58 protein-coding genes and 1 pseudogene (1 of these 59 running past the window's edge) are annotated in these 57,671 nt (G+C 47.5%); 27 read left to right on the top strand and 32 right to left on the bottom strand.

Annotation, left to right across the window (positions count from 1 at the left end; translation table 11 throughout):
- Both ACTHTU_RS10525 and coaBC read left to right on the top strand, forming a co-directional pair.
- Positions 1–1,012, top strand: the 3' portion of a protein-coding gene (locus ACTHTU_RS10525) for a tetratricopeptide repeat protein (protein ID WP_440362508.1). 218 nt of this gene lie to the left of the window's left edge; only the last 1,012 of its 1,230 coding nucleotides appear in the window; its start codon lies off the left edge, out of view; its stop codon occupies positions 1,010–1,012.
- Positions 1,013–1,057: 45 nt separating this feature from the next.
- Positions 1,058–2,236: a bifunctional phosphopantothenoylcysteine decarboxylase/phosphopantothenate--cysteine ligase CoaBC gene (gene coaBC / locus ACTHTU_RS10520; RefSeq protein ID WP_440362507.1), complete on the top strand. Its 1,179-nt coding sequence runs from the start codon at positions 1,058–1,060 to the stop codon at positions 2,234–2,236.
- A 65-nt stretch (positions 2,237–2,301) separates the two neighbouring features.
- Here coaBC and era read toward each other — a convergent pair whose 3' ends face one another.
- Entirely contained in the window at positions 2,302–3,231 is a 930-nt protein-coding gene (gene era, locus ACTHTU_RS10515) for a GTPase Era (protein WP_003679342.1), read from the bottom strand.
- Between the two features lie 64 nt (positions 3,232–3,295).
- Positions 3,296–4,015 (bottom strand): ribonuclease III, encoded by a 720-nt coding sequence (gene rnc, locus ACTHTU_RS10510; RefSeq protein WP_003748556.1) that lies wholly within the window; start codon positions 4,013–4,015, stop codon positions 3,296–3,298.
- Between the two features lie 253 nt (positions 4,016–4,268).
- On the opposite strand from rnc, the gene ACTHTU_RS10505 reads away from it, so the two are divergent.
- From ACTHTU_RS10505 to nusB, 3 genes are all read left to right on the top strand, one after another.
- Positions 4,269–4,592: a DUF2185 domain-containing protein gene (locus ACTHTU_RS10505; RefSeq protein ID WP_371508234.1), complete on the top strand. Its 324-nt coding sequence runs from the start codon at positions 4,269–4,271 to the stop codon at positions 4,590–4,592.
- 93 nt (positions 4,593–4,685) lie between these two features.
- Positions 4,686–5,165 carry a 6,7-dimethyl-8-ribityllumazine synthase gene (gene ribH, locus ACTHTU_RS10500; protein ID WP_036493252.1) on the top strand — a complete coding sequence of 160 codons (480 nt, stop codon included), beginning with the start codon at positions 4,686–4,688 and terminating at the stop codon, positions 5,163–5,165.
- A 121-nt stretch (positions 5,166–5,286) separates the two neighbouring features.
- Complete coding sequence (gene nusB / locus ACTHTU_RS10495) at positions 5,287–5,715, top strand: transcription antitermination factor NusB (protein WP_049350952.1); 429 nt, start codon at positions 5,287–5,289, stop codon at positions 5,713–5,715.
- A gap of 109 nt (positions 5,716–5,824) precedes the next feature.
- Here the strand turns inward: nusB and ACTHTU_RS10490 are convergent, their stop codons facing one another.
- Positions 5,825–6,238, bottom strand: a complete 414-nt coding sequence (locus tag ACTHTU_RS10490; RefSeq protein WP_440362506.1) for a type IV pilin protein — start codon at positions 6,236–6,238, stop codon at positions 5,825–5,827.
- 289 nt (positions 6,239–6,527) lie between these two features.
- Between ACTHTU_RS10490 and ACTHTU_RS10485 the strand changes: the two genes are divergently transcribed.
- From ACTHTU_RS10485 to nagZ, 10 genes are all read left to right on the top strand, one after another.
- Positions 6,528–7,709: an efflux RND transporter periplasmic adaptor subunit gene (locus ACTHTU_RS10485; protein ID WP_440362505.1), complete on the top strand. Its 1,182-nt coding sequence runs from the start codon at positions 6,528–6,530 to the stop codon at positions 7,707–7,709.
- An 81-nt stretch (positions 7,710–7,790) separates the two neighbouring features.
- On the top strand, positions 7,791–9,728 hold the full coding sequence (locus ACTHTU_RS10480) for a MacB family efflux pump subunit (protein WP_440362504.1): 1,938 nt from the start codon (positions 7,791–7,793) through the stop codon (positions 9,726–9,728).
- Between the two features lie 63 nt (positions 9,729–9,791).
- Entirely contained in the window at positions 9,792–11,174 is a 1,383-nt protein-coding gene (locus ACTHTU_RS10475; protein ID WP_440362503.1) for an efflux transporter outer membrane subunit, read from the top strand.
- Positions 11,175–11,285: 111 nt separating this feature from the next.
- Positions 11,286–12,152 carry a DUF808 domain-containing protein gene (locus ACTHTU_RS10470; protein ID WP_440362502.1) on the top strand — a complete coding sequence of 289 codons (867 nt, stop codon included), beginning with the start codon at positions 11,286–11,288 and terminating at the stop codon, positions 12,150–12,152.
- 55 nt (positions 12,153–12,207) lie between these two features.
- A complete protein-coding gene (gene lnt / locus ACTHTU_RS10465; protein WP_440362501.1) occupies positions 12,208–13,755 on the top strand; it encodes an apolipoprotein N-acyltransferase in 1,548 nt (515 codons plus the stop codon).
- Between the two features lie 278 nt (positions 13,756–14,033).
- Entirely contained in the window at positions 14,034–14,897 is an 864-nt protein-coding gene (rpoH, locus tag ACTHTU_RS10460; RefSeq protein WP_004519690.1) for an RNA polymerase sigma factor RpoH, read from the top strand.
- 147 nt (positions 14,898–15,044) lie between these two features.
- Positions 15,045–16,298, top strand: coding sequence for a glutamyl-tRNA reductase (gene hemA, locus ACTHTU_RS10455; protein WP_003684306.1), 1,254 nt, complete (start codon positions 15,045–15,047; stop codon positions 16,296–16,298).
- Between the two features lie 245 nt (positions 16,299–16,543).
- Positions 16,544–18,043, top strand: a complete 1,500-nt coding sequence (locus tag ACTHTU_RS10450) for a DegQ family serine endoprotease (RefSeq protein WP_440362500.1) — start codon at positions 16,544–16,546, stop codon at positions 18,041–18,043.
- A 133-nt stretch (positions 18,044–18,176) separates the two neighbouring features.
- Positions 18,177–19,697 carry a Na+/H+ antiporter NhaC family protein gene (locus tag ACTHTU_RS10445; RefSeq protein WP_440362499.1) on the top strand — a complete coding sequence of 507 codons (1,521 nt, stop codon included), beginning with the start codon at positions 18,177–18,179 and terminating at the stop codon, positions 19,695–19,697.
- Positions 19,698–19,793: 96 nt separating this feature from the next.
- Complete coding sequence (gene nagZ, locus ACTHTU_RS10440) at positions 19,794–20,879, top strand: beta-N-acetylhexosaminidase (protein WP_440362498.1); 1,086 nt, start codon at positions 19,794–19,796, stop codon at positions 20,877–20,879.
- Between the two features lie 80 nt (positions 20,880–20,959).
- Here nagZ and ACTHTU_RS10435 read toward each other — a convergent pair whose 3' ends face one another.
- The 4 genes and pseudogenes from ACTHTU_RS10435 to ACTHTU_RS10420 form a co-directional block, all read right to left on the bottom strand.
- The gene (locus tag ACTHTU_RS10435) at positions 20,960–21,706 is read right to left on the bottom strand and encodes an amino acid ABC transporter permease (RefSeq protein WP_440362497.1); all 747 of its coding nucleotides are present in this window, start codon (positions 21,704–21,706) and stop codon (positions 20,960–20,962) included.
- Positions 21,707–22,019: 313 nt separating this feature from the next.
- The gene (locus tag ACTHTU_RS10430) at positions 22,020–22,550 is read right to left on the bottom strand and encodes an ankyrin repeat domain-containing protein (protein ID WP_296184646.1); all 531 of its coding nucleotides are present in this window, start codon (positions 22,548–22,550) and stop codon (positions 22,020–22,022) included.
- A 1-nt stretch (position 22,551) separates the two neighbouring features.
- Positions 22,552–23,142, bottom strand: coding sequence for a GH-E family nuclease (locus ACTHTU_RS10425; protein ID WP_440362510.1), 591 nt, complete (start codon positions 23,140–23,142; stop codon positions 22,552–22,554).
- Positions 23,143–23,247: pseudogene (locus ACTHTU_RS10420) on the bottom strand (polymorphic toxin-type HINT domain-containing protein); the annotation flags it as partial.
- 187 nt (positions 23,248–23,434) lie between these two features.
- Between ACTHTU_RS10420 and trhP the strand changes: the two are divergent.
- On the top strand, positions 23,435–24,790 hold the full coding sequence (trhP, locus tag ACTHTU_RS10415; RefSeq protein WP_070606783.1) for a prephenate-dependent tRNA uridine(34) hydroxylase TrhP: 1,356 nt from the start codon (positions 23,435–23,437) through the stop codon (positions 24,788–24,790).
- A gap of 61 nt (positions 24,791–24,851) precedes the next feature.
- On the opposite strand, the gene hemC is transcribed toward trhP, so the two are convergent.
- From hemC to ACTHTU_RS10400, 3 genes are all read right to left on the bottom strand, one after another.
- Positions 24,852–25,787 (bottom strand): hydroxymethylbilane synthase, encoded by a 936-nt coding sequence (hemC, locus tag ACTHTU_RS10410; RefSeq protein ID WP_107810756.1) that lies wholly within the window; start codon positions 25,785–25,787, stop codon positions 24,852–24,854.
- Between the two features lie 37 nt (positions 25,788–25,824).
- The gene (locus ACTHTU_RS10405; protein WP_440362496.1) at positions 25,825–26,154 is read right to left on the bottom strand and encodes a hypothetical protein; all 330 of its coding nucleotides are present in this window, start codon (positions 26,152–26,154) and stop codon (positions 25,825–25,827) included.
- A gap of 80 nt (positions 26,155–26,234) precedes the next feature.
- Entirely contained in the window at positions 26,235–26,420 is a 186-nt protein-coding gene (locus tag ACTHTU_RS10400) for a hypothetical protein (RefSeq protein ID WP_440362495.1), read from the bottom strand.
- 211 nt (positions 26,421–26,631) lie between these two features.
- Between ACTHTU_RS10400 and ybeY the strand changes: the two genes are divergently transcribed.
- The 5 genes from ybeY to ACTHTU_RS10375 all read left to right on the top strand — a co-directional run bounded on the left by ybeY (position 26,632) and on the right by ACTHTU_RS10375 (position 30,511).
- Positions 26,632–27,147: an rRNA maturation RNase YbeY gene (ybeY, locus tag ACTHTU_RS10395; RefSeq protein WP_440362494.1), complete on the top strand. Its 516-nt coding sequence runs from the start codon at positions 26,632–26,634 to the stop codon at positions 27,145–27,147.
- A gap of 1 nt (position 27,148) precedes the next feature.
- Positions 27,149–27,991, top strand: a complete 843-nt coding sequence (locus tag ACTHTU_RS10390) for an HlyC/CorC family transporter (RefSeq protein ID WP_070589562.1) — start codon at positions 27,149–27,151, stop codon at positions 27,989–27,991.
- On the top strand, positions 27,988–28,725 hold the full coding sequence (locus ACTHTU_RS10385) for a methionine ABC transporter ATP-binding protein (protein WP_004519679.1): 738 nt from the start codon (positions 27,988–27,990) through the stop codon (positions 28,723–28,725). The genes ACTHTU_RS10390 and ACTHTU_RS10385 overlap by 4 nt, the downstream gene beginning before the upstream one ends.
- Before the next feature lies 1 nt (position 28,726).
- Complete coding sequence (locus tag ACTHTU_RS10380) at positions 28,727–29,413, top strand: methionine ABC transporter permease (RefSeq protein WP_070587440.1); 687 nt, start codon at positions 28,727–28,729, stop codon at positions 29,411–29,413.
- Positions 29,414–29,599: 186 nt separating this feature from the next.
- The gene (locus tag ACTHTU_RS10375) at positions 29,600–30,511 is read left to right on the top strand and encodes a MetQ/NlpA family ABC transporter substrate-binding protein (RefSeq protein ID WP_070589559.1); all 912 of its coding nucleotides are present in this window, start codon (positions 29,600–29,602) and stop codon (positions 30,509–30,511) included.
- 596 nt (positions 30,512–31,107) lie between these two features.
- Here the strand turns inward: ACTHTU_RS10375 and ACTHTU_RS10370 are convergent.
- From ACTHTU_RS10370 to ACTHTU_RS10325, 10 genes are all read right to left on the bottom strand, one after another.
- Positions 31,108–32,133, bottom strand: coding sequence for an FAD:protein FMN transferase (locus ACTHTU_RS10370; RefSeq protein ID WP_440362493.1), 1,026 nt, complete (start codon positions 32,131–32,133; stop codon positions 31,108–31,110).
- Between the two features lie 117 nt (positions 32,134–32,250).
- Complete coding sequence (locus ACTHTU_RS10365; protein ID WP_070459272.1) at positions 32,251–32,745, bottom strand: nitrous oxide reductase accessory protein NosL; 495 nt, start codon at positions 32,743–32,745, stop codon at positions 32,251–32,253.
- Positions 32,742–33,572 carry an ABC transporter permease gene (locus ACTHTU_RS10360; protein ID WP_070459269.1) on the bottom strand — a complete coding sequence of 277 codons (831 nt, stop codon included), beginning with the start codon at positions 33,570–33,572 and terminating at the stop codon, positions 32,742–32,744. The genes ACTHTU_RS10365 and ACTHTU_RS10360 overlap by 4 nt, the downstream gene beginning before the upstream one ends.
- A complete protein-coding gene (locus ACTHTU_RS10355) occupies positions 33,569–34,462 on the bottom strand; it encodes an ABC transporter ATP-binding protein (protein ID WP_003684436.1) in 894 nt (297 codons plus the stop codon). The genes ACTHTU_RS10360 and ACTHTU_RS10355 overlap by 4 nt, the downstream gene beginning before the upstream one ends.
- Positions 34,463–34,521: 59 nt before the next feature.
- Complete coding sequence (locus ACTHTU_RS10350; protein WP_285071148.1) at positions 34,522–35,883, bottom strand: nitrous oxide reductase family maturation protein NosD; 1,362 nt, start codon at positions 35,881–35,883, stop codon at positions 34,522–34,524.
- A 198-nt stretch (positions 35,884–36,081) separates the two neighbouring features.
- Positions 36,082–38,049, bottom strand: coding sequence for a TAT-dependent nitrous-oxide reductase (gene nosZ / locus ACTHTU_RS10345; protein WP_070583437.1), 1,968 nt, complete (start codon positions 38,047–38,049; stop codon positions 36,082–36,084).
- A gap of 109 nt (positions 38,050–38,158) precedes the next feature.
- Positions 38,159–40,435: a 4Fe-4S binding protein gene (locus tag ACTHTU_RS10340; RefSeq protein ID WP_440362492.1), complete on the bottom strand. Its 2,277-nt coding sequence runs from the start codon at positions 40,433–40,435 to the stop codon at positions 38,159–38,161.
- 482 nt (positions 40,436–40,917) lie between these two features.
- Entirely contained in the window at positions 40,918–41,979 is a 1,062-nt protein-coding gene (porB, locus tag ACTHTU_RS10335) for a trimeric porin PorB (RefSeq protein ID WP_440362491.1), read from the bottom strand.
- Between the two features lie 313 nt (positions 41,980–42,292).
- Positions 42,293–43,138, bottom strand: a complete 846-nt coding sequence (truA, locus tag ACTHTU_RS10330; protein ID WP_440362490.1) for a tRNA pseudouridine(38-40) synthase TruA — start codon at positions 43,136–43,138, stop codon at positions 42,293–42,295.
- A 231-nt stretch (positions 43,139–43,369) separates the two neighbouring features.
- On the bottom strand, positions 43,370–45,355 hold the full coding sequence (locus ACTHTU_RS10325) for a FimV/HubP family polar landmark protein (RefSeq protein ID WP_440362509.1): 1,986 nt from the start codon (positions 45,353–45,355) through the stop codon (positions 43,370–43,372).
- A gap of 353 nt (positions 45,356–45,708) precedes the next feature.
- On the opposite strand from ACTHTU_RS10325, the gene ACTHTU_RS10320 reads away from it, so the two are divergent.
- The 6 genes from ACTHTU_RS10320 (at position 45,709) to dtd (ending at position 49,110) form a co-directional block, all read left to right on the top strand.
- Positions 45,709–46,242, top strand: a complete 534-nt coding sequence (locus tag ACTHTU_RS10320) for a septation protein A (RefSeq protein ID WP_070460216.1) — start codon at positions 45,709–45,711, stop codon at positions 46,240–46,242.
- Positions 46,242–46,532, top strand: coding sequence for a YciI family protein (locus ACTHTU_RS10315; RefSeq protein WP_440362489.1), 291 nt, complete (start codon positions 46,242–46,244; stop codon positions 46,530–46,532). Before ACTHTU_RS10320 ends, ACTHTU_RS10315 begins: the two co-directional genes overlap by 1 nt.
- Positions 46,529–46,801 (top strand): BolA family protein, encoded by a 273-nt coding sequence (locus tag ACTHTU_RS10310; protein WP_285071143.1) that lies wholly within the window; start codon positions 46,529–46,531, stop codon positions 46,799–46,801. Before ACTHTU_RS10315 ends, ACTHTU_RS10310 begins: the two co-directional genes overlap by 4 nt.
- A 69-nt stretch (positions 46,802–46,870) precedes the next feature.
- Entirely contained in the window at positions 46,871–47,743 is an 873-nt protein-coding gene (locus ACTHTU_RS10305; RefSeq protein WP_285071142.1) for a peptidylprolyl isomerase, read from the top strand.
- 44 nt (positions 47,744–47,787) lie between these two features.
- Positions 47,788–48,552, top strand: a complete 765-nt coding sequence (locus ACTHTU_RS10300) for a peptidyl-prolyl cis-trans isomerase (RefSeq protein WP_107868323.1) — start codon at positions 47,788–47,790, stop codon at positions 48,550–48,552.
- Positions 48,553–48,648: 96 nt separating this feature from the next.
- Positions 48,649–49,110 carry a D-aminoacyl-tRNA deacylase gene (gene dtd / locus ACTHTU_RS10295; RefSeq protein WP_440362488.1) on the top strand — a complete coding sequence of 154 codons (462 nt, stop codon included), beginning with the start codon at positions 48,649–48,651 and terminating at the stop codon, positions 49,108–49,110.
- Between the two features lie 59 nt (positions 49,111–49,169).
- Here the strand turns inward: dtd and ACTHTU_RS10290 are convergent, their stop codons facing one another.
- The 12 genes from ACTHTU_RS10290 to hisH form a co-directional block, all read right to left on the bottom strand.
- Positions 49,170–49,688, bottom strand: coding sequence for a gluconokinase, GntK/IdnK-type (locus ACTHTU_RS10290; RefSeq protein ID WP_440362487.1), 519 nt, complete (start codon positions 49,686–49,688; stop codon positions 49,170–49,172).
- A 90-nt stretch (positions 49,689–49,778) separates the two neighbouring features.
- Positions 49,779–51,164, bottom strand: a complete 1,386-nt coding sequence (locus ACTHTU_RS10285; protein WP_440362486.1) for a GntP family permease — start codon at positions 51,162–51,164, stop codon at positions 49,779–49,781.
- Positions 51,165–51,737: 573 nt separating this feature from the next.
- Positions 51,738–52,514 carry a twin-arginine translocase subunit TatC gene (tatC, locus tag ACTHTU_RS10280; RefSeq protein WP_440362485.1) on the bottom strand — a complete coding sequence of 259 codons (777 nt, stop codon included), beginning with the start codon at positions 52,512–52,514 and terminating at the stop codon, positions 51,738–51,740.
- A gap of 15 nt (positions 52,515–52,529) precedes the next feature.
- Positions 52,530–53,192, bottom strand: coding sequence for a Sec-independent protein translocase protein TatB (tatB, locus tag ACTHTU_RS10275; protein ID WP_440362484.1), 663 nt, complete (start codon positions 53,190–53,192; stop codon positions 52,530–52,532).
- A 3-nt stretch (positions 53,193–53,195) separates the two neighbouring features.
- On the bottom strand, positions 53,196–53,399 hold the full coding sequence (tatA, locus tag ACTHTU_RS10270; protein WP_003679438.1) for a Sec-independent protein translocase subunit TatA: 204 nt from the start codon (positions 53,397–53,399) through the stop codon (positions 53,196–53,198).
- Between the two features lie 41 nt (positions 53,400–53,440).
- On the bottom strand, positions 53,441–53,764 hold the full coding sequence (locus tag ACTHTU_RS10265; protein WP_315037839.1) for a histidine triad nucleotide-binding protein: 324 nt from the start codon (positions 53,762–53,764) through the stop codon (positions 53,441–53,443).
- A 117-nt stretch (positions 53,765–53,881) separates the two neighbouring features.
- Positions 53,882–54,205, bottom strand: a complete 324-nt coding sequence (locus tag ACTHTU_RS10260) for a phosphoribosyl-ATP diphosphatase (RefSeq protein ID WP_440362483.1) — start codon at positions 54,203–54,205, stop codon at positions 53,882–53,884.
- Between the two features lie 32 nt (positions 54,206–54,237).
- Positions 54,238–54,645 (bottom strand): phosphoribosyl-AMP cyclohydrolase, encoded by a 408-nt coding sequence (gene hisI / locus ACTHTU_RS10255; protein WP_440362482.1) that lies wholly within the window; start codon positions 54,643–54,645, stop codon positions 54,238–54,240.
- A 43-nt stretch (positions 54,646–54,688) separates the two neighbouring features.
- The gene (gene hisF, locus ACTHTU_RS10250) at positions 54,689–55,456 is read right to left on the bottom strand and encodes an imidazole glycerol phosphate synthase subunit HisF (protein WP_440362481.1); all 768 of its coding nucleotides are present in this window, start codon (positions 55,454–55,456) and stop codon (positions 54,689–54,691) included.
- A gap of 40 nt (positions 55,457–55,496) precedes the next feature.
- A complete protein-coding gene (locus ACTHTU_RS10245) occupies positions 55,497–55,814 on the bottom strand; it encodes a hypothetical protein (protein WP_049331168.1) in 318 nt (105 codons plus the stop codon).
- Positions 55,815–55,978: 164 nt separating this feature from the next.
- Positions 55,979–56,716, bottom strand: a complete 738-nt coding sequence (gene hisA / locus ACTHTU_RS10240) for a 1-(5-phosphoribosyl)-5-[(5-phosphoribosylamino)methylideneamino]imidazole-4-carboxamide isomerase (RefSeq protein ID WP_440362480.1) — start codon at positions 56,714–56,716, stop codon at positions 55,979–55,981.
- Positions 56,717–56,788: 72 nt separating this feature from the next.
- The gene (gene hisH / locus ACTHTU_RS10235) at positions 56,789–57,433 is read right to left on the bottom strand and encodes an imidazole glycerol phosphate synthase subunit HisH (RefSeq protein WP_440362479.1); all 645 of its coding nucleotides are present in this window, start codon (positions 57,431–57,433) and stop codon (positions 56,789–56,791) included.
- Positions 57,434–57,671 lie beyond the last annotated feature (238 nt).

Below are 57,671 nucleotides of genomic sequence, written 5' to 3'. Positions count from 1 at the left end.
CTATATTCCTGCTTTGGATTTACTTGCACATGCTTACGGCGCTTTAGATAACTGGGAAAAAACCGGGTTTTACGGTCATCAGGCTTTGGTTCTAAAAGATAAAGCCATCCCAGGCCTAGAACATGAAATCATTCCGACACCGGCTCCAAAAAACGGCAAACGGATTATCTCCTTTTCTTTATTTGGCAATAATTCCAAATATATTGAGCCTGCCGTCTTAAACACCCAGCTTGCGCCTGTGCTTTTCCCCGGTTGGACATGTCGTTTTTATGTCGACGATTCTGTATCGGCTGAAGCTATTCAACGATTTAGAAATAACGGAGCAGAAGTAATTAAGGTTGGCGCACCGTTGGACAACTGGCCGGGTACGATGTGGCGCTTTCTTGCCATTAATGATCCCGATGTTGAATACGTTATTTTCCGTGATGCAGATTCTATTATTTGCTATCGTGATGCTGCAGCCGTATCCGAATGGATAAAAAGTGGCACACTATTCCACACTATTCGCGACTCAGGCTCGCATACTGCCCTGATTCTTGCGGGTATGTGGGGGGCTAAAGCGGGTGCAGTCCCAGATATGCAGGAAAGGATTCAAAACTTTGTCGATGAGGGCTACCCTTCCAGACATTTTGCCGACCAAGATTTTCTAGAAAAAGAATTGTGGGCCTATATCCGTCAGAATCTGTTTGCACATGACAGATTATTTGATTTCTGTAATGCACACAAAATTCCCGGCGAGTTCTACTCTAATTATCAAATCGCTTTCAGCGAAGGGGTTACCAGCTTTAACGCAACGACTGATTATGAAGACGGCAGTCTGGCAAGATGGACGCTGTACTCCAGTGCTTCGCCTTTGGTCAATCCGGACTACTCGCTCAATGTTGTTCCTGAATTTAAAGTCTGCAGTTATGTGACTGAAGTGAAAAACGGGGTGGTTTCAGCGTTCTTGCCGAAGAGATATGGTAATGCGATTAAAGCAAAACTAGCCAGAATCAACATCGAACAAATCTAATTTGATTTGATTCCTAATATATCTCATTTAATGAACCCATTATTTATGAGCAAACACATTCTTCTCGGTATTACCGGCAGTATTGCGGCGTATAAATCTTGCGAACTGGTCAGACTACTGAAAAAGCAAGGATATTCTGTATCAGTGGTAATGACAGATTCTGCGACAGAATTTGTCTCTCCTCTGACTTTCCAAGCTTTAACCGGCAATCCTGTTTTATCGGATACCTATTCAGGTGCTTCCAATAATGGCATGGCGCACATCAATCTGACGCGTGAAGCTGACACATTTCTTATTGCGCCTGCAACTGCCAATACGATTGCCAAAATTGCCAACGGATTGGCCGACAACCTTCTGACTACTTTGGCCGCAGCCAGAAAATGTCCTTTGGCCGTTGCGCCTGCAATGAATGTCGAAATGTGGAACAACCCTGCTAACCTGCGCAATATTGAGCAACTGGTTTCAGACGGCATTACCGTGTTTTACCCAAACAGTGGCGAACAGGCTTGCGGCGAAACAGGTACAGGCAGAATGGTCGAAGCGGTCGATCTGGCAGATTTGTTAGAGGATTTATGGACACCCAAGCTATTGAGCGGCAAAAAAGTTCTGATTACAGCCGGCGCAACGTTTGAAGCCATCGATCCTGTCCGCGGCATTACCAATATTTCCAGCGGACAAATGGGCATGGCTTTAGCGCGTGCGTGTCGTGCTGCCGGAGCAAAAGTCACGCTGATTTACGGTCAAATTCAGACGGCCTTACCCGCAGGCTTGGCTCATCCCGAACAGGCTGTCAGCGCAGAAGCCATGTATCAGGCAGTTCACCGCCATATCCATGAACAAGATGTTTTTATTTCCGTTGCAGCCGTTGCAGACTATAAAGTCAAAAACAGCAGCAACGAGAAACTGAAGAAAAACGGCAATCAACCCCCGGTTATCGAACTGACGGAAAATCCGGATATTCTTGCATCCGTTGCTACCCTGCCTTCTCCACCATTCTGCGTCGGCTTTGCTGCGGAAAGCCATCAGGTTTTGGAATTTGCCCGGGCAAAACGTTTGCGCAAAAACGTACCGATGCTGGTGGCCAACCAAGTCTCCGTTTCCATGGGCAAGCCAACCAACCAAATTACCATTATTGATGACCTTGCCGAAACCTCATTTCCGGAAACATCCAAACGCGAAGCCGCGGATGAAATCGTCAAACGCCTGGCTGAATTGTTGTCTTGATAAAACAAAAAAACAAAAGGCCGTCTGAAAATTTTTCAGACGGCCTTTTGTTTGAATACATTAAATTACAAACCCAATTCGCGCAGGAAACGAATATCGTCTGCCCAACCGGATTTTACTTTCACCCAAATCTTCAAAAAGACTTTGGTATCAAACAATTTTTCCATATCAAGGCGGGCTTCAGTAGAAATTTTCTTCAATTTCTCCCCACCCTTGCCAATCAAAATCGCCTTTTGGCTGTCTTTATCAACCAACACCGCGATATAAATACGGAACAGTCCGCTTTCCTCTTCCTCAAACTGCTCCACTTCAACATTCATCGCATATGGCAACTCTTCGCCCAAATAGCGGAACAATTTTTCGCGCACAATCTCCATCGCCAGGAATCGGCTGGATTTATCCGTCACCATATCTTCCGGATACATCGGGATACTTTCCGGCAGATAAGGCTTGAGCAGTTCCAGCAGATTGGCAATACGCAGGCCATGTTTCGCGCTGACTGCCTCGCTGGCAGTAAACTCAAACTCTTGGCGCACTTCATTGATAAAAGCCTCAAGCGCAAATTTATCTTTGGCTTTATCTTTATCGATTTTATTGACCACCAATACCACAGGCGTATGCTTAGGCAACTGCTTCAACACCACGCGGTCGGCATCGGTAAAGCGCATGGCTTCCACCACAAAAACCACCACATCCACACCGCTCAGCGCTTCGGTTACGTTTTGATTAAGACGGTCGTTCAAGGCATTGCGGTGATTGGTTTGGAAACCCGGGGTATCGACAAACACAAATTGCGCTGTATCGTCGGTGTAAATACCGGTGACACGGTTGCGCGTGGTTTGTGCTTTTTTACTGGTAATACTGATTTTCTGACCGATTAAATGGTTCATTAACGTGGATTTGCCGACATTCGGGCGACCCACGATGGCCACAAAGCCGCAACGATAATCCGTCGGGTGTTGCGACTCGTTTTGCAAAAAGGTTTCGATATCCATTTATATATGACTTTCTTGATTGTTTCAGACGGCCTTTGCATTTTCTCAAAGGCCGTCTGAAATATTATTTTTTAGATTTTTTCAAAGGAAACTTCTGTTCCAACCATTCTAAGGCTTCACATGCCGCTTTTTGCTCGGCCACTTTCCGACTGCTGCCGCGTGCATTGCAGATGAAACCGAGTTCACCCAAATCACAGGAAATCACAAACATCGCATCAGCCGTCTGCTCCGCCTGCTCTTCGATTCGGTATTTCGGCAGGGCAAAGCGGCGTGCCTGCAAGGCTTCCTGCAAAGCGGTTTTACTGTCTTTCTTGCCGATATTCAAATCCGCACGTTTCACGCGTTCCGCAAACAAATGGCGAACCACTTTTTCCGCCGCAGAAAAATCAGCGTCAAAGCTGACCGCCGCAAACATCGCCTCCATCGCGTCGGCCAAAATCGAAGGCCGTCTGAAACCGCCGCTCTTCAACTCGCCGGCACCCAAATACAAACCGTCGCCGACATTCATTTCCAACGCAATTTCAGCCAATACACCTTCATTCACCAAAGCCGCGCGCATTCGCGACAACTCGCCTTCCGACAATTTCGGAAACGCGTCAAACAACATCCGCGCCACGGAATAGTTCAAAATCGAATCGCCGACAAATTCAAAACGCTCATTGTGTTTGGCATTGTAGCTGCGGTGGGTCAAAGCCTGCTGAAGCAGCTCCATATTGCGGAACTCATAGCCCAGGCGCTTTTGAATCGCTCGATGCGCCTGCTGTTTGAGCAAATCAGGTTTCATTCCATACTTTCAAAAAACAGCCCGAAAATACGCCTCATCCGCAGTGAAACAAAATAAAAAGGCTACACCGGCAACTTTTTTATTTTGGCTCATTGTTTCTTGCGTCCCTCAAGCCGATAAACAATCAAAAGCCGTCATATTCAAACCTGACGGCACTTGCCGACATTGTACCATCAAACCGCCCCTGCACACATCCGTGCGGAAAAGCGGCGAATCGTGTAAAATCATGCCAAATCATCTCTTTGTCAACTCCATGAACAAATTTGCCCAAGCATTGGCCGCAGCGCTCGACCGCTGCATCGTCACCAACACCGTCGCCGAACAAGGCGAGCCCGTCGGCTTCCTCTACCGCGAAGCCCCCGTATTTGAAAACGACAGCGGCTGGCGTATTTTCAGCGGCGACGAAACTGACGAATACACCGACAATCCCGACAATTTCAGCATTGTCAGCCTCTCTGCCATTACCGCAGACAATCCCGACATCGCGCCCCTGCTGGCTCAAGCAGAAGGCAGCGCGTGGGAATTGAACGAAGACGGCGAGTTCCAAGCCGTTGCCGATTGGCAGCCGCAAGAATAACCCATCCCTATTTCGTTTCAGACGACCTACTTTATAACAAGGCCGTCTGAAACCGAGCCGAATCCCTATTTCACAAATACTGAAGGAATCATCATGAACATTATCGAACCACGCCTCGATGGCACCAACCTGCGCATCGGCATCGTTCAAGCCCGCTTCACCAACGAAATCGGCAGCGAAATGGTCAAAGTTTGCTGCCGCACCTTGAAAGAATTGGGCGTATCCGAAGACAACATCACGCTTGCCACCGTTCCCGGAGCGCTTGAAGTGCCTATCGCGCTGATGAACCTTGCTTCATCCGAACAATTCGATGCCCTGATTGCCATCGGCGTTGTCATTCGTGGCGAAACTTACCACTTTGAATTGGTATCTAATGAGTCCGGCGCAGGTGTCAGCCGCGTTGCCCTTGACTACAACATCCCTATCGCCAACGCCATCCTGACGACTGAAAACGACGAACAAGCCGTTGCACGCATCGAAGAAAAAGCCTCCGATGCCGCCAAAGTTGCCGTAGAATGTGCCAACTTGGTCAACCATCTTTTGTCAGAACAATACGAAGACGACGAAGAATAAGCTTCTCCCCGTATTGAATACCGCATATTTTCAGACGGCCTCCCAATCATGACATTGAGGCCGTCTGAATCATTCAATATTCAGCCGACAACCATCGGCACTCTCTTCACAAGGAATACCCATGAAAAGCCCACGCCGCCGCGCACGCGAGCTTGCCGTACAAGCCATTTATCAAGCAGGCATCAACAAAACCGCCGCTCCTGAAATCGCTAAAAACATCCACGAACTGTCCCAAACATCCAATATGGATGAAGAGCTGTTCAACAAACTGTTTTTCGGCGCACAAACCCATGCCGAAGAATACATGGAAAAAATCAGTCCCCTGCTCGACCGCGACGAAAAAGACCTCAGCCCTATCGAACGCGCCGTTTTGCTGGTTGCCTGCCATGAGCTGAGCACTATGCCTGAGACCCCCTATCCTGTCATCATCAACGAAGCCATCGAAGTCACCAAAACTTTCGGCGGCACCGATGGCCATAAATTCGTCAACGGCATCCTCGACCAACTGGCTTCCCGCATCCGCCCTGACGAACCGCGCCGCAAAGGCTAAGGATTAACTTCACATCAGGTCGGGATTACCGATCTTTGCCCTGTTTAAGCTAATGTGCTTATACAGCCAAACCATCAAAAAGGCCGTCTGAATTTCAGACGGCCTTTGTTTATTTCTCATCTAGGGGCATTTCATAACCGGGGCAGTTTTGTTTATCGCTGTTTGCCCAAATGATACCGCTGTCGTTGTAATAAACAGTACAAGTTTCATCAGCATTGGTTTCTTTATTGGGTACAGCCTTCAAAATATAACCTGAATCGGAAGGATCCGCACCTTCGGAAAAACTAATATCGAAATATTGATTCTGCTGCAAATTTTCGGCAGGAAAATCCTTAAAAGTACTTTTTTGAGTATAGTAGCGTTCAAGTTGTTGGGCATTATGCAGCATCTGTGTGCGGACGGATGCGAGACGCGTTTGGCGGATGTAGTTTTGATAAGACGGATAGGCGATGGTAGCAAGAATGGCTGCAATCAAAACGACTATCAGCAGCTCGATAAGCGTGAAGCCTTGTTGGTGTTTCATTTTATTTGTGTCGTTAATAATTGGAATAAGACGTGGATATTATAGTAGTTTTCTTGCGGCTTAAATGTTCAGATTCGGAGGGAGTTTGGGAATTTATGTAAATGAGGTGCAAGTTCTGAAAAATGCTTACTGCCCTTTATTTTTTATTTCAATAAGTTAAACTTCAATTTGAGCCGACCGTCTCTTGGTTGGCCTTGGTCTTTACAGTAAAATCCAGTTGTTTTTTTGTTTCTATCAATACATTTGTTGCTTGTCTGCGACGTTATTTTATTGAATTGGTTCCTTTTATATGTCTAAAGTTTTCAAGTGGGCGGCCGGTACGGCTGTTATCGTGGCTGCAGCTTTCGGCGGCTGGTCTTTGATGAAGCCTGAGCCTCAGTCTTCTTTTATTACAGAAGTGGTCAAACGCGGCGATATCCGTCAAACCGTGTCGGCAACCGGCGAAATCTCACCTTCCAATTTGGTATCCGTAGGCGCGGAAGCTTCAGGTCAGATTAAAAAACTGTATGTGAAACTGGGCCAACAAGTGAAAAAAGGTGATCTGATTGCGGAAATCGACTCAACCAATCAGATCAATACCTTAAATACCGAAAAATCCAAACTGGAAACCTATCAGGCAAAATTGGTTTCTGCCGAAATCGCGCTTTCCAGTGCGGAGAAAAAATATAAACGCGAACTTGCCTTATGGAAAGAACAGGCAACTTCCAAGGAAAACTTGGAATCTGCACAAGACTCTTTAGCCGCAGCCAAAGCGAATGTCACCGAACTGAAGGCCTCCATCAAACAATCAAAAATCTCGATTAATACGGCTGAATCCGAACTGGGCCACACGCGGATTACCGCCACCATGGACGGCACTGTGGTCGCCATTCCTGTTGAAGAAGGCCAATCCGTCAATGCAGCGCAATCTACGCCGACCATTATCCAGCTGGCCAATCTGGAAACCATGTTGAACAAAATGCAGATTGCCGAAGGCGACATCACGAAAGTCAAAGCCGGTCAGGATATTTCGTTCACCATTTTGTCCGAGCCGGACACCCCGATTAAAGCGAAATTAGACAGTGTCGACCCCGGCCTGACCACCATGTCTTTGGGCAACTACACCAGCAGCACGGACACGACTTCCAATGCGATTTACTACTATGCCCGCGCACTGGTACCGAATCCCGAAGGCAAACTTTCCATCGGTATGACCACTCAAAACACGATCGAAATCAACGGCGTGAAGAATGTCTTACTGGTACCGACGCTGACCGTAAAAAAGCATAACGGCAAATCCTATGTCAGCATTTTAGGCGCAGACAATAAAGCGGTAGAACGCGAAGTGACCGTCGGTTTGAAAGACAGCATGAATACCGAAATCAAAAGCGGCTTGAAAGAAGGCGAAAAAGTGATCGTTTCTGAAATGAGCGCAGATGAAAAGAATAAGAGCAGTGAACGCGCGATGATGGGTGGCGGCCCTCCTCGCTGATTGATTAAGGCCGTCTGAAAGGTTTGGCTGTGTTTCAGACGGCCTTAGTTCCTGTATTTCTATTTTTCGCCCGGAAAGATTATGAGTTTAATCGAATGTAAGAATATCAACCGTTTTTTCGGTAGCGGTGAAAACCGTGTACACGTATTGAAAGATGTCAGCCTTTCTATTGAGAAAGGCGACTTTGTAGCGATTATCGGACAGTCCGGCTCAGGCAAATCGACGCTGATGAATATTTTGGGCTGTCTGGATACCGCCACTTCCGGCTCTTATCAAATCGACGGCATCGAAACATCGCAAATGCAGCCGGATGAGCTGGCGGCTTTGCGCCGTGAGCGTTTCGGCTTTATTTTCCAGCGTTACAACCTGTTAAGCTCGCTGACCGCCCGGGACAACGTCGCCCTGCCTGCCGTGTATATGGGTATGGACAGCAAAGAGCGTGCGGAACGTGCGGAAAAACTGTTGGGCGATTTGGGCTTACAAAATAAAGAAGGCAACAAACCCAGCGAGCTTTCCGGCGGTCAGCAACAACGCGTTTCGATTGCCCGCGCGTTAATGAACGGCGGCGAAATCATCTTTGCCGACGAACCGACCGGCGCATTGGATACCGCCAGCGGTAAAAACGTGATGGAAATCATCCACAAGCTGCACGAAGACGGGCATACCGTGATTATGGTTACCCACGATCCGGGCATTGCGGCAAACGCAAACCGCGTCATCGAAATCCGCGACGGTCAGATTATTTCGGATACGTCTAAAAATCCCGATATTCTGCCAAGCAAAGTGGAGAGGATTAAAGAAAAAGCTTCCTGGTCGTTTTATTACGATCAATTTATGGAAGCATTCAAAATGTCGGTACAGGCGATTATGGCGCACAAAATGCGTTCGCTGCTGACCATGCTGGGGATCATCATCGGTATCGCTTCGGTGGTATCGGTAGTGGCCTTGGGTAATGGTTCTCAACAAAAAATCTTGGAAGACATCAACTCGATGGGCACAAACACCATCAGTATCTTCCCCGGCCGTGGTTTTGGCGACCGCCGCAGCGGACGGATCAAGACACTGACGATTAATGACGCAAAAGCCATCAGCCAACAAAGTTACGTCGCCTCCGCCACCCCTCAAACCAACTCCAGCGGCACCTTAACCTACCGCAACACCGACCTGACCGCCTCGCTTTACGGCGTAGGCGAACAATATTTCGACGTGCGCGGTTTGAAATTGGAAGAAGGCCGTCTGTTTGATGATGACGATGTAAAAACCGATGCCCAAGTCGTCGTCATCGACCAAAACACCAAAACCAAACTCTTCGGCGAAGGTGTCAATCCTTTAGGCAAAACCATCCTTTTCAAAAAACGTCCGCTAACCGTCATCGGCATTATGAAAAAGGATGACAACTCATTCGGCAATTCCGACTCGCTGATGCTTTGGTCGCCTTATACAACGGTCATGCACCAAATTACCGGCGAAAGCTATACCAACTCCATCGTTGTCAAAATCAAAGACGATGCCAACACGCAAGTTGCCGAAAAAAGCCTGACCGAGCTGCTGAAAGCACGCCACGGTACAGAAGACTTCTTTATGAACAACAGCGACAGCATCAAAGAAATGGTTGAAAGCACAACCGGCACCATGACGCTGCTGATTTCTTCCATCGCGGTCATCTCTTTGGTGGTCGGCGGTATCGGCGTGATGAACATCATGCTGGTTTCCGTTACCGAGCGCACCAAAGAAATTGGTGTCCGCATGGCAATCGGCGCACGCCGCAACAATATTTTGCAACAATTCCTGATTGAAGCCGTCTTAATCTGTATCATCGGCGGCCTGTCAGGCGTATTGTTGTCCGCCTGCATCAGTTTGGTTTTCAACTACTTTGTCACCGACTTCCCAATGAGTATTTCCATGACTTCCGTCATCGGCGCAGTTGTCTGCTCCACCGCCATCGGCGTCGCGTTCGGCTTTATGCCCGCCAACAAAGCTTCCAAGCTTAACCCGATTAATGCGCTGGCTCAGGATTAATTATGTTTCAGACGGCCTATTATCTTAAGGCCGTCTGAAATGCTGTTACCCGAAAGATTTTTTATGAAGACGAAACCTTTTTCCCAAGCAGTCTTATCATTGGCTGTTGCCCTTGCCCTAAGTGCGTGCGTCGCACCTAAAGCCAATCCGAACCTGACGCTGGAAGCGACCGGCCAAGTCATGAGCGCTGCCGAAACTGCCGAACGCTACGATGTCAACGGCAACTGGTGGGAAATCTACCAAAGCCCGCAGCTTAATGCGCTGATGGAGCAGGCGTTGGCGAACAATGTCGATTTAAAACAGGCCGCCATCAGCGTCAACAAGGCTTTGTACCAAGCCAATATTTTGGGTGCGAATTTGGTGCCTTCGTTCAGCGGCTCATTGGGCGCAAACGCTTCTAAAAACCTGAAAACTGGCAGCCACGGCAATACCTTCAGCAGCCAGCTTGGCTTGAGCTACGAATTGGATTTATGGCGTAAACTCAGTGCCACTGCCGATGCTCAGGTATGGGAATATCAAGCCACGCATGAAGACATGGCCAACACACGCCTGACTTTGATTAATAATGTCGCCGATGCGTATTTCAATATCGCCTATCTGAACGAAGCCATCGAGTTGGCAAAAAAATCGTTAAAGCAATATCAGGAAATCAACCGCATTGCAAATGCCAAGTTCCGCTACGGCCGGGCCGATTCAAGCCAGCCGACCCAAGCCAAACAGTCATTGCTGAGCGCGGAAAACAGCCTGTTGTCTTTGCAAAACAATTTGGATACGCAAAAACAGGTTTTGCGTAATTTGTTGAATTTAAGGCCGTCTGAAAACATGGCCGCCGATCCGGCACAATTCCGCCTGTTGCCTGTCAAAGGCGTGAACTTGGACGTACCGATTACCGTTTTGGCCAACCGCCCCGACCTGCGCGCCGCCGAATACCGCCTGCAAGCGTCGCAACAATCGGTCAACGCGCAAAAACGCAGTTGGTATCCGTCGATTACTTTGGGTGCAAGTTTGAGTACGTCTTCCGATAAAGCGAAAAGTACGTTCAATATCCCCATGTTGGGCGGTTCGGCCACCATCAATCTGCCTTTCCTTAACTGGCAGACCATGAAATGGAAAGACAAAACCGTAGAAGCGGAGATGGACAGTGCCAAGCTGAATTTTGAAAAAGCCCTGACCACCGCGCTTAACGAGGTCAACACCAACTACCTTGCCTACAAAAACGCGCAGGCCAGCCTTGCCAATCAAGAACAACGTTATCAGTTGGACAAGAAAAACAGCCATTACTATCAAGTACGCTATCAGCATGGTAAAAACGAGCTGAAAGACTGGCTGGAAGCTTTGAATACGGAATACAGCTCGGCTCAAAACCTGCTGAACCAACGCTATGAAGCTTTAAAATACGAAAATATGGTGTACAAAGCCATGGCGGGACGTTATACACCGAAATAGCATTTTCAGACGGCCTTTGGTTAATTTCCGTCAAAGGCCGTCTGAAACCATTCAAGCAACTGAATTTTCATATATAATCGCGCGTTTATTTGATTTTATCCGGACAACATTATGGCCTTCGCCTCTCTCTTTACGCTTTTGGACGACATCACCGCCGTTTTGGACGATGTAGCGATGATGACCAAAGTCGCCGCCAAAAAAACCGCCGGCGTGGTTGGTGACGATTTGGCGCTCAACGCCAATCAGGTAACCGGCGTATCCGCCGAGCGCGAATTGCCGATTATTTGGGCGGTGGCAAAAGGCTCTCTGGTCAACAAGCTGATTCTGGTGCCGCTTGCGCTGTTGCTTTCCGCTTTCCTACCTGCGCTGATTACGCCCTTGCTGATGATCGGCGGTGTGTATTTGTGTTTTGAAGGCGTGGAAAAACTGTTGTACAAATTTCTGCACCGCAATGAACACGAAGACGGACACGATACCGAGCCTGAAGTCACAGACGAAAAAACAAAAGTGAAAGGCGCGGTCCGCACAGATTTCATCCTCTCCGCCGAAATTATTATTATCGCGCTGGGCGTTGTTGAAAAATATGACCTGATGACGCGTTCTTTGGTTATGGCCGCCATCGGTGTCGGCATGACGGCATTGGTCTATGGTTTGGTCGGCATTATCGTCAAACTTGACGACCTCGGCATGATGTTGATGCGCCAAAAAAGCGCCGCCGTGCAAGGTATCGGACGCGGTTTGATTTCATTTATGCCTTGGTTTATGCGCGGCTTGAGCATTGTCGGCACGCTGGCGATGTTCTTGGTCGGCGGCGGACTGATCGCCCACAACCTTGGCTTTTTGCACGATTTCCTCCACGCGCAACATTGGGGCAGCGGCATGATGGAACATATCGCCAACTTGGTGGTCGGAGTAGCCGCCGGTGCATTAGCTTGCGCAATCGTCCTGCCTGCAATGAAATTGTTTCAAAAAGACTGATTTTGTTTCCCTGCCGTCTGAAAACTTTTCAGACGGCCTCAATACCATTTAAAGCATGAATATTTTCCGTAAACTCGAACAATATTGGCAACATCCGCTGCTGTACTGGCCGCTGGTTATCTTGATTGCCGCTGCGACACCGTTCACTTTCGCCCCGTATTATCATTTCTGGCTGATGCCGCTGTTGTTTGGAGCGCTGATACGCCTGATTGAATTGCGTCCACGCTTTGCCGTCATGACTGCCTATCTGTTCGGATTAATCGGTTATACGGCGCAGTTTTATTGGATACACACTGCCTTGCATGACGTTTCGGGTTTGCCGGATTCATACGCCATCCCCCTCACCTTCCTGCTGCCGGCATTTCTTGCGCTTTATCCGGCCATCTGTTTTTGGGTGTGGAGAAAATGTAACCTGTCACGCTGGGCCAAAACCGGCCTCCTGCTGCCGATTTTGTGGACGCTGGCAGAATTTGCCCGCGAACGTTTCCTGACCGGATTCGGCTGGGGTGCAATCGGCTATTCCCAAATCATCAAAGACAGCCCGTTGGCAGGCTTCGCGCCTTTGGGCGGCATTCATATGGTCACGCTGGCAACCGCTTTCCTCAGCGCATGGCTGGTGTTGCTGATTGACAATCATGGCCGTCTGAAACACCGCCTGCTGCCCTTATTCCTTATCGTTGCACTCTGCTCCGTCGGCTACATTTCCCAACAAACCGAATACACCCGCCCTGACGGCAGCACCAGCACGGTTGCCCTGATTCAAGGCAATATCGAGCAAAATCTGAAATGGAAAGAAGAACAAATCATTCCGACCATTCAGAAATACTACGAACAAATCAGCAAAACCAGTGCCGACATCGTCATCCTGCCTGAAACCGCCCTGCCGCTGATGCGCCAAGACCTGCCCGAAGGCATCTTGGAACAATTCGCCGAACAGGCGCAAAGCAACGGCAGCGCGTTGGCCATCGGTATCAGCCAATATACGCCCGACGGCAACGGCTACGAAAATGCAGTCATCAATTTGAGCGACTATCACAACAGCACTTCCGATGTCATCCCCTACTACGCCAAGAACCATCTCGTTCCATTTGGCGAATACAAGCCATTGCCCACCATTACCGAGCGCCTCTATAAAATGATGGATATGCCTTTGGCCGACTTTCAAAAAGGCGGCGACAACCAAGCGCCGTTGGTAATGAAAGATCAAAAAGTCGCCTTCAATATCTGCTATGAAGACGGTTTCGGCGACGAACTCATCGCAACGGCGAAACGCTCCACACTGCTTGCCAACATCAGCAATATGGCGTGGTATGGCAAATCCAATGCCATGTATCAGCAGCTTCAACAGTCCCAAGCGCGTGCAATGGAGCTGGGTCGCTACATGGTTCGCGCCACCAATACCGGCGCAACTGCCATTATTTCCCCTAAAGGCACGATTGTTGCCGAAGCCCAACCGGATACAGAAACCGTCCTCGAAGGCCACGTCAAAGGCTATATCGGCGAAACGCCTTATATGAAGGCAGGCGGCTCAACATGGCTTATCAGCATTTTGACCGTTATCGGCGTATTCCTTATCCTGATTGGCCGGAAGAAACCAGAATAAAATTTTTAAGACTTTGTTATACAAGGTCTTTTTTATTGCTAAAACTATTTACATACAGGAATGTTTGTAATATACTTAGCCAAAACCTAGCAAATCACTCAAATTTTCTAAGACAATCAACCCTTGCGATTTAAGCAGTAAAAACTATTGAATCTATCGTTAATTTACAGAAAAAATCCAACCCATAACAAAACAAACCACAGGCAGTGTTATACTGCTTGTCGCACAATAAACAAAAAGCCGTTTTCAGACGGCCTAATCAAGGAGAGCATCCTTTTATGAATAAAGCTTTTGCATTACCCGTTATCCACAGCGGCAACGGTAGCCTCGAGCAATACATTCATACTGTCAATAGCATTCCCATGCTGACTGCCGAAGAAGAAACGCAACTGGCCGAACGTCAACAAAAAGGCGACCTCAACGCCGCCAAACAGCTTATTCTGTCCCATCTTCGCGTCGTCGTGTCCATCGCACGCGGTTACGACGGCTACGGCCTCAACCAAGCCGACCTGATTCAAGAAGGCAATATCGGCCTGATGAAAGCCGTCAAACGCTACGAACCAAGCCGCGGCGCGCGCCTGTTTTCATTTGCCGTGCATTGGATTAAAGCCGAAATCCACGAATTCATTTTGCGCAACTGGCGTTTGGTCCGCGTTGCCACAACCAAACCGCAACGCAAACTGTTCTTCAATCTGCGCAGCATGCGTAAAAACCTGAATGCCTTGTCTCCAAAAGAAGCGCAAGAAATCGCCGACGATTTGGGCGTTAAATTATCCGAAGTTTTGGAAATGGAACAACGCATGACCGGTCACGATATCGGCATCATGGCAGAAAACAACGATGACGAGGATAACTTTGCCCCTATTGACTGGTTGGCCGACCACGATGCAGAGCCTAGCCGTCAGTTGTCCAAACAAGCCCACTACGCCCTGCAAACCGAAGGTCTGCAAAATGCCTTGGCGCAATTGGACGACCGCAGCCGCCGCATCGTTGAAAGCCGCTGGTTACAAGACGACGGCGGTTTGACCCTGCACGAATTAGCAGCAGAATACGGCGTATCTGCCGAACGCATCCGCCAAATCGAAGCCAAAGCCATGCAAAAACTGCGCGGTTTCTTGGCAGAAGAAGCAGAAGCCGTTTAAGCCTTTATTGATAAAAGGCCGTCTGAATCTTTTCAGACGGCCTTTTCGATGGCAAACCTCATTGCATCTTCTCCCCCAACACATTCATTTTAAAGCCCACTTAAGCTATAATACCCACCACACACACTACCCAGTCATACCATAACCATGCAACTTACCGTCGTCGGACTCAATCACCAAACCGCGCCCTTGAGCATACGCGAAAAACTGGCATTTGCAGCTGCAAATCTGCCGGATGCCGTGTCCAATCTCGCGCGCAGTGAGGCGGCGGAAGAAGCAGTCATTCTTTCTACCTGTAACCGAACCGAGCTTTACTGCGTCGGTGAAACCGAAAAAATCATCGACTGGTTGGCACAATATCACGACCTGCCTGCCGAAGAAATCCGCCCTTACCTCTATACCTTAGATAATAATGAAACCGTCCGCCACGCCTTCCGTGTCGCCTGTGGCTTGGACTCCATGGTCTTGGGCGAACCGCAAATTCTCGGTCAAATCAAAGATGCCGTCCGCGTTGCTCAAGAACAGGAAAGCATCAACACCCACTTAAACGCCCTGTTTCAAAAAACCTTTGCCGTTGCCAAAGAAGTGCGTACCGACACTGCTGTCGGCGAAAACTCCGTCTCCATGGCTTCGGCATCGGTCAAAATGGCAGAGCAAATTTTCCCTTCTATTTCCGATCTGAACGTCCTCTTTATCGGCGCAGGCGAAATGATTGAACTGGTGGCCACTTATTTTGCCGCCAAAAATCCCAAGCTCATTACCGTTGCCAACCGTACACACCAGCGCGCGCAGGAATTGTGCGACAAACTCGGTGTCAACGCCGAAGCCTGCCTGTTGAATGAATTGCCCGATATTCTTCACGATTACGACGTGGTTGTTTCTTCCACCGCCAGCCAACTGCCCCTCGTCGGCAAAGGCATGGTCGAACGCGCATTGAAAAAACGCCATAACATGCCTGTTTTCCTGCTGGATTTGGCCGTTCCGCGCGATATCGAAGCCGAAGTCGGCGAATTGGAAGATGCATATCTCTATACCGTAGACGACATGATGGACATTGTCCAAAGCGGTAAAGATGCGCGCAAAAAGGCAGCGGCGGCAGCTGAAAGCATGGTGGAAGAAAAGGTCAGCGAATTTATCCGCCTGCAGAAAAACCGCCAAAGCGTTCCGCTTATCCGCGCCTTGCGCGACGAAGGCGAACGCGCACGCCGCCAAGTATTGGAAAATGCCATGAAGCAACTGGCAAAAGGCGTATCCGCCGAGGATGTCCTCGAACGCCTCTCCATTCAGTTGACCAACAAACTGCTCCACTCTCCGACACGCACGCTCAACAAAGCCGGCTCGGACAACAGCGAATTAATCGATGCCGTGGCACAGATCTACCATTTGGATCAACACGACTGACCACAATTTAAAGGCCGTCTGAAAAAAGCGAACCGACCGACAGGTCATATTCAAAAGTTTTCAGACGGCCTTAAAACAATAAAATCCCAATTATCATTTTTTCATTTAAAATGAAATGCTTGAAAAAAAACCGTTAAAGTGTAAAAATCCTACCTTATACATTTAAACAGCATTCAAACAATAAAACTGCCTGCCGGCTCAAACGCATGCCGACAATACGATAGGCACCGGCAAAAGGAACTTTCGTGAATATTAAAACAAACACATATCTGGCCCTCGCTGTCCTCTCAGCCTCCCTTCTTTCAGGTTGCGACAAAGTCAGCACCTTTTTCGGCAAAGACGAAAACAAAGAACTCGTTCAACGTATTGAAACCAATACCGATGACGGAAAAGTCGGCATGTTGCTGCCCGACTTCGCCCAACTGGTGCAAAACGAAGGACAGGCCGTCGTCAATATTCAAGCGACACCGGCAAAACGTACCGCGACACCGGATGACGACCATAGCATGGACCTGAGCCAATTCCCCGACAACGATCCGTTTTACGAATTCTTCAAACGTCTCGTTCCCAATATGCCAGACATGCCGCAAGAAGATACCGAAAGCGACGATCTGAATTTCGGCTCCGGCTTCATCATCAGCAAAGACGGCTATATCCTGACCAATACCCACGTGGTTGCCGGCATGGGCAACATCAAAGTCCTGCTCAACGACAAACGCGAATACACTGCCAAACTGGTCGGCTCAGACGCCCAATCCGACGTTGCACTCTTAAAAATTGAGCCGCAAGAAGACTTGCCGGTTGTCAAAATCGGCAATCCGAAAGATTTGAAACCAGGTGAATGGGTAGCCGCCATCGGTGCACCTTTCGGCTTTGACAACAGCGTAACTTCAGGCATCGTCTCCGCCAAAGGCCGCAGCCTGCCGAATGAAAACTACACGCCGTTCATCCAAACCGATGTTGCCATCAACCCCGGCAACTCAGGTGGCCCGTTATTCAACCTCCGCGGCCAAGTAGTCGGCATCAACTCGCAAATTTACAGCCGCAGCGGCGGTTTCATGGGCATTTCGTTTGCCATTCCGATTGATGTTGCCATGAATGTGGCCGATCAATTAAAAGCCAACGGCAAAGTCCAACGCGGTCAATTAGGCGTGGTTATTCAAGAAGTTTCTTATGATTTGGCCAAATCTTTCGGTTTGGACAAAGCAAGCGGCGCACTGATTGCCAAAATCATGCCGAACAGCGCAGCGCAACAAGCCGGGTTGCAAGTCGGCGATATTGTCCGCAGCGTAAACGGAGAAGAAGTCCGCGCCTCCAGCGATTTGCCGGTCATGGTCGGCTCGATGATGCCGGGTAAAGAAGTGACTTTGAGCATTTGGCGCGGTGGCAAACAAACCGATGTCAAAGTCAAACTTGGCAGCGCAGCCGAACAAACGGAAACTTCTGCAAAAGAAGCCGAACACCCGCAACACGAAGGCGGCCATGACGGATTTACCGTTGAAAATGCAGGCGTTACCCTGCAGGTTGAAAACGCAGACGGCAAACAACGCTTAATCGTTCTGCGCGTTAGCGGTGCGGCCGAACGTGCCGGCCTCAAACGCGGCGACGAAATCATTGCCGTCAGCCAAATCAGCGTCAATGACGAATCCACTTTCCGTAGCGCATTGGAAAGCTCAGGCAAAAACGTACCGCTTTTGGTACAACGCGACGGCAATACTTTGTTCCTCGCGCTAAATCTGCAGTAGTCCGATTTTTCAGACGGCATGATGATGTGTTAGATGATAAAATACCCATATGTCAGAGGCAGTGGGTATTTTGTTATCCGTCTTCCAATTTAGGCCTTCTGAAAATATTTCACCGCTTATACACAATATAATTATGCAACTTATTAATTATTCGAATTCTATTTTATCTATCGTCCCGGCAGCCATCGCGCTCGCCTTGGCCATTGCAACGCGCCGTGTATTACTGTCCTTAGGTGTCGGCATTATCGTCGGCTCATTCCTGCTGGTAGGCGGTAATCCACTTGATGCCTTGGTTCACTTAAAAGACATGGCTGTCAGCCTGACTTGGGCGGACGGTGATTGGTCTTTGGGCAAACCCAAAATCCTGCTCTTTTTGGTGCTTTTGGGGATTTTCACTTCCCTGCTGACTCATTCCGGCAGCAACCAAGCATTTGCCGATTGGGCAAAACAGCACATCAAAGGCCGTCGCGGTGCAAAACTGCTGACTGCCTGTTTGGTATTCGTTACCTTTATTGACGACTATTTCCACAGCCTTGCCGTCGGTGCGATTGCCCGCCCTGTAACCGACAAATTCAAAGTTTCCCGCGCCAAACTGGCTTATATCCTTGACTCCACTGCCGCGCCGATGTGCGTTTTGATGCCAGTATCCAGTTGGGGGGCATCGATTATCGCTACTTTGGCCGGCCTTTTGGTGACTTACAACATCACAGACTACACACCGATGGGCGCATTCGTGGCCATGAGCCTGATGAATTACTACGCCGTCTTCGCGTTGATTATGGTGTTTGTCGTAGCTTGGTTCTCCTTCGACATCGGCTCCATGGCCCGTTTGGAACGTGCCGCTTTGAACGAAATTCATGATGAAACTGTTGAGACAGGTCATCCTAACGGTCGTGTATTCGCGCTGATTGTGCCGGTTTTGGTACTGATTTTCGCCACGGTTTCCGCCATGATTTACACTGGCGCACAAGCTTCTGAAACCTTCTCTTTGCTCAGCGCGTTTGAAAATACCGATGTGAACACTTCCCTCGTGTTCGGCGGCACCTGCGGCGTATTGGCCGTCATCCTCTGCACCATCGGCACCATCAAAACCGGCGATTACCCTAAAGCCATTTGGCAGGGCATCATCTCTATGCGCGGTGCCATTACCATCTTAATTTTGGCATGGATCATCAGCACCGTTGTCAGCGAGATGCACACCGGCGAATACCTCTCCACTTTGGTGGCAGGCAATATCCACGCAGGCTTCCTACCCGTGATTTTGTTTCTGCTCGCAGGCGTGATGGCCTTCGCTACCGGCACAAGTTGGGGCACATTCGGCATCATGTTGCCGATTGCCGCCGCCATGGCCGTCAAAGTCGAACCTTCGCTGATTATCCCTTGCATGTCTGCCGTAATGGCCGGTGCCGTATTTGGAGACCACTGCTCGCCAATTTCCGATACCACCATCCTCTCTTCTACCGGCGCACACTGTAACCACATCGACCACGTTACCTCGCAATTCCCTTATGCGCTGACCGTAGCCGCATCTGCTGCCACAGGCTACCTCGCACTGGGCATGACCGGCTCTGCGCCTTTAGGTTTTGTGGTAACCGGCATCGTGATGGTTGTGTTGGTTTTCATCTTAAAAGACAAGAAAAAAGCAACTGCCTAATTCAAAACCAATATTCAGACGGCCTGAGATATTCATACACTCTCAGGCCGTCTGAACATAACGATTATCCAATATATACATTTTCAGGACAAAACAATGAATACGCCTCATCTTCCACGCGGCCCAGTTATGGCCGACGTCGCCGCCTACCATCTGACCGAAGAAGAAAAACAACGCCTGCTCGACCCTGCCGTCGGTGGCGTTATTTTGTTCCGCCGCAACTTTGAAAACGTTTCCCAGCTCAAAGCTTTGGTTCAAGAAATCAAAGCCGTCCGCACACCTGAACTCATCATCGCCGTCGACCACGAAGGCGGACGGGTTCAACGTTTTATTGACGGCTTCACCCGCCTGCCGGCCATGAACGTATTGGGCGAAATTTGGGACAACGAAGGCAAAGAAGCCGCATGCGCCCAAGCAGAACAAGTCGGCTGGGTTTTGGCTACCGAACTCTCCGCCTGCGGTATCGACCTATCCTTTACGCCTGTATTGGATTTGGACTGGGGTCAATGCGCCGTCATCGGCAACCGCAGTTTCCACCGCGACGCCAACATCGTGACTCAGCTTGCCCTTGCCCTGCAAAAAGGCCTGAACAAAGGCGGCATGAAATCTTGCGGCAAACACTTCCCCGGCCACGGCTTTGTCGAAGGCGACAGCCATCACGTCCTGCCTTGTGACGAACGCAGCCGCGAAGCGCTCGAAGCCGCCGACCTTATCCCCTTCCGAGCATTGAGCCAGGCAGGCATGGCGGCAGTGATGCCTGCCCACGTCGTCTATCCTCAAACCGACAGCCAACCTGCCGGTTTCTCTGAAAAATGGCTGAAACAAATCCTGCGCCAAGAAATCGGATTTAACGGCGTTATCTTTTCAGACGACCTGACCATGGAAGGTGCATGCGGTGTCGGTGGTATTAAAGAACGCGCCCGCCTTTCTTTTGAAGCAGGCTGCGATATTGTACTGGTGTGCAACCGTCCTGACTTGGTAGATGAATTGCGAGACGGTTTCCATGCGCCGGAAAACGCCGACTTGGCAGCGCGTTGGCAATACATGGCCAATACATTGACCGTACAAGAAGCTGCCGACATCATGGCAACCGAAGCATTCCATGCCGCCCAACAGGCAACTGCCAAACTGGCAACGCCTAAAGACATCGCAGGCGGTGTCAAAGTCGGCGAAGCATTCTGATTCAAGGCCGTCTGAAACATTGACGGCAAATAAAAAAAAAGGAAGACTTGAAAAAGTCTTCCTTTTTTTATTCAAACCGATTAGCGGTGTTGCGGATTGTAACGGCTTTCCAATCGCAGGAATACCCAACCCAAAAAGCTTGTCAGCACCAAATAAATCAGCGCGATTGTATAAAGCGGTTCTTCATAGACAGAATAGCGGCCGGTAATCGTGCTTTGTACATAAGCCAACTCAGCCACGCCAATGACCGACAACAATGAGCTGTCTTTCAACAAAGTAATAAATTCACTGGCCAATGGCGGCAACATACGGCGCAACGCTTGAGGCAAAATGACATAACGCATCGCCTGAGTATAGGTCAGACCCAAAGAACGCGCAGCTTCCATTTGGCCCTTATCAATCGACTGGATACCGGCACGGAAAATCTCACAAATATACGCACCCGAGTTCGCAATCAACGCCAAAGAACCGGCAATCAACGCACCATAAGAACGGCGCAAATCAACGGCTGCTTCGCCGCTAATCAGCACACCGTCGGCCGGGTGAACGAAAAATGGGAACCAAACATAAGCCCAAATCACAATTTGTACAAACAATGGCGTACCGCGAAACAGCGTCACATACCAAAAAGAAATCTTACGCAACACCCAAGCCAAGGCACGCATCGATGCACCGGCTTTTTCCGGATTAATCAAACGCGCCAATGCCAGCAGCAAACCCAAAATTGAGCCGCCTGCCGTTGCAACCACCGTCAGTCCCAGCGTCGTCAACACACCGTATAAAAACATCCAGCGGTATTCATAAATAATGTCAAAACGAAAATCCATAAATCTTCCGTCGGTCAAAATCGGTAACTAATCCGAATATTTTTTAAAATGAAGCTTGATATTTTACAAGAAAATACATTGCTTGAACGGTTTTTTGTTAAATTATTCCGCCCAACCCTGCTTTTTTTACATTCCCAACGTATTGCAGCCACTTTTTACCTTTCATCATAGTAAAAATTAGCATATTTTGACAAAAATCGCAAAAAACTTAAGCTAAATGGCTGAAAACAAAGTGCGGTTAATTTCTAAGAAGTTTTTAAACTCACTAAAAATTAACCGAACTTGATACTTCCGATAGACTCAATATTTAACACTACAAATATTTTTTCATCAATTCATAAATTGGTTTTAATTGAGGCTCATTAGCTGTAGGTTTATAACTTTCAAGAATGGTTTCATCCTCATTTACTAAGTAATGCACATTTGCCCCTTTTTGAAGCATAAGCTCTAAAACATCCAATCTCTCTGGGATATATCCAATCATAGATAAAGGGATTAAACCATCTTGGTTGGGTAAATTAGGATTTGCTCCTGCTTTGAGCAACGCTATCGCCGCCTCAGCATTTTTACTTCGTAATGCATAATGCAAAGGAGTCATTCCGTACATATCTTGCGCATTAATCTCCACTCCATGTTTTATATAAAACTCCACAACCGACAATGGAGCCGCAAAAATTAAATTACACTGGTGTAGCCAATTCCATTTGTCTGCCGATACATAGTGAATATCTAACTTTTTACTTATAAAGAAAATATCCTCCAGCATTGCGATATTTCCTTCTCTATCTGATATCGCAACAAGCATCTTAGGGTCATCTTTATATTCTTCATATAAATTTGTCATATTAGTTTCCTCTTTTGTGTAAAAACAATTTCATATCCTCTTTAATTTTTTGAATATCACCATTTCCCGGCATCTCATTTCTATGACTCCGATTTTCAGACATATTTTCTAACCTAAATTTATTAGGTCTTGCATTTACATAATCATTAAATTGTTTTTGACTCCGATTTAATTCTTTAGCTGCAAGAGATAATCGTCTATGCTCCCAGCCATATGCATGTCCTATATCGATTGGTCCTTTGATTATCGCACGAGTAATCTTATCTCGGTAATCACCATTAGGTAGAGCTTCGTATTGTTCAAAGATTTTCTTCATGGTATCAGAACGAAGATAGGAACGATTATAAAATTGATCTACAGGTTTATCTGTCGATAAATAACGTCCTGTTTGCTCATCAATTCGTTGAGATAGTCTATTAAAATGAGGATCTGTTCCTGCGTTATGATTCACTGTTTCAAAACGATTTAAGTCTTTTTTGATCACAGTAATTTCTTTTCCATCCTGATTTTTAAACTTATAAGCATGATATCCATCAATATCTTTTACTCGCTTAGCTCCATCAGGTAAAGCATGCCAACAATCATTATGCACCCATACTCCATCCGAATCACTATTAGCTCCTTTAATGAAGTAAGTATGGTCATTTTCAACCGTTAAGTTATATGCATTCAACTTCTTAGCCTTAATGCTAACATCTTTTACCGCCTGCCATTAGCTATTCTCTGATAGGACATTTTCCGTATAAAAAACAAAGCGCAAACCCGACACAAAATTGACCGAAATGCAAAAACAGCGGATAATCCGCCCATTCTTCAAACATATTTCAGACGGCCTTCCCTCTTCCCTTGAGTGCCGTCTGAAAACATTTTAAAAAGCATAAAACATGAAAGCACCCGAACTCTTATTACCGGCCGGCGGCCTCGAACGTATGCGCGCTGCCTACGATTACGGCGCAGATGCCGTTTACGCCGGCAGCCCGCGTTACTCCCTGCGCGCCCGCAACAACGAATTTGCCAAACTCGACGTTCTCGAGCAAGGCATTAAAGAAGCGCACGAGCGCAACAAAAAATTCTTTTTGACCGTCAACACGCTACCGCACAACTCCAAACTCAAAACCTTTGTTTCCGATATGGAGCCCTTGATTGCCATGAAACCTGACGCGCTGATTATGGCGGATCCGGGCTTAATCATGACTGTGCGCGAAAAATGGCCGGAAATGCCGATCCACCTGTCCGTACAGGCAAACACCACCAACTACTGGGGCGTAAAATTCTGGCAAAACATCGGTGTCGAACGTATCATCCTGTCGCGCGAATTGAGCATGGAAGAAATCGCCGAAATCCGCCAAGAATGCCCCGACATCGAACTCGAAGTCTTCATTCACGGCGCATTGTGCATTGCCTACTCCGGCCGCTGCCTGCTCTCCGGCTACTTCAACCACCGCGACCCCAACCAAGGCACCTGCACCAATTCCTGCCGTTGGGATTACAAAGTCCACAACGCCGTCGAAAGCGACGCGGGCGATGCCCAACTTCTGCAAGGTTTCAACTTTGAAAAAGCCCAAGAAGAAGCCAACCAAAACTTTGAAGGCATCAATGGTCAAAAACGCCATCCCTACGCCGACAAAGTTTTCCTGATTGAAGAGTCCAACCGCCCGGGCGAAATGATGCCGATTATGGAAGACGAACACGGCACCTACATCATGAACTCCAAAGACCTACGCGGTATTGAAGTGGTTGAGAAACTGGCCAAAATCGGCGTGGACAGCCTCAAAGTCGAAGGCCGCACCAAGTCGCTTTATTATGTTGCACGCGTGGCCCAGTCCTACCGCAAAGCGATTGATGATGCCGTTGCAGGCCGTCCGTTTGACTACGGCTTGTTGAGCGAACTCGAAGGCCTTGCCAACCGTGGCTACACCAGCGGCTTCCTTGAGCGCCACCAAACTCAGGATTACCAAAACTACCTGACCGGCCACTCCATCGCCAAACAAAGCCAATATGTCGGCCATGTTACCGAAATTGATGAAAACGGCTGGGCAACCATCGAAGTCAAAAACCGCTTTGCCATCGGCGATTCACTCGAAATCATCCACCCGAGCGGCAACCAAACCATCAAATTGGAACAAATGACCCGCAAAGGCCAGCCTGTCGATGTTGCCCCAGGCAACGGCATTCAGGTCAAAATCCCGAATATGCAAGGCAAAGAAAAAGCTTTGGTTGCGCGGATTATGAATCCTTAAGCATCAAAAAATAAAGGCCGTCTGAAAGTTTCAGACGGCCTTTTAAATGATCTATGCTGTTTTAAGCCTGTTCTTGCAATACGGCGGCAATCAATTCTTCCGCACCATCATCTGCCAGTTTTTTGGCGACTGCACGACCCAAGGCATCGGCATATTCGGCAGGGGCTTGCGCGTCCGCCTGCAAAATGACCGAACCGTCAGGATGGCCGACCAAGCCGCGCAAGGTCAGCAAGCCGTTTTCTTCAGTGCAATATGCGGCCAGCGGCACTTGGCAGCTTCCGCCCAAAGCGCGCGCCAACGCACGTTCGGCTGTAACGCAGGCGTGTGTGGTATCGTGGTTCAACGGCTTTAAGACTTCGTACAAATCTTCGCGATGCGCTGCAATTTCAATACCCAATGCGCCTTGTCCGGCAGCAGGCAGACTGTCGGATTCCGACAAAATCATGCGGATGCGTTCGTCCAGTTCCAGACGCTGCAAACCGGCGGCGGCCAAGATAATCGCGTCGTATTCGCCGTTATCGAGTTTGGACAAACGGGTTTGCACATTGCCGCGCAAAGGTTTGATAACCAAATGCGGATAGCGCGCGCGCAACTGGGCTTCGCGGCGCAGGCTGGATGTACCGACGACAGCACCTTTGGGCATTTCTTCCAAACGTGCGTATTGGTTGGATACAAATGCGTCAAACGGATTGGCGCGTTCGCCGATGGCCGCAAGCGCGAAACCTTCAGGCAAATCCATCGGCACATCTTTAATAGAATGCACGGCCAAGTCGGCTCGACCGTCATACAAAGCCTGTTCCAACTCTTTGACAAACAAGCCTTTACCGCCGACTTTTGACAAAGTTCTGTCCAAAATCTGGTCGCCGCGCGTGGTCATGCCCAAAATCTCGACTTCGCAATCGGGATACAGGGCTTTCAGACGGCCTTGGATATGTTTTGCCTGCCACATGGCAAGCAGACTTTCGCGACTGGCGATAACGAGTTTTTTCGGGTTCATGATTATTTCCAGCAATCGGGACTAACAAGACACCAGTCTAACACAAACTTTCTACAATGATAGCCTGCTCGTATCTTCCTGATGCACCGAAACTGTTCCCGCTGTTATTTTCTCGCGTAATCTTATGCCCTTTTACGCACACTTCGCGCACTACTTCAAACGCACCCGTTTTCTGCCTTGCTTCTTTGATAAGGGGCAGAAGTATTCCACGAGGATCGTTTAAATAATACGTTTTGCCTTGAAACAACAATTCCGCTTCTTCCAGCGAAATACGCATAGTGCCGCGCATTTCTGATACGGAATTCTGTGGTTTGGCGGAGCAGGCAACAAGAAGGATTAAACTTAACTGAATTAATCCATATCTCATACTAAATCCTCAGCAATATCCCCATCGTATAACTAACTATACGACGGGGACGCTTACAAATAAACTGTCTTTAGGATATTTTACCAGAATCGACCAGTTTGACGATAATGGGCAAAAGGATTAGGAATCATAATTCTAGGATTCCAAGGCAATGGGGTATGAGCATAACCTGAGCGCATGTCTATGACATTAACACTCATTTCTCGACCTTTCCAATTCATTCCACCACTGACATATTGTAACTCTTTGGAATTTAACTCTTTCATTTGAGTCTCCCTCAATCTTATCTTACATTGACAAAAAAAATCACATATAATTCAATCCCTCAAAAAGGATTCATTTACAATATCAGATCAAGTAAAGACTTAGGAATTACTTGAAATTATATTAAAAATGTGAATCAATTCTATCATGGAAATTGGTAAATGTTTTGTATATTTACACAATTTATTATTCTTTATGATGTAAACCACTGAAATGAAATGCGCCAAACAATATCCTTTTTTATCCTTACAGCGGCAACGTTTTCATCTGAACTTTGAAAACGCTTCTTCCGCCGCCAACCTTCCTTCAGAGAACGATTTCTACCGCTGGGCGTGGTCTGCCTTGAAAAACGAATACCGCCGCGCAGACATCAGCCTGATTCTTCTGGACGAAGAAGAAGCCCGCGCCTACAACCGCGACTACCGCGGCAAAGATTACGCCACCAATGTATTGAGTTTCGCGCTCAACGAAGGCGAAATCCTGCCCGACCAGTTTTCAGACGGCCTGTATGGCGATTTGGTGATTTGCCCGCAAGTGGTTTTAAAAGAAGCCGCCGAACAAGGCAAAACACCCGAGCAGCATTTTGCCCACCTGACCATACACGGTACTTTACACCTGATGGGCTACGACCACATCGAAGACGATGAAGCCGAAATAATGGAAGCCGAAGAAATCCGCCTGATGCTGGCGGCAGGCTTCCCCAACCCCTACCAAGAGGACGAATATTAAAATGGACGGTACGCAGTCGAAACCCAAGTTTTTCGAACGCCTAATCTCCCGACTTGCCGGCGAGCCCGACTCCGCCGAAGACGTATTGACCCTGCTGCGCCAAGCGCACGAGCAGGAAGTTTTTGACGCCGACACACTGACCCGGCTGGAAAAAGTATTGGACTTTGCCGAGCTGGAAGTTCGCGACGCCATGATTACGCGCAGCCGCATGAACGTATTGAAAGAGAACGACAGCATCGAGCGCATCACGGCCTACGTCATCGAAACTGCCCATTCGCGCTTCCCCGTCATTGGTGAAGACAAAGACGAAGTTTTGGGCATTTTGCACGCCAAAGACCTGCTCAAATATATGTTCAACCCCGAGCAGTTCCACCTGAAATCCGTCTTGCGCCCTGCCGTTTTCGTTCCCGAAGGCAAATCTTTGACCGCCCTTTTAAAAGAGTTCCGCGAACAGCGCAACCACATGGCGATTGTCATCGACGAATACGGCGGCACATCCGGATTGGTCACCTTTGAAGACATCATTGAGCAAATCGTCGGCGAAATCGAAGACGAGTTTGACGAAGACGACAGCGCCGATAATATCCACGCCGTTTCTTCCGAACGCTGGCGCATCCACGCGGCTACCGAAATCGAAGACATCAACACCTTCTTCGGCACGGAATACAGCAGCGAAGAAGCCGACACCATCGGCGGCCTGGTCATTCAAGAGTTGGGACACCTGCCCGTGCGCGGCGAAAAAGTCATCATCGGCAGCCTGCAATTTACCGTCGCACGTGCCGACAACCGCCGTCTGCACACCCTGATGGCCACACGAATTAAAGAAAACACGGATAAACCATGATTATTCTGGATCACGTCTCCAAACACTATCAAACACGCGACAACAAAGACTTTGTCGCCGTCGAGCCGACCAGCCTCGAAATCAAACAGGGTGAAATCTTTGGCCTGATGGGCTATTCCGGCGCAGGCAAATCCACCCTGCTGCGCCTGATTAACTTATTGGAACGTCCGGATACAGGTACAGTCAGCGTATGCGGCCAAGAACTGACCGCGCTCAACGCCACGCAACTGCGCCACGCCCGACAAAACATCGGCATGGTATTCCAACAGTTCAACCTATTGAGCAACCGTACCGTTGCCGAAAACGTCGCCTTCCCTTTAGAAATTGCCAAATGGCCGTCTAAAAAAATCCAAGCGCGTGTTGAAGAATGTTTGGAAATCGTCGACTTGCAAGACCGCGCCAACCATTACCCGTCCCAACTTTCCGGCGGTCAAAAACAACGTGTCGGCATTGCCCGCGCGCTGGCACCGCAACCTCAAGTCATCCTCGCCGACGAACCCACTTCTGCCCTCGACCCCGCCACTACGCGCAGCGTTTTGAAGTGTTTGGAAGACATCAACCGACGTTTCAACGTAACCATCGTCATCGTTACCCACGAAATGAGCGTTATCCGCCGCCTGTGCGACCGTGCCGCCCTCTTGGACAAAGGCCGTCTGCTGGAAATCGTTGAAGTACACGGCAACCAAATCCATGCCCAATCCGAAATCGGGCAAGAGCTGATTCGAGAGGACTAATATGGCAGATTTAACATTTGAAAGTGCTGTTGAGACCATCGTCAGCATGAAGGGCGAAATTATCCAAGCCTTGGGCGAAACCTTTATTATGGTCGGTCTATCGACTACTTTTGCCGTTATCTTCGGTACGATTTTAGGCGTATTGCTATTTGTGACATCAAGTCATCAGTTGCACTACAACAAACAGCTGAATTTGTTTTTGGACAACCTGGTCAACCTGATGCGTGCGTTCCCTTTCGTCATCCTGATGATTGCCATGATTCCTGTTACACGCGCCATCATCGGCACGACCATCGGCCCGGTTGCCGCCTCATTGGTATTGAGCGTATCCGGCTTGTTCTACTTCGCCCGTCTGGTCGAGCAAAACCTGCGCGAGGTACCCAGAGGCGTAATTGAAGCGGCCTCCGCAATGGGTGCCTCACCCATGAGCATCATCTGCAAAGTGCTTTTGAATGAAGCGCGCGCAGGTATGGTTTCCAGCATTACCGTACTGGCTATCGGCCTTCTGTCGTACAGCGCAGCGGCAGGCATGATTGGCGGCGGCGGCTTGGGCGACCTTGCCATCCGTTACGGCTACTACCGCTATCAAATGGAAGTCATCATCTTCATTGTCGCCATCCTGGTTTTACTCGTTATCCTGATTCAAGGTATCGGCAACAGATTGGCGCGCAAACTGGATAAACGTTAAGCAAACAGGCCGTCTGAAATGGACTTACTATTTTTCAGACGGCCTGTTATCTATTTAGGGCATATATTCCAAATAAATTTACAAAAAACATCCTCATATTTCCAAAATAGATTTACAATCCCTCTTTTTTGACGGCGGCGGCTTGAGGCCGTCTGAAACCGTTTTATCATCCATTAGGAGCAAAATATGCAAATCAACACATTCTTCAAAACCCTTTCAGCCGCTGCGCTGGCCATCGTACTGGCTGCCTGCGGCGGTCAAAAAGACAGCGCGCCTGCTGCTTCTGCCGCTTCTTCTGCCGACAATGGCGCAGAGAAAAAAGAAATCGTCTTCGGTACAACCGTCGGCGACTTCGGCGATATGGTAAAAGACCAAATCCAACCGGCTTTGGAGAAAAAAGGCTATAAAGTCAAACTGATCGAATTCACCGACTATGTGCGTCCCAACCTTGCTTTGGCTGAAGGCGAATTGGACATCAATATCTTCCAACACAAACCTTATCTGGACGACTTCAAAAAAGAACACAAACTGGACATCGTAGAAGCCTTCCAAGTACCGACTGCTCCTTTGGGCCTGTACCCTGGCAAACTGAAATCTTTGGACGAAGTGAAAGACGGCGTCAGCGTTTCTGCACCTAACGACCCGTCCAACTTTGCCCGTGCATTGGTTATGTTGAACGAATTGGGCTGGATTAAACTGAAAGCCGACGTTGACCCGCTGACTGCTTCTAAAAACGATATTGCCGAAAATCCAAAAAACATCCAAATCGTAGAACTTGAAGCCGCCCAACTGCCGCGCAGCCGTGCCGACGTTGACTTTGCCATCGTTAACGGCAACTACGCTATGAGCAGCGGCATGAAACTGACTGAAGCCCTGTTCCAAGAGCCAAGCTTTGCCTACGTTAACTGGTCTGCCGTCCGCACTGCCGACAAAGACAGCCAATGGCTGAAAGATGTAACTGAAGCCTACAACTCTGACGAGTTCAAAGCTTACTCACAAAAACGCTTTGCCGGTTACAAATATCCTGCTGCATGGGGTGAAAACGCAGCTGCAGGCGCTCAAGCCGAAGCTGCTTCTACTGCTTCTGCAACCAAATAAGTAACTTTTTAAAAAAAGGCCGTCTGAACATTCAGACGGCCTTTTTCTATTGATTATCTATTCCCAAAGCTCAAAACAAGTTTTTTGATTAACGCCAAATACTTACATAATTCCCTTTTTAAAACCAAATCAATATGTTGTAAAAAAGTTCAATAAAAAGTCATATTTTTATTCAATAAAATCAATTACTAAATGAATTATTCTAATTTTTTATAATATTCACTAGTAATGTTCCGTTTATCCTGATATTATACCGTTCATCTAAAGACATCCGGTTATCTGCATTACAGACCGTTCATCTGAATTGCTTCAAACCACTTTGTCGGATTTTCCCATGTATGTTGTGTTTCTCCGTATCGAAGGGGTTTGAGCGGTTGAAACCGTATTGCTTAGATATTAAAGCTTCATGCTTTGAAATGAGTGAATTTTTGTTTTAAGTGTCGTAATCTCTTGCTAATTACTCCCAGCTGCAAGAGTTTCAGGGTTGCTCCCTTGGGCAGCCCTTCTTTTTTTATCCTCCATTATTTCAGTAATCGAGCCTTCCCTTCCCTGCCCTATGCACATAGTCAAAATCACAGGCAAGGCTGCCCTTCTCCTCAACTTCCAATCTTCTTCAATTCATTATTCGGCATCACCAGCCAAACCTGTGCCTTTTTAACTTGAGCCGCAGTACGGATGGCTGCTTCATCCATAATGGAGAATGCGGTAGAAAAGGCATCGGCAACCGCCGCACTCTCCGCCATGACGCTCATGCTTTTATAACGCGGTTGGCTTCCGCCTGTACGCGGATCAAAAAGATGAGTAAATTTGCCAGCTTCGTCCATTACCGTGCCATAGCCGCCCGATGTGGCAAAGGCTTGATTTTTCATGGCAATGGTGGTGAGGATTTGGTCTTCTTGGTCAGGATTGCGAATGCTGACATTCCACTCGCGCTGGTTGGCATTATCAAAGCCGTAAATCTCCCCCATATCAATCAATGCCTGGGTAACGCCTTGCTGCTTCAACAATTCGGCTACTTTGTCGGTGATATAGCCCTGCGCAATGCCGTTGAGCGACAAGCCCATGCCTTTTTGGGCAAAACGGATTTCTTTGGTATCAAAATCGACTTTGTTAAAATCCACTAATTTGAGCGTTTCTTTAATACTGAGCTCAGATGGCGGCATTTCGGTTTTAGGGTTTCGTCTGAAGTGGTCGGCATACAAATTCCACAATGGCTGAATGCTAGGATCAAACGCACCCTGCGTCAGCTGATGGATATCTCGGCTGATGCTGAGCAGCTGCAAAAAATCGGATGGCGGATTTTTCAGACGGCCTTCTCGATTTAAGCGGCTGATCAGGCTGTCGTCACGATACAGGCTGAAGATTTTTTCCAATCGTGAGACTTCCGCCAATACTTTGTTGACCAATATTTCCGCCTGCTTACGCTCAACGCCGAACAAACGCAACTCCGCACCCGAACCCAATGCAATGCCTCTCCAAATAACTGGCTGCTCTTCTTGATTTAGGCTAGCCGGATGAATCGGCTGAGTGGTTTTGCGGCTGATGGCAAAAGGAATGCCGACACCGGCGGCAAGTGTGGCGGCGATGGCAAGGAAACGGCGGCGCGTTAAGGGGGTGGACATAAAGTATTCCTTGGATTTTTATCTTTACATTGAAAGCCGCATTCATTAAATCATCAATCGACAGCTTCCAACATAAAGGCCGTCTGAAACAGTTTCAGACGGCCTTTATTGATTGTTTTACTTGAAAATGTATTCGTCGGGCATCTCTGCAAAACCGACTACTCTGCCGCCTTTTTCTTTGGCGAATTTTTCAGCCTGAGCTTTGTCGGCAAACGGAAGCGCGTCTTCCGCACCCATGCCGCCGATAAAGCTGCTTTCGATAACGTAATAGGCTTTTTTCGCATCTATCCATTCGGCGTCGGCATTGGGTTTTTCCCAATCTTTGACTTTGCCCATATCGGTAACATAGATAGCATGAATGCCTTTGGGCTCTTCAGGCAGTTTAGTGTAGCCGAACATCTGCTTGATGGTGGAAAACCAAACCGGTTTGTCAGGTTTGCCGTTCAAGAAGATTTGCGCTTTAGGACCGTTGTGTTCGGTCAAGTTCATGCTGCAGTAATGACCGACTGCACTGTCGCTGATTCGTTGGGGCGTAGGCGGAGGAGTATTTTCCTCTTTGCTACAAGCAGATAAAGCAAGGATGGTGAATGCTGTAAATAATATTTTTCTCATATTTGTCTCTTTCCGAAAATCCAGGCGGCCAAGACCAAGGGAATGATAACCCATAATACCTGCGCCGTCAGCAAAACCGGCATAGTCAGGCTGATTTGATCGCTCAAACCGGCCATCCCTGCGTACATCGCGGTGTTTTCATAACCGGTCAGGTTGAGCAGACGGTAAATGTCGGAAGGATTGAACAAGAGAATGGTTTCTACAACAGGCGCGGTAATAACTTGTTCGGTATCGGCAACCAAAACACCCAAAAGCGCCATATCGAAAATCACCACAAAAAACAGCCATACGCCGATGGCGATACCGGCGGCAGTACCGCGTTCTTTAACTTTCGCGCTGATCAAATAACCCATAGACAAAAAGGCTGCACCAAGAATCACGCTGGCAACAATCAGGAGGGCAAAAGGTTTCCATGCGGCAAGGTCAAAGCCGCCGTTGGCAAGCTGGAGGGTAATGCCGGCCAATCCATAGCCTGCCGTGGTGGCAAGGGCAAGGATGATGAGATGGCCGATAAATTTGCCGGCAAGGATTTGGTTGCGCGAAATCGGATAGCTCAACAACAGCGCCATCGTGCCGCGTTCGATTTCGCCAATCAGCGCGTCATAAGAGAGCAACATCGCAATCAGCGGAATCAGGAAAATCGATAGGCTGGAGAGGCTGACAACGGTAACGGTCAACGGATCGACTTTGACTGTGCCGGTGGGCGAGCTGCCCAGGAAACCCAATGACAGGGCAAGCGCGGCAAGCAGGAGCGCGGCGGCGAGTACCCAACGGTTGCGCAGGCTGTCGCGGACTTCTTTACCGGTAATAATCCAAACGGGGTTCATACGTCTTCCCTTTTTAAGAATTGTGCGTACATATCATCAAGTGTCGGGGTATGGATATCGATATAGGCAAGGTTGCCCAAATCACCCAATTCACTCAAAAGCCCCATACGCTCTTCGGCTTTACATTGCGCTTTATACGACAGGCCGTCTGAAAGCGGCTGCCAACGCTCGCTCAACGGACGCGCTTCTTTCAAACGAACATTGACGGTCAACGGCAAACCACTTTGAACATGCAACTCATCCATGCTGCCATCGGCAACTTTCACACCGTTTTTCATGACGATAATGCGGTCGGCGTGGCCATCGAGTTCGGCAAGCGCGTGCGTGCTGAGCAATACGGTCGCACCGCGTCCATTCAGCTCGCGCACGACTTCGTAAAACATTTGGCGTGAAGCCGGGTCAAGGCCTGTGGTCGGTTCGTCAAACAATAAGACTTTAGGCTCGCCCAACAAGGCTTGTGCCAAAGCGAGACGCTGGCGCATACCTTTGGAGTAAGTGCCGACACGGCGGCGTGCCGCTTGAGAAATGCCGACGCGTTCCAACAACTCACGGTTTTTACTCAAGGGCTGTTTTTTCAGCTTGGCATAGAAATCCATGGTTTCAATGCCGGTCAATGAAGGATGAAGCGCGACGGTTTCAGGCAGGTAGCCGATTTGGCTGCGAAGCAGTGCGCCTGCCTTGCTGCCGGTACGCTCGCCCAGCAACATGACTTCGCCTTCGGTCGGTGTAATCAGGCCGAGTATCAGCTTCATGATGGTGGATTTGCCTGCACCGTTATGCCCTGCCATGCCGACGCTTTCGCCTGCTTTGAGGACTAAATCGACTTGGTTGACGGCTTTTTGACTGCCGAATTGTTTGGTCACGTTTCTTAATTCGACGTGGTTGGTCATGAATAATTCCTTTGTGCTGTTTCAGACGGCCTCATTCAAAAGGCCGTCTGAAAACATGTTTAATTCAAAGATCCGTTTTCGGCATCACTCCAATCGGATTGGCGCGTACTGGCTTCGTGCAACAGCTCATCCTTCATGGCTTCGTATTTGGTGCTTGTTTTGTTGCTGATCGGTTTCATCAATGGCTTACTGTCGATGACGCCGCCCGGCAAAATAGCGGGGAACTGAGATTGCGCCCATTTGACAATGCTGACGGCAGGGCTGTTCATCAGCAGACGGGACACGGGGGCGCGCCAAATGATTTGGTCTATGATGCCGTTCGGTCGATAGGCATTATCGCCAAAACCATCGCCATCAAGATCGAATGTACTGTTGTCGCTCCAATAATTGCCTCGGCCGCCCTCTCCCCAATCAAGGAAACGGGTGCTGACGTATTTAACTTGGCTTTCGTTGTTGATAAACGAATTATTGGACAGGCTTGTGCCTTCAATAGCCGCGGTAAAGTGAATGCCGATTTGACAGTTTTCAAAATGGTTGTCAAAAATTTTATTGAAGTTGGCGTTATAGGCGAATACGCATTTACCGGCTTTGTTGATAATGTTGTCGTTAATATCGGAATAGTTGACGTAGTTGAGCATAATGCCTTGGTCGCGGCTGCCAACGGCAATGTTGCCATACACTTTCAGGCGTTCGGAAAACATCAGCACATAACCCATGTTGTTGCCGACGGAGATATTGTTGCTGACTTCGCTGTCGTTGGTGTACATATAATGCACTGCAAAACGCAAATCGCTGAAACGATTGCCTTTATAGGTATTTTTGGTACTGGTGTTGGAGAAAATACCGTCACGGCCTTTGGAAATATCGTTGTCGACTACTTGCGCGCCCGGCGCATTCCAAACCGTTACGCCATTACCGCGCTCATTCACGCGCAATGTGGCTTCCCCGACAATCTTATTTTCGCGCACCATCGATTCTGCCGCGCCATGAATGTACACGCCAACAGAGTTGTCCAAGACATTATTGTGTTCAACCAATGCGCGCGGAGCCGTTTCCTCAAGATAAATGCCCGCATCCATGGCCGGCAGGCTCAAGCCTGAATTGGAAACTGTCAGATTGCGCAGAGTTACGTCAGGCGCATGAACGGCAATGGTACGCCCGCTCCTGTCGCCGACAATCTTGGCGGAGCGATCGGCTGGACCTTCAATGGTAATCGGTTTGTCGATATAAAGTTTGGTCTTGTATGTACCGGAGGCAAGCTTGAGCGTATCGCCGGCTTGGGCGCGCGCTAAAGCATCATTAAGATTGTCTTGTGCAGATACGTTGATGACTGCGGCAAAGGCCGTCTGAACCATACTGCCAAATAGCAATACGAATGCGGCACGTTGCCATTTGGAACGATGGGATGGTGTATGCGTCATAATTATATCTCAATTTCAGACGGCCTGTTTTCTACATGATAAACCTATGCAGAAACAGGTATTTTGATGTTATAGCAAAGCTGTCTGATGATGGCTTATATCTCATTGCCATACTAGCTGACAAACAGCTTTGCTATAAAGGCCGTCTGAAAGAATGTCTTTTCAGACGGCCTAAAGGATTAAATCATCAAACCAAAATTATTTTGGTTTAACAATCATTTGGCCTGACATTTCCATGTGCAATGCGTGGCAGAACCATTGGCAGTAGTACCAGTGTACGCCTGGACGAACTGCTTTGAAGGTTACAGAAGATGTCGCTTGCGGGCCGATCTCCATAGCGATACCGTAGCCTTCCAAAGTGAAACCGTGAGTCAAGTCCTCAATGGTCTCAACGTTGGTTACGTATACGGTCACTTCGTCGCCTTGGTTCACTTCAAATTGAGGGATACTGAATGCAGGCGCAACGGCAGTCATGTACACGCGTACTTTGTTGCCTTCACGTACGACTTTAGCGGCTTTTTCCAGCTCAACGCCATCTTTTTGTGCTTGTTCCAAAGCATCTTTCCAGAACCATGGGTCTTTGCGGTCCCAAGTTTTGCTTGGATTTACTTTGGAGGCGGAAACCAGACAGAAGTCATGTGGTTCTGCAAAAGTCGGGTTGTCGTGAACCAGACGCATTTCGTCGCCGGAGATGTCGATCAATTGGTCACACTCAGGTTTCAGAGGACCTGCGTTCAGGAAGCGGTCTTTGGAGAATTTGTTCAAAGACACCAACCATTTACCGTCGGCTTCTTTGGTTTCGCCCATGGTAGTGTGGTTGTGGCCAGGTTGATAGTGAACGTCCAATTTTTGTTTGATCGGATCGATTTTCTCGCCTTTGTAGGCTTTAATCGCATCGTCGATGTTCCATTTCACCATTTGGCTGTCGATAAACAATGTAGTATAAGCATTGCCGCGACCGTCAAATGCAGTGTGTAATGGGCCAAGACCCAGTTGAGGTTCAGCTACGACAACATCGCGCTCTTTAATTTTGCCTGCAAACAAATCGTCCAGTTTGCTGACATCCAATACGGTAACGGTTGGAGACAGTTTACCGTTGAGCATGATGTATTTGCCATCAGGGCTTGCGTTACAGCCGTGAGGAGAGTTAGGCACAGGGATGTAGCGGGTGTATGGAGAGTTGGCTTCTGCACGGCCGTCCAACATTTTCACGCCGTTAACTTCTTTGAAGTCGCCTTTTTTGATGCCTTCTTCGATAGCGGCTAGGTTAAATACCACACACCAGTCTTGCTCGTTGGAAGAAGCACCTTGTACAGTCAGAGCGCGTTCAGAGTTATAGCAGGTAGAGAAAGAGTATTTACCTTGGTAGTCGGCATCGCCGTTGTCCAAGTTACCGTCTACCAAAACTTGCCATGCGATTTCCATGGTTTCGCCGTCAATTGCGGTATAAACGGCATTCCAAGTTTTCGCATCATCCCATTTACCTACGCCGTCAACTGGAACAATGTGTTCGCCGTTGGCAAAAACGTAACCGGTTTTCGGATAACGTTGCGGACGCAGACCGTGGATACCTGAAGCATTAGGAATATCGATGATTTTATCGGTTTTCATTACATCCAAGCGGACGCGGCAAACACGGGTGTTTGCTTTATCGTTGGCGTAAGCATAACGGCCATCGTAAGTTTGGTCGGTGAAAGACAAGTGCGGGTGGTGCAAGTCGCCGTTAGGGTAGCAACGCAGACCGCTGTCTTGCAGGAATTTACGGGTTTCCGGCGTAATGTTTCCGTTCAAAACGCTCAGACTCTCGTTGGTACGACCCCAACCGGTAGCGCTGTCCATATTGAATACTGGGATACGCATCAGTTCGCGCATAGATGGCAAACCGATCAAGCGCATTTCGCCTGATTGACCGCCTGACAGGAAACCGTAGTATTGGTCAAGTTCACCTGGACCCACTTCGGAAGTCATTTTGCCCGGCTCGGCAGAATGAGCAGCTGCTTTTTCAGCAGGAGCTGCGCCAGAAGCAGCAGCTTTATCACCCTCACCGTTAGAGCAACCGGCCAAGCCCAACAAACCGGCACCGGCAATACCTGCACCGGAAGCAGCGGCAGTACCTAAGAATGAACGACGGCTTAAGCCGTTTTGTTCTAATTTTTCGTCTGACATACGACACTCCTTGGATAAAATCCGGCGGCCGATTTTTTTCAGACGGCCTGCCGATGAAAAAATTTCTAAGTCGGGCTGCCAATACAGCCCTCTTTTGTTTTATAAATAACTACTTATCAACACTAATTGCTGATTCTTTTTTAACAAACTGAACAACTTGTTCTTGAGCATTTTGCGTTGCTGCCGCATCATGCTGCTCAGATTTTGCCGCCGCTTGTTTTTGTTTTTTCTTATTCGTTGCCACTACCTGAGGACAACGCGTATCGTGGTGATACATTACCTGGCAATGCAGACATTGGATACATTCGTTCGGATGAATATCGCCTTCTGGTGCAATCGCCTGAACCGGACATTCATGTGTACAAATCTGACAAGGGTTGCCACACATTTTGTAGCGGCGCAGCCAGTCAAACACACGGAAGCGACCCGGCAATGCGATACCCGCACCCAAAGGACACAGATAACGGCAGAAGAAACGTTCGATAAACAAACCGGCAATCAGCAAAGCTGCAGCAAACAAAACAAACCACCATTCGCGCATAAACTTCAGAATAATCGCAGTTTTGAAAGGTTCAACTTCTGCAAATTTTTCAGCAGTGCCCAAATCGTACAGGGAAATAGCCAACAAACCGAAGAAAATGACGTATTTAATGGCTGTCAGGCGCGTATGCAACAGATGTGGAACAGTAATTTGTTTTACACCCAGTTTTTTGGCAACGCGATTGGTCAATTCCTGCAATGAACCGAAAGGACACAGCCAGCCGCAGAACGTACCCCTGTTCCATAACAGCATGGTCGCCGCTGTAAAGAGCCACAGGATGAACACCAGCGGATCCATCAGGAAGAATTCCCAGTGAAACTCAGTCAAAACCGCGGAGAACAAGGTCAGCGTATTGACAACCGATAATTGCGCTTGCGCATACCAACCAATATAAACCAAGGTAAATGTCAGGAAGCAGAGGCGGAAACGGTCATACCATTTTTCGTAACGTACAATCCAGTCTTGGAACAGGAATACCAACAGAAGAATTGTCAAAGCAATACCGACAACAATAATTTGACCTTGCTTGGCTTTCCAAACCTGTTTCCAAAGTTGGTTGGAAACACCATCATCACCGGCAGTCGCATCTTCGGCAATACCCGTACTTTCAGGAACTGAAGCTGCGGCCGCAACTTGCTCAACCGGCGCGCTGATTTCAACAGGTGGCGCTTTTGGATCATCGACATAGTAGCCTTTTGGCAATTCGTAATCCAAATCTGCATTCACGAAAGCTTTATCGTTAACGCTCAACACACGTTGAATCATCAGTTGTAAACGCCATGGCTCAGCAGCATTAAATTCCACACCTTCCGGGATGGTAAACCAAGAGACCTCTTTAAATGCAGGTGCACCTTCCGCTGCCAAAGCAACTACACGCTCATGTTGTGCATCGGTAAAACGGAAGCTTGTATCGCCCTGAATCATTTCGATACGGTCGAAGATACCGCCACGCACATAGCCTGAGCCCTTCCAAGAGTATCGGCCTTCACCGGCAACCATAATCGCCTGTTGACCTGGTTGCAAACGTTTTTGCAGATTATTCCAACCGGCTTCACCCAAAAGGCTTTTACCGATAGAAGGTTGGCTGACCAAAGCAACATATAAATCAACGAATGTATCGTTACCATCGCCCTGCTCTGCATGGTCTGTAACACCTGCTTTACCGCCTTTTTCAAACAGTTTGTTGATATCGTCAACAGAAATATGCAGATGACCAACAGCTTTTTGTTCTAACAGTGCATTCCAAGACTGAATATCTTGTTTATCAGAATTCACAGCACGACGAGGACGGGTTTGAACCGCAGGCTCATTTGCAGCTTGTTCACCAGAAGCGGCAGCAGCACCGGCTTGAGTCGCTTTATCCGTACCCAAATGATATTGATGAATAACCGATTTGACAGAACGCTGAATACTGTCGTTAATCACCATTAACGTTACAGTCGCACCACTGATGATATCACCAGGAGCCACGCCAGGCTGCGGAGGATTTTTAATAAAATTTAAGCCAATATATTTATCAATGAATTTATCAACACGGGATTGCGGAATACCAATCAGCATAATTGGTTCATGATGTTCAACCAATTTTGCTCCCGCAATAGTGCCATCATTGGCCAATGCAATCATCGTATCGATCGGCTTACTCGAATAACCGCGCGTATTAACCACATCAGTCGTGATATAAACCAAGCCAAGTTGCTCTTCGCCTTTATATACACGAGCAACCAAAGGCTTACCTTCCGGTTTGCCGTAGCGATCAGCACCAGGAAAAATTTCAGAAGGCTGAATTTTTGCCAAAAAATCAGGCAAGCGCTCCGCGTAAGCAGGCAGGCTTACTATCATCATAGAAAACACAGCAAAAAGCACAAGGATTCGTTTCCAAATGCCACTTAAGCACTTCATTTCAAGACAGGACATGGCTATTCCCGATATATCGATACTCTAAACACTTATATTATATGAATCATCTATCAGCAATAATTTGATTAAAATCAAATTTACAAATCTTAAAACCAAATTCCACATGCTAATAATACTTTAGAACTATAAAAATAAATCTTTTATTAGTCGACATGAAATATAGGAAAATCAACTTAATCAATGACCATCTTTATATTGTTAACTTATTTATAATAATACTCAAAACAATTTCCAATATTTTATTTAGCATATATTTAATAGAATATAATCTGACTTAGATTTTCATAAGCCGTCTGAAAATATCGAAAATACTTTAACCTGCCCCTGCAATAACAAAATACATTCCCTACAAAAACAAAAAGAGCCTGTATAAAACAGGCTCCTTTTTAGACTAATCTTAAGTCAGATTAGAATTTGTGACGCAGGCCAACAGTACCAGCAGTTTTCTCGTATTTAGTATCGCCTTTGCCTTCTTTCAACCAGCCGGCAGACAACAGGGCAGAAGTGCGTTTAGAGAAGTCGTAGTCAGCACCAACGATAACTTGGTTGTAAGCGCTGTTCTCTCGTTTCACGCCTTCTTCTTTAGCTTTGAAGCCGTGAGCGTAAGAAACACGAGGAGTTACGTTGCCGAAGCGGTAAGCAGCAGTTGCACCAACTTCAGTACGTTCGTTTTTCTTAGCACTAGCTACGTCAGCTTTGAAGCCTTCATATTGACCTACAACAGCAACCATCAGGTTGTTGGCATCGTAACCAGCAGTCAGACGGTGAGCTTGGTGATCTTTGTAAGTACCAGCAGCCAAAGTAGTGTTGCGGTTGAATACTTTCAAGTAATCAGAAGTCAAGTCAGCACGTTTAGCATAAGAACCAGCGTAGCGACCGAAGAAGCCAGAGTTTTCGTAGTTCAGACCCAAGTCGTAAGATTCACGGCTTTTCACAGTGTGATTGTATTTGTCGCCAGGGTTAGCATTGTCGCGAGGTTGGTATTGTACGCTTGCGCTGAAACCACCAAACACAGGAGTGTCGTAACGTACAGATACTTTACGAGAATCTACACGTTTGATTTTAGCCAATTGCATAGCATCTGCATTAGCTTTACTAGATTCCCAAGGGTCGAAGCTGTCGCTGCTGTTGCTCAGGGCATTATCCAAGTTACCGGCACGAACTTTACCGAAACCACCTTCCAAGCCCAAGAAAGATTCACGGTTAGCGAAACCAGAGTCACCACCGGCGATAGAAGTTTTTTGTTCAACTTGCCAGATAGCATTCAGGTTGCTACCCAAGTGTTCATGGCCTTTGAAACCGATGCGAGAGCCGTAGTCAGCAATCTCAGTAGCAGTTTTAGAAGAAGTCTTACCCTCTTTTACTTTAGAAATATCTACGCCAGCTTTGATTTGACCGTACAGAGTCACATCAGCCATAGCTGCAACAGGCAGAGCTGCCAAAGTCAGAGCAATCAGAGATTTTTTCATTGCTGTATTCCTTTTCTATTGTGAAGAAATAACTTAAGCAGACCGGACAATCCGCTTAGGCTTACTTTATCGCTGGAATCAGCGATTCCATGACTGTCACTATAATTGTTCCTTTCTAAAAAAACAAACTTTATTCAATTCCCCCCCACCACCGCAGAAACTAAATAAAGGTAGAGACAACCCAAAAAATGGAAATTTATTATTTAAAATCAATGATAAATTTCTTCAAAATCAAGATTTGCATTTTTACAACACTTTATCAGTTTACACATCAATTACGCTATTTTGTTGCTTTTATACCAACAATCCACAGTTAGGCCGTCTGAAAATCATTACCTAGAACGCTCATCCACTCGGGCAAAGATAGCTGAGTTACCCCAAACTCATCAGGATAATCAACACCTGTTAAATACAGACCATCAGACATAAAAGTTGGCGGAGCCTTCAATCTGCTTTTTGCATGAAAGACCGACTCAAACTCATCTACACTGATTCTGCCACTACCTACGTACACCAATGCCCCCATAATATTGCGTACCATATGATGCAAGAATGCATTTCCATGCAAATCAAGGCACAGATAGCGAGAAGTTCCACTAATCTTTGTACTATATAGTGTCTTTATAGGGGACTTCGCCTGACATTCAGCCGCCCGAAAGCTGGAAAAGTCATGTTCACCCTCCAACAAGGCAGCAGCCTGCCTCATCAGATTTAAATCTAATTTCAAATGCGTCCACCCTACTCTGCCAACCAATAATGGGGAACGAACCGGTGAGGATTCCAATAAATAGCGATAATGGCGGCCATAAGCATCAAATCGGGCATGGAAATGAGGTACAACTTTTTGCGCAACCAACACAGCAACACCATCAGGCAAATGTGCATTGACACCACGCACCCATGCTTGCTCCGGACGACTTACTGATGTATCAAAATGCACTACCTGGGCAGTTGCATGCACACCCGTATCCGTCCTTCCCGCAACAATAGTATTAATTTGCTCCCCTGCTATTGAAGACAAGGCCTGCTCTAAGGCCGTCTGAACAGTCGGCAAATCTCCGGCCTGTTTTTGCCAACCATAAAAACGGCTTCCATCATAAGAGAGGATCAAAGCCCAACGCTGCACGAGATGCCCTGTTGTATTTGCTTGTTCAGTCATTTCTTATACTTCTTGTAAATTGATATTATTGCCTACGCGTAAGTAACAAATATTAAAAAGGCGTGATCAACACACGCCTCCATCCATTATGTATTTCAGACGGCCTTCATCTTCAACCATCACATCAAGCTGAAATCTTACCCAACTGATAATAGACTCAGCCAAAATCTTGCTTTTTAATTTACCATAAAAAAGATGCCGTCTGAAACGGCATCTTCATTTTACTGGCACTTATGCGCCAAGTTCTTTCATCAGTTTTTGAGCTTTATGCAGAATATCGCCTTCAGCCTCTTCAATCAGCCCTTGCAATGTTTCTCGAGCCGCTTCAGGATCACCGATTTCGATATACATCTTAGCCAAATCATATTTAGCTTCAAACGGTGCAGTTATTCCGACTGATTCTGAAACAAAGCCTCTGTCACTATTGCTTTTATCGGCAGCCACTGAAACATCTTCAGCTCCCCATTCCAATGCACCTTCTTCAATCACAAACTCAGAAGCAGCTTCTTCTTTCTCTACTTCTTCTTTGGTTTCTTGAATTTGCAAGTCTTGATCTTGCTTGATATCGAATGGCAGCACATGGCCGTCTGAATCTTCAGGGGTATCTACCGTAAACTCGAGTGGCTCTTCATTTCGCGACTCGAAGACTTTTGTCTCTGTCGCAAAATCAAACTCAGCAAATGTATTTGCCTGCTCTTCTTTACGTTCAGGCATAACAACGGATACCGGCTGATATGGATTTTCCGGTTCAGGCTCGTACACGCTTTCTGTTGATTCGATACTATCCCAATCAGCATAGCGACGTTGCTCTGTCTCTGCATCATGCGTTACTGCACCTGAAAGAATACCTGTCTGACTATTGTCAATCTTACCCAAATCAAGTTTGACATCATTAATAGTGGAAGATTCTTCTACTTCATTGATAACCACATCATCTTCGAAATCATCTTCGATAAACAGACCGTCTTGAGTTTTTTCTGACGGCATTACTTTAGTTGCAGCAACCGCAGCAGCTGAAGCAGCAACATTTTTCTGTACAGCCTTCTCTTCATCCTTACGGCTTACAGGTGCTTCTTCCGGCTCATCTTTGCGTTTACCGGCAGCTTTCAACAACAACCAAGCAGCAATAAGGGCTGCACCACCTGCCAACAACCATTTCCATAAATTGCCGTCTGATTCGCTTTCTGTTTGCTCCGCGACAGAATCAGTGGTTGCAACAGGCTCAGAAGCCACTACATTCTCTTGAACATCAGAAGCCATAACGTCTTGAACATCGGACGCAGGAACAGTCGATGCGGCATTTTCATTAACCGCTGCAGATGCTGTTTGTTCTGTTTGTTCCGCTGAAGCTTGTTTTACTTCTTCCTGTTGCTGTGTATTTACGCCAGCATCTTTAACCTGGGCTTCAGTTTGAGCCTCAGGCTGAACAACAGGTTTTTCTGTTTTAGCTTCTGTTGCATTGACGGTTTCATTGCCTTTCTCTGTCGCTGTATTGGTTTTAACAGGAGCAGAAGCAGCCAAGCGTTGCAATTCGCTACGGTTTGGAATATTCAGTACTTTACCTGCCAACATACGGTTGGCATTGTTATCGATAAACACATCCGGATTGGCATTTACCAAAGCCTGGATGGTTTGATCCAAGGTCATACCCTGCGGACGGATACTGGACGCGATGGCAATCAGGGTTTCACCCGTACGCACCAAATGCTGTCTGCCTGAACGTGAGGCCGTATCATTTTTAGTAGGAGCCGTCTGAACTTGTTTTTTCTCAGCCTTACGCTGCACATCCTTACGCGCTTGAGCTGCCTGATTACCTGCTGCTTTATTGTTTTTAGTTACAGGCTGTTGGGCATTGCGTGTTGGCTCGGAGGATTGAGATTCAGTAGCCGGACGGGTACGAACAGATGCAGCATCTTTAGAATCATATCCGGCCGGATCGATAATGGCGGTGTATTCACGCGATTGCGCGCCGACACCTACTTGGAAAACCAAAACAGGATCTTTGATGGCTTGAGAAGAGCGGATAGTAACGACTGCCTTATCGCCTGATTTGCGTACCGCCGCGCGCAAATTGCCATTTGAAATAGTGGCCTTACCGCCATTGAGCAGAGCCTGAGCTTCCTCACCAGTCACAGTGATACTGCCTGTAAAAGGCTCACCCAAATGAGATTGAACATTCAAGCCCCCCAAACCCGCAGAGGCACTGAGCGATGTCATTAAAGCGATAGAAGCTGTAATTAATTTAATATTGTGATGTTTTTTCAAAACGGATCCCCTATTCGAAAATTATGGTACTAACCAATGTGCGCGCATTTAACCATATATTTACTAGATATTACGTCATGATATATTTTTAACCCATCCCTGCCAAGCAATAGAGGCTATTCAGCCTAAAATTCCTTAGCAAATCTATTACTTTTGCATGCTTGTGTTTCTTTTTTACAAATTTCGCCAACCCAAAACAAATATTTTATATAAATATATGTGGTATTGAAGTTAAGGGGAAAGGTGCAAAAAAACACATCTCCCTGTATGATTAGCATTTACTCAATTAGTTTCATCATTAATATATGAAGATTTTGAGCGACTTATTTGCCGTATTCTTATTTTTCATCACATACATCATCACCAAAGACATGATTGCCGCAACAGCTGTTGCGGTTATAGTCGGCATTGCCCAAGCTGCGCTGACCTTTTGGAAACACCGTAAACTGGATACCATGCAATGGGTCAGCCTGATTTTGATTGTCTTTTTTGGCGGCGCAACGATTCTGCTGAAAGACAACCGCTTTATCATGTGGAAACCGACCGTTCTGTTTTGGATCGGTGCCATCGTCATGCTGTTCAGCCACCTTGCCGGTAAAAACGGGCTTAAAGCCGTCATGGGCAAAGAAATGCAGCTCCCTGATTTTGTATGGACGCACCTGACTTATGCATGGATTGGCTTCCTGATTTTTATGGGTGCGGCCAACCTCTTTGTCTTTACATATTTTCCAGACCAATGGGTCAATTACAAACTGTTCGGCACATTGGGTTTCACAATCATTTTTTCCATCGCACAGGGTATGTATCTGATGCGTTTTCAGCCTAAGGAGGATCAATAATGGAATATTTCATGCTTTTGGCTACTGATGCCGAAGATGTCCACGAAGCACGCATGGCAGCACGCCCTGCCCATTTAGCACGCTTAGAAGAATTGAAAGCGCAAGGCCGTCTGCTGATTGCCGGCCCCAATCCTCTACCAGATAATCCGGAACGCGTTTCCGGCAGCCTGATAGTGGCTCAATTTGAATCTTTGGACGCTGCACAAGAATGGGCTGAACAAGACCCTTACGTCGATGCCGGCGTATACGCAGAAGTATTGATTAAACCCTTTAAAGCCGTGTTCAAATGAGCAATATGCGTCAAATTATCGAGGAACTCCTGCAGGCACTTGAGCCTGAGTTCTTCGATTTTGAAGATGAAAGCCATCTGCACGCCGGCCATTCCGGCAATAAAGGCGGTGGGCATTACGCTATAGTGGTGGTCAGCAACTCATTTGAAAACATTGGCCGCCTTCAGCGGCAACGTATGATTAAGCAGCTTTTACAAGACTTGTTTTCAGACGGCCTGATTCATGCACTCAGTATCAAAGCGGCCACGCCGAACGAATACTTCCATTAAGATTACTACTTAAACTTTGATTTCTAATCATTAATTTATTTCCAATCATTAATTTAAAAGAGAAATACAATGAAAAAAACCTACTTTGCTTCAGCCTTGATGCTTGCTCTGACTTCCGGCACCCTGTTTGCCCAAACTTTGGTTACCGTCAACGGTCAAGCCATCGACAGCAGCGTTATCGATGACCAAGTTGCTTCCATACTCGCCAGCAACCCGAACGTTCAAGACACTCCTGAATTGCGTCAAATGCTGACTGAACGCCAAGTTATCAGCACTGTTGTTACCCAAGAAGCCAAAAAATTAAAACTGGATCAAAGCGCTGAATTCAAAACAGCATTGGAACAAGCGCGTGCTGATGCCGCCAAACAAGGCGCAGATAAAAAAGCCACATTCAAAACCGAATGGGCAGTTTTCGAAAAAGATTTATTGGGCCAAGCTTTTGCAGCACATATCGTCCGTCAAAATCCTGTTCAAGAAAAAGATGTCAAAGCCGCTTACAACGATTTCAGCAACTTCTATAAAGGTACTCAGGAAGTCCAACTGGGCGAAATCTTAACCGACAGCAACAGCAATGCCCAAAAAGCCATTGCCGATTTGGATGCGAAAAAAAGCTTTGTTTCGGTATTGAACCAATACTCAATTGACGAAGCGGCCAAAAAAGCCGGCGGCATCCCTAAAGCTTATGTTCCGCTTAAAGATTTGCAAGAATCAGCGCCTCCGCTTTACGCTGCAGTCAAAGACCTGAAAAAAGGTGCGTACACTAAAACTCCACTGCAAAACGGTAATCTGTACGCCGTTTTCTACGTCAATGACCGCCGTAACGTTACCGTACCTTCTTACGAAGCCGCTAAAAACGAGATTGGCAGCGACTTACAGGCAGCCCGTGTTGATGCGGCCATTCAATCATTACTGAAAAAAGCCAGCATCAAAGTCAACAAATAATATAAGGTGCCCGCCGTGATAGCGGCGGGCAATAAGGAACTCACATGAACATCAAGCCCAAAACTGCCGTTTTGGCTATCCTCGCCTTGTCAACCGTGAGCTTAGCAACCGCCAAAGCGCCTGAAATCGATCCCGCCCGTATCGACAGCATGGTCGCCGAAGTATTGAGACAGGCCGATCAACATCCCAACCAGACTGCCAAACCCGATGGCCAGGCAATCCGCAAAGATGTGGTTACACGTTTGCAGACTTTGGAAATTTTGAAAAATGAAGCCATCAAGGCTGGTTTGGACAAAGATGCAGAAGTGCAGAATCAGCTGAAAAACGTTGAAGCTGAGTTTTATGCCAACCAATACGCTGCTTATCTAGAACGTCAAACCGCGGTTGACGATGCCGAGTTGCGCCGTTTCTACGACCATCAAACACGCATTATCAAGCTGCAACAAGTCAGCTTTGCTTCAGCCGACGAAGTACGCGCCGCGCAAGAACTGCTGCTCAAAGGCTTGTCATTTGAAGAACTGATGAAACGCTATCCCAACCCCGAACAAGAGTTCGACGGCTTCATCTCTCCACAACAGCTCTCTCCTCAACTGGCTACCGCTTTTGCCGACATGAACCGAGGCGATGTAACGCATGAGCCGATTCAGATGGAAAGCCGTTTTTATCTGTTTAAACTCAGTGCAGTAGAACGCGATCCCAATGCCGAACCCTTCGAACTGGTACGCAATCAGATTGCCCAAGCCGTTAAACGACAAAAAGTCGAGAATCAGATCGAACGTATCTTGAAAGAAAACGGCATTAATCCGTAAATTAATTCAATAGTTTCAGGCCGTCTGAAACCATATTTGAACCCAGAGGGCGTGTCTTACGCCCTTTTTTACAACTCCTTGTATTCACAAAATATTATGCGCGCTGTTATCCAAAAAGTTACCCAAGCTAAAGTTGACGTTTTGTCCGAAAACTTCTGCGAAACCTGCGGCGAAATCAACAACGGATTTATGATATTGCTCGGCGTTACCCACTCCGATACAGAAGCGGACGCCAAATACATTGCGGATAAAACCGCCAACCTACGCATCTTTGAAGACGAAAACGGCAAATTAAATTTATCGCTCAAAGATGTCGGCGGCTCGATATTACTGGTTTCCCAGTTTACCCTTTACGCCGATGCGCGCAGCGGCCGCCGCCCATCTTTCTCCAATGCCGCACCCGCAGAACAAGCGGATAAACTTTATCAATACACCGCACAACTTCTACGCGAACATGGCTTAACAGTCGAAACCGGCAGATTCCAAACCCATATGCAGGTCTCCCTTTGCAATGACGGGCCGGTTACCTTACTGCTCGATTCACAAAAAACATTCTAAATCCCATCGAAAAAGGCCGTCTGAAATATTTCAGACGGCCTTTCCATTTCTGATCATTACTAAATCAAGCCTTGCGCTTTCACCCAGTTCACAATATCTGCCTCAACGGCCTCAGGCGAACCCGGATTGTCGATTTTGACACCGTACTCATCAGTACCCAGCTCTTCCAAAATCTCCAGCTGAGAATCCAGCATTCCGGCTTTCATATAATGCCCCTGACGCGACAGCATACGCTCAAGATTGATTGCTTGAGGCGGGGTCAGATGGATAAAAGCCACCTTCCCTTCTGCACCACGCAGAATATCGCGGTATTGGCGTTTGAGTGCGGAGCAAGTAACGATGGAATATTTTTCCCCATTTTTTGCCTGCTCCGTCATCCAGTCACGCAAATTGCCCAGCCATGGGTAACGGTCTTCATCCGTCAACGGAATACCTGCACCCATTTTATCGCGGTTGGCTTGGGTATGAAAATCGTCGCCTTCAGCATACGGACATTGGTTGAGATGTTTTTGCAAAGACAGCGCGGCAGTGGTTTTACCGCAACCGCACACGCCCATCATGACAAAATGTGTCGTCATTTTTCTACTCCTTGTTTATCTGGATTTTAACGGTATTTAAAAACGGGCGGATTGTGTTATCTCAAAAACACTATCCGCCCGTTCTTCCGATTAAACCAAAACAAACAACACTGACGATAAAGCAAAACCGATGAGTGCGATAAGTGTTTGGTTGACCGTCCATGTCTTCAAGGTCGTCGGCACATCCATATCCAACAGACGACCGACAAGCCAGAAGCCTGAATCGTTAAAGTGGCTGCAACCGACAGAACCTGCCGCCGTAGCCAATACCACGCAAGTAATCTGCCAATCACTGAAACCTGCCGCTGCAACGGCCGGTGCCATCAACGCGGCAGCGGTAGTCAATGCAACGGTCGCAGAACCTTGCGCAATACGCAGAGCCAAAGCCACCAAGAAACAACCCAGCAAAACAGGAATACCCAAGTCCGCCATGCTGTCTGCCAAAGCCTTACCGATACCGGAAGCACGCAACACTCCACCGAACATACCGCCCGCACCGGTAATCAAAATGACCGAGCAAACCGGACCCAATGCGCCATCAATGGTTTTCTCCAAAGCGCTGGCTTTTTCGCCACGTTTGCCACCCAATACATACAGGGCTACCAAAACGGAAATCAGCAAAGCAATCGGTGTCGAACCGATCATGCGACCAAATTGCACCCAGCCTTCATCTGCACTGACAACTTTCTCACTAATTAAAGTGGACAAACCGGTATTTAAGAAAATCAACAGCATAGGAATCAGCATAATACCGACAACGGTAGATGCTTTTGCAGGCGCTTTCGGTTGGTCATTATCTTGCGTACCACCACTGATCAGATCAGGAACAGGTACATGAATGCTGCGACCCAAAACTTTACCCAATAAATAGCCGCTGAAATACCAAGTAATCAAGGCAACAGGCAAACCTAAAATCAGCAGTTGACCAATATTTGCGCCATAGAACTCAGAAGCAGCAATCGGGCCAGGATGAGGCGGCAGGAAGACGTGCATGACCGAAAATGCGCCAATAGACGCCAGCGCGTATGGTAGAACGGTCTGCTTCATACGGCGTGCCGTTGCAAACACAATCGGCAACATCACCACCAAGCCGGCATCAAAGAAAATCGGGAAACCAAAAATCAAAGAAGCCACGCCTAAGGCAAATGGCGCACGATTCTCACCAAAAATCCGAATCAGCGCATCTGCCAAAGACTGAGCACCGCCGGAAGTTTCCACCAAACGGCCGAGCATTGCACCCAAACCGACCAGCAACGCCACGCTGCCGAGCGTACCGCCGAAGTTTTTGACCAATACATCATTAACAATGCTGCCCATAGGCAGACCTGTTACGATGGCAGTCAGCAGGCTGACCAATACCAACGTCAGCAAGGCATGAACGCGCAGTTTTACAATCAAAATCAAGATCAGCAAAATCGCTGCCGCAGCGATACCGAGCAAGGTACCGGCACTCAGCGTTTGAGTCCATCCATCCATTTTGAAGCCTTTCTCTGTAAGAAAAATACAAACTTATTAATGTTTCTTAACATATATGGATACGATAACACATTTTTACACAGAATCATACGACTGGATTTAGTCAAAATATAAACTTCTCTTTTTCAAAACCCTTTTGCCAGATGCTTAATAACTAAGGATAGCAAAGAAAAAATAAGGACAATAAAAAGGCCGTCTGAAACGTAGTTAATTTTCAGACAGCCTGACATCATGCTTTTTAATAAAATAGAAACGAATATTTTTTCAATTACCTAAAATCAAGTATTTTCGGCTTATGCCTTGGTAAAAATTACCTCATTTTCCAAACGGAATTCCAGCAGTTTGGTATTAAAATCATCTTCAGAATACCAGCCCATTGACGCATAAGGGACCGTTACGCATTACTGCTTCGATTTCGGCAAAATCCTCGGTCGAAATTTTTAGTCACATCAAAAGAATTTAGTGCTGTAACGTTTTTGTACGATTCCCCGAACATTCATCATACTTTTTCTTAAAAACTGAAGTGCCATGATACAAAAGCCGTCTGAAAAATTCTTCAGACGGCCTTGATTCTTAAACTTCTGCCGGTGGTTGCGGTGTATCTTCATCTTCCTGCTGCGTTTTCGCTTTGATAAAGCGGCTGAACCAAATGCCTGCTTCATAGAGCAGAATCAGTGGGACAGCAAGCAGGGTTTGAGAAATTACGTCAGGCGGCGTGATGATTGCGGCCACGACAAACGCACCGACAATCACATACGGACGCGCATTCTTAAGCTGTGCAGTCGAAACAATGCCCATTTTGGCAAGCAACACCACAACGACGGGAACTTCAAACGTCGTACCGAATGCGACAAACATACCCAAAATAAAGGACAAGTATTTGTCGATGTCGGTTGCCATATTGACGCCGACAGGGGTTACACCGGCCAAGAATTTGAAAATAACGGGAAACACCAAAAAATAGGCAAACGCCATCCCAACGAAGAAAAGCGTCACGCTGGATAACACCAGTGGCGTAATTAAACGTTTTTCGTTTTGGTATAAGGCAGGAGCAACAAACGCCCAAACTTGATACAGCGTGTGCGGCAACGACAGCAGAAACGCCGCCATCAAGGTAACCTTCACCGGCACAAAAAACGGCGCGATCACATCGGTCGCAATCATGCTGGTATCTTTAGGCAGATTGGCCATCAATGGTTCGGCAACAAAAGTATAGAGCTGCTGGGCAAACGGCATCATGCCCAAAAAGCAGACGACGATACCGATGACGATCCACATCATGCGGCGGCGCAGCTCGAGAAGATGCTCGATAAGCGGTTGGACGGGTTGTTCGTGTTGAGGTTCGGACACCGGTTGACTCACTTTTTACTTACGGACGCGCAGTTTGGGCTTGGCGTGGAATTTCGGGCGCATATCGCGTTTGCGGCTCATCGCCTGCTTACGCAAAGAAGTCGTATGCAGCGGAGGAACATCGGCAACAGGAGATTCGATATAGCTGACTTCAACCGCAGGAGCTGGGGAAACCGAAGCCGTCAAATACTCACGCCAAGCACGGTCTTGCTCGGACTCGGCATTTTCAGCCTCGACAAGCTCTTGGGTTTGCACTGCCCCACCCTGCTCAGAAGCTTGGATTGCACTTTCATTTTCAGTGCTGCTTGAAGCCAGATCAGGCAAAGGATTGCCAAACTCATCTACACCAAAATCGGCAGGCGTTTTTTGTTCAGGCAGGCGTTCCCACGGCTTGAGGCTGTCTGAAATATCGCTCAGATTTTTTTGAGCATCGTTGCCCAAGTCTTTGATACCGTCGCGAAACTCAGATGCGGCGGTTTCAAATTCCTGCTTCACCTTGCGCAATTCGTCCAACTCAGCCTGAGTGTTGAGCTCCTGCTTGACGTTATTGACGAATCCTTGCAATTTGCCGACCAAACGCCCGGCCGTGCGCGCGGCTTGCGGCAGACGTTCGGGGCCAAGCACTATTAGGGCGACAACGCCGACCAGCAGCAATTCGCCCAAACCGAAATCAAACATGGATTATGCTTTGTCTTCGTCTTTTTTGTGTTCGATGACTTCGTCTTTTTTGGCATCTTTGCCGTCTGTACCTTCGTTCAGGCCTTGTTTGAAGTCATGCACTGCACCGCCGAGATCTTTGCCGACGTTGCGCAATTTTTTGGTACCGAATACCAAAACGACGATAATCAGTACGATAATCCAGTGCCAAAGAGAGAAGCTACCCATGATAAATCCTTGAATTTGTTTAATTTAAAAAGAGATAATAACTATGCGGGCGTACCCATGATATGGATATGCAGGTGGAAGACTTCCTGTCCACCGCCTTTACCTGTGTTGATCAGGGTTTTAAAACCGTCAGTCAAACCTGCCTCATGGGCAATTTGAGGAACTTTCAACATCATTTTGCCTAACAGGGTTTGATGTTCGGCGTTTGCATGTGCCAGTGAATCGAAGTGCACTTTCGGAATCAGCAGCAGATGCACCGGCGCGGCAGGACGGATGTCTTTGAAACAAAGCATCTCGTCGTCTTCGTAAACAGTTTGTGCCGGAATATCTTTGGTTGCGATTTTGCAGAAAATACAATTATCCATAATGACTCCAATGGCCGTCTGAAAAAGGAAGGAACGGGTTTCGACCAAAAAAGGGAAAGCATTTTATCCCAAGAGACGGATTCTGAAACAGGTCAAATACGGGATTGTAATATAAATTCAAGATTCTTTGCGAGAAGCTTTTTCCACTAATCCCGACAAACCTTGACGGCGCGCAAGCTCGTTGACCACATCTTCGGCACGCAATCCGTGATGCGCCAATAAAACCATGGTATGAAACCACAAATCCGCCACTTCGTAAACCAAATGTTCGCCACCGCCATCTTTAGAGGCCATCATGGTTTCGCCCGCTTCCTCGATGACTTTTTTCAGAATCTTGTCTTCGCCTTTGTGCAGCAGTTGGGCGACATAAGAAGCATCGGGATCGCCGCCTTTGCGCGAATCGATGACGTTTTGAATTTGGGTAAGGATAGTATCGGTCATGGTCGGTTTCTCTTATTTTCTTTCAGACGGCCTTAAGGATGTTTATGTCCGTAAATCACTTCTTCATCCTTCAACACGGCATCGACTGTCTGCCATGCTCCGTCTTGCCAAACTTTGTAAAAACAGCTTTCGCGCCCAGTATGACAGGCAATGCCGCCGTTTTGTTCAATCAGCATAACCACCGCGTCGCCATCGCAATCCAGACGCAATTCATGTACTTTTTGTGTATGCCCTGACTCTTCGCCTTTCATCCATTGTTTTTGGCGGGAACGGCTATAATAGTGGGCAAACCCGGTTTCTACGGTTTTTTGCAGGGCTTCGGCGTTCATCCAGGCAACCATCAGCACACGGTGTGTCTGCCAATCTTGGGCAATCGCGCAAACCAAACCTTTTTCATCAAATTTTACGGCATTCAGCAGCGTTTCGTTTATGTTCGACATTCGCATTTTTTTCCCATATTTTCAGACGGCCTTTGGATAGTAATCACAAACGCACTTCAATTCCTGCTTCACGCATGGCCAGTTTTGCTTCGCGGATGCTCGCTTCGCCAAAGTGGAAAATACTGGCGGCCAATACCGCATCGGCCTTCCCTTCTTTAATACCGTCCACCAAGTGTTGGACTGAACCGACGCCGCCGGAAGCAATGACCGGAATATCGACCGCTTCGCTGACCGCGCGTGTCAGAGGCAGGTTGAAACCTTGCTTGGTACCGTCCCGGTCCATACTGGTCAGCAAAATCTCGCCTGCACCGCGCCGCTGCATTTCGACAGCCCATTCCACCGCGTCCAAACCGGTCGAATTACGTCCGCCGTGGGTAAAGATTTCCCAACGGGTGTTTTCAGGGTTGACCGCTTTAGCATCGACGGCTACAACAATCGCTTGCGAACCAAAAAAACCGGCCGCTTCGTTTACCAAATCAGGATTGGTTACAGCGGCCGTATTGATGCTGGCCTTATCGGCACCGGCATTAAGCAGACGACGGATATCGGCAACCGTACGCACACCGCCGCCGACCGTCAATGGAATAAAAACTTGTGAAGCGACTGCCTCAATAACGTGCAAAATAGTGTCGCGATTATCGCTGGAGGCGGTGATATCCAAAAAGGTCAACTCATCCGCGCCTTCATCGTTGTAGCGTTTGGCAACGTCAACCGGATTGCCTGCATCGTGCAAACCCAAAAAGTTGACGCCTTTTACCACTCGACCGTCTTTTACATCCAGACAAGGAATAATTCGTTTTGCCAATGCCATCCTCAATACCTCTTATCCGTTATCAGGCCGTCTGAAACCGTCAGGCCAAAAATTTGCTCAACCAATCCGGCAAATGTTGCAACAGCTGAAAATAACCAATCCCCGCTATCATTGCCAAAACGCAGGAGATGATGAAATTGCTGTCGATACGGCCGACGATGGAAAAAATCAAACCAGCAAATGCCCACACTATCCCATTGAAAATCATCCAATAGGTATCGATAATCGGCAAATCAAACGCCGTCAGCTGCCGCAGTATCACTGCAATCAGTGTAAACCACAAACTTTCGCTTAGCGGATACACTTCACGATCGGATGACCAGATAATCCAAAAACCCAAAACAAACGCTTCAAGCATACCAATCCCTTAATAAAATAAGATATTGAGTGAGTTGTTTTTTATAATTATTTCAGACAGATTTTAAGTCTAAGGACTTTGCAAAATGCCGATTTTGAAATACGCCAACTCCTGCGCTGTTACACCCTGCAAAGCCCTAATCTGCATAATTAAACGCACTTAGGTCAAGCCAAAGAATCGGCCAGTTTTTGTACCTGTGCGAAATCAATACTTCCTTCATAAATTGCGCGGCCGGTAATCGCACCGCTCACACCCTCTTTTTCAACGGCACACAATGCGTGGATATCGTCCAAATTCGTCAAGCCGCCGGAAGCGATAATCGGGATATTCACGGATTGAGCCAATTTGACGGTAGCCTCGATATTCACGCCGCTCATCATGCCGTCACGACCGATATCGGTATAAATAATACTGTTGACGCCATCGTCTTCAAAACGCTTGGCCAAATCGACGACATGATGCTCCGTTACCGTTGCCCAACCGTCTATCGCCACCATACCGTCTTTGGCATCCAAGCCGACGATAATCTGACCCGGAAATGCCTTACATGCTTCGCGCACAAATTCAGGATTTTTCACCGCGGCCGTACCGATAATCACATCGGTCAGACCCAAATCCAAATATTTTTCAATGGTGCCCAAATCACGGATACCGCCGCCAAGCTGTACCGGAATATCTTTGGCTACGGCGGCCAAAATTTCTTTAATCGCCGGAAAATTTTGAGGAACGCCTGCGAATGCACCGTTCAAATCAACCAAATGCAAACGGCGTGCGCCTTGATTGCGCCAATGCAACGCCATCTCTGCCGGCGAGTCGGAAAACACCGTCGCCTGCTCCATCAAGCCTTGTTTTAAACGAACACAGCGTCCTTCTTTCAAATCGATGGCAGGTATCAACAGCATTTTTTCTCCTCTATTCAATTTCAGTATATTTTACACAAATTAGCGATTTTTAGCAGATTTATGTTAAAAACCTCAAATCTGCCAATTTAAAAAATTACGCAGCAGCAGCAATCCTGCCTGATGGCTTTTCTCCGTGTGGAACTGTGTGGCAAACACATTGTCCTTACCGACAATGCAAGCAAATTCATTCGGATATTCGCTGACGCCTAAAACAATCTCTTCATTTTTCGGTGCAAAATAATAGCTATGGACAAAATAAAAATACTCGTTCTGCCCAATGTCTTGAAATAAAGGGTGCGGACGGGTTTGGCGCACTGTATTCCACCCCATATGCGGCACTTTCAGACGGCCTCCTTGTGCATCGGTTTGATTGGGCAAAAACCGTTTTACTTGCCCTTCAAACCAGCCCAAACCATCTGTATCGCCTTCTTCGCTGTGTTCAAACAATAATTGCGCACCTACGCAAATTCCAAAAAACGGCTTGTTTTTCAGGCCGTCTGAAACCGCCTCGCCCAAACCGCTTGCCTTCAACGCCGACATACAATCCGGCATGGCGCCCTGCCCCGGAAAGATAACCTTATCCGCCGCCATCACCTCTTCGGGCCGCGAAGTCAGATAAATTTCGGCATTTTGATTGGACAAGGCCTGCGCCGCCTGAACAGATTTCAATACTGAGTGCAGGTTTCCCATTCCATAATCGACAATCGCTACTTTCATTGTTTCTCCTCAGGCCGTCTGAAAACATTTAATGATTAATATAATAATAAGAATGATTGTAGCAAAAGATGGTTTAAAACAAAATATTGCCACTATACAAGACAAATAATAAAAGGCCGAGACCTTTGCAAAATTCCCCAAAATCCCCTAAATTCCTACTAAGACATTTAGGGGATTTTCCATGAGCACCTTCTTCCAGCAAACCGCACAAGCCATGATTGCCAAACACATCGACCGT

Source organism: Neisseria sp. P0020.S005, from assembly GCF_051957055.1.
GTDB classification, from domain to species: Bacteria; Pseudomonadota; Gammaproteobacteria; order Burkholderiales; family Neisseriaceae; genus Neisseria; species Neisseria subflava_A.
This window is presented reverse-complemented; position numbering and strand designations above follow the sequence as displayed.

Excerpts from the sequence above, each read along its gene's own strand:
- nusB (WP_049350952.1), top strand. The coding sequence starts at position 5,287 with ATGAAAAGCCCACGCCGCCGCGCACGCGAGCTTGCCGTACAAGCCATT.
- ACTHTU_RS10260 (WP_440362483.1), bottom strand. The coding sequence starts at position 54,205 with ATGACCGATACTATCCTTACCCAAATTCAAAACGTCATCGATTCGCGC.
- ACTHTU_RS10265 (WP_315037839.1), bottom strand. The coding sequence starts at position 53,764 with ATGGATAATTGTATTTTCTGCAAAATCGCAACCAAAGATATTCCGGCA.
- coaBC (WP_440362507.1), top strand. The coding sequence starts at position 1,058 with ATGAGCAAACACATTCTTCTCGGTATTACCGGCAGTATTGCGGCGTAT.
- ACTHTU_RS10375 (WP_070589559.1), top strand. The coding sequence starts at position 29,600 with ATGCAAATCAACACATTCTTCAAAACCCTTTCAGCCGCTGCGCTGGCC.
- hisA (WP_440362480.1), bottom strand. The coding sequence starts at position 56,716 with ATGCTGTTGATACCTGCCATCGATTTGAAAGAAGGACGCTGTGTTCGT.
- trhP (WP_070606783.1), top strand. The coding sequence starts at position 23,435 with ATGAAAGCACCCGAACTCTTATTACCGGCCGGCGGCCTCGAACGTATG.
- ACTHTU_RS10405 (WP_440362496.1), bottom strand. The coding sequence starts at position 26,154 with ATGAGATATGGATTAATTCAGTTAAGTTTAATCCTTCTTGTTGCCTGC.
- ACTHTU_RS10470 (WP_440362502.1), top strand. The coding sequence starts at position 11,286 with ATGGCCTTCGCCTCTCTCTTTACGCTTTTGGACGACATCACCGCCGTT.
- ACTHTU_RS10385 (WP_004519679.1), top strand. The coding sequence starts at position 27,988 with ATGATTATTCTGGATCACGTCTCCAAACACTATCAAACACGCGACAAC.
- ACTHTU_RS10480 (WP_440362504.1), top strand. The coding sequence starts at position 7,791 with ATGAGTTTAATCGAATGTAAGAATATCAACCGTTTTTTCGGTAGCGGT.
- rnc (WP_003748556.1), bottom strand. The coding sequence starts at position 4,015 with ATGAAACCTGATTTGCTCAAACAGCAGGCGCATCGAGCGATTCAAAAG.
- ACTHTU_RS10355 (WP_003684436.1), bottom strand. The coding sequence starts at position 34,462 with ATGACCAACCACGTCGAATTAAGAAACGTGACCAAACAATTCGGCAGT.
- ACTHTU_RS10350 (WP_285071148.1), bottom strand. The coding sequence starts at position 35,883 with ATGACGCATACACCATCCCATCGTTCCAAATGGCAACGTGCCGCATTC.
- ACTHTU_RS10490 (WP_440362506.1), bottom strand. The coding sequence starts at position 6,238 with ATGAAACACCAACAAGGCTTCACGCTTATCGAGCTGCTGATAGTCGTT.
- ACTHTU_RS10245 (WP_049331168.1), bottom strand. The coding sequence starts at position 55,814 with ATGCTTGAAGCGTTTGTTTTGGGTTTTTGGATTATCTGGTCATCCGAT.
- ACTHTU_RS10320 (WP_070460216.1), top strand. The coding sequence starts at position 45,709 with ATGAAGATTTTGAGCGACTTATTTGCCGTATTCTTATTTTTCATCACA.
- ACTHTU_RS10360 (WP_070459269.1), bottom strand. The coding sequence starts at position 33,572 with ATGAACCCCGTTTGGATTATTACCGGTAAAGAAGTCCGCGACAGCCTG.
- tatA (WP_003679438.1), bottom strand. The coding sequence starts at position 53,399 with ATGGGTAGCTTCTCTCTTTGGCACTGGATTATCGTACTGATTATCGTC.
- ACTHTU_RS10445 (WP_440362499.1), top strand. The coding sequence starts at position 18,177 with ATGCAACTTATTAATTATTCGAATTCTATTTTATCTATCGTCCCGGCA.
- ybeY (WP_440362494.1), top strand. The coding sequence starts at position 26,632 with ATGAAATGCGCCAAACAATATCCTTTTTTATCCTTACAGCGGCAACGT.
- hemC (WP_107810756.1), bottom strand. The coding sequence starts at position 25,787 with ATGAACCCGAAAAAACTCGTTATCGCCAGTCGCGAAAGTCTGCTTGCC.
- ACTHTU_RS10365 (WP_070459272.1), bottom strand. The coding sequence starts at position 32,745 with ATGAGAAAAATATTATTTACAGCATTCACCATCCTTGCTTTATCTGCT.
- truA (WP_440362490.1), bottom strand. The coding sequence starts at position 43,138 with ATGACTGAACAAGCAAATACAACAGGGCATCTCGTGCAGCGTTGGGCT.
- nosZ (WP_070583437.1), bottom strand. The coding sequence starts at position 38,049 with ATGTCAGACGAAAAATTAGAACAAAACGGCTTAAGCCGTCGTTCATTC.
- ACTHTU_RS10400 (WP_440362495.1), bottom strand. The coding sequence starts at position 26,420 with ATGAAAGAGTTAAATTCCAAAGAGTTACAATATGTCAGTGGTGGAATG.
- hisI (WP_440362482.1), bottom strand. The coding sequence starts at position 54,645 with ATGTCGAACATAAACGAAACGCTGCTGAATGCCGTAAAATTTGATGAA.
- hisF (WP_440362481.1), bottom strand. The coding sequence starts at position 55,456 with ATGGCATTGGCAAAACGAATTATTCCTTGTCTGGATGTAAAAGACGGT.
- ACTHTU_RS10370 (WP_440362493.1), bottom strand. The coding sequence starts at position 32,133 with ATGTCCACCCCCTTAACGCGCCGCCGTTTCCTTGCCATCGCCGCCACA.
- ACTHTU_RS10315 (WP_440362489.1), top strand. The coding sequence starts at position 46,242 with ATGGAATATTTCATGCTTTTGGCTACTGATGCCGAAGATGTCCACGAA.
- ACTHTU_RS10290 (WP_440362487.1), bottom strand. The coding sequence starts at position 49,688 with ATGACGACACATTTTGTCATGATGGGCGTGTGCGGTTGCGGTAAAACC.
- ACTHTU_RS10285 (WP_440362486.1), bottom strand. The coding sequence starts at position 51,164 with ATGGATGGATGGACTCAAACGCTGAGTGCCGGTACCTTGCTCGGTATC.
- ACTHTU_RS10485 (WP_440362505.1), top strand. The coding sequence starts at position 6,528 with ATGTCTAAAGTTTTCAAGTGGGCGGCCGGTACGGCTGTTATCGTGGCT.
- dtd (WP_440362488.1), top strand. The coding sequence starts at position 48,649 with ATGCGCGCTGTTATCCAAAAAGTTACCCAAGCTAAAGTTGACGTTTTG.
- rpoH (WP_004519690.1), top strand. The coding sequence starts at position 14,034 with ATGAATAAAGCTTTTGCATTACCCGTTATCCACAGCGGCAACGGTAGC.
- hemA (WP_003684306.1), top strand. The coding sequence starts at position 15,045 with ATGCAACTTACCGTCGTCGGACTCAATCACCAAACCGCGCCCTTGAGC.
- porB (WP_440362491.1), bottom strand. The coding sequence starts at position 41,979 with ATGAAAAAATCTCTGATTGCTCTGACTTTGGCAGCTCTGCCTGTTGCA.
- ACTHTU_RS10505 (WP_371508234.1), top strand. The coding sequence starts at position 4,269 with ATGAACAAATTTGCCCAAGCATTGGCCGCAGCGCTCGACCGCTGCATC.
- era (WP_003679342.1), bottom strand. The coding sequence starts at position 3,231 with ATGGATATCGAAACCTTTTTGCAAAACGAGTCGCAACACCCGACGGAT.
- ACTHTU_RS10310 (WP_285071143.1), top strand. The coding sequence starts at position 46,529 with ATGAGCAATATGCGTCAAATTATCGAGGAACTCCTGCAGGCACTTGAG.
- ACTHTU_RS10475 (WP_440362503.1), top strand. The coding sequence starts at position 9,792 with ATGAAGACGAAACCTTTTTCCCAAGCAGTCTTATCATTGGCTGTTGCC.
- ACTHTU_RS10430 (WP_296184646.1), bottom strand. The coding sequence starts at position 22,550 with ATGACAAATTTATATGAAGAATATAAAGATGACCCTAAGATGCTTGTT.
- ACTHTU_RS10305 (WP_285071142.1), top strand. The coding sequence starts at position 46,871 with ATGAAAAAAACCTACTTTGCTTCAGCCTTGATGCTTGCTCTGACTTCC.
- ACTHTU_RS10380 (WP_070587440.1), top strand. The coding sequence starts at position 28,727 with ATGGCAGATTTAACATTTGAAAGTGCTGTTGAGACCATCGTCAGCATG.
- hisH (WP_440362479.1), bottom strand. The coding sequence starts at position 57,433 with ATGAAAGTAGCGATTGTCGATTATGGAATGGGAAACCTGCACTCAGTA.
- ACTHTU_RS10390 (WP_070589562.1), top strand. The coding sequence starts at position 27,149 with ATGGACGGTACGCAGTCGAAACCCAAGTTTTTCGAACGCCTAATCTCC.
- ribH (WP_036493252.1), top strand. The coding sequence starts at position 4,686 with ATGAACATTATCGAACCACGCCTCGATGGCACCAACCTGCGCATCGGC.
- nagZ (WP_440362498.1), top strand. The coding sequence starts at position 19,794 with ATGAATACGCCTCATCTTCCACGCGGCCCAGTTATGGCCGACGTCGCC.
- ACTHTU_RS10435 (WP_440362497.1), bottom strand. The coding sequence starts at position 21,706 with ATGGATTTTCGTTTTGACATTATTTATGAATACCGCTGGATGTTTTTA.
- ACTHTU_RS10300 (WP_107868323.1), top strand. The coding sequence starts at position 47,788 with ATGAACATCAAGCCCAAAACTGCCGTTTTGGCTATCCTCGCCTTGTCA.
- lnt (WP_440362501.1), top strand. The coding sequence starts at position 12,208 with ATGAATATTTTCCGTAAACTCGAACAATATTGGCAACATCCGCTGCTG.
- ACTHTU_RS10340 (WP_440362492.1), bottom strand. The coding sequence starts at position 40,435 with ATGATGATAGTAAGCCTGCCTGCTTACGCGGAGCGCTTGCCTGATTTT.
- tatB (WP_440362484.1), bottom strand. The coding sequence starts at position 53,192 with ATGTTTGATTTCGGTTTGGGCGAATTGCTGCTGGTCGGCGTTGTCGCC.
- ACTHTU_RS10325 (WP_440362509.1), bottom strand. The coding sequence starts at position 45,355 with ATGACATCGCTCAGTGCCTCTGCGGGTTTGGGGGGCTTGAATGTTCAA.